This window comes from Burkholderia sp. AU33545, from assembly GCF_020419685.1.
Taxonomy (GTDB): domain Bacteria; phylum Pseudomonadota; class Gammaproteobacteria; order Burkholderiales; family Burkholderiaceae; genus Burkholderia; species Burkholderia diffusa.
Map to the genome: position 1 here is coordinate 337,135 of NZ_JAIZRQ010000006.1, position 57,438 is coordinate 394,572.

The 57,438-nt window shown below is 67.6% G+C and carries 47 protein-coding genes and 2 pseudogenes (1 of these 49 only partly in view); 25 read left to right on the forward strand and 24 right to left on the reverse strand.

Annotation, left to right across the window (positions count from 1 at the left end; genetic code table 11):
- Positions 1–8 precede the first annotated feature (8 nt).
- The 3 genes from LGM71_RS21750 to LGM71_RS21760 all read left to right on the forward strand — a co-directional run bounded on the left by LGM71_RS21750 (position 9) and on the right by LGM71_RS21760 (position 1,513).
- Entirely contained in the window at positions 9–149 is a 141-nt protein-coding gene (locus LGM71_RS21750) for a hypothetical protein (RefSeq protein WP_170296487.1), read from the forward strand.
- 163 nt (positions 150–312) lie between these two features.
- A complete protein-coding gene (locus tag LGM71_RS21755; RefSeq protein WP_059604000.1) occupies positions 313–726 on the forward strand; it encodes a DoxX family protein in 414 nt (137 codons plus the stop codon).
- Positions 727–853: 127 nt separating this feature from the next.
- Complete coding sequence (locus LGM71_RS21760) at positions 854–1,513, forward strand: ParA family protein (protein ID WP_059603772.1); 660 nt, start codon at positions 854–856, stop codon at positions 1,511–1,513.
- Between the two features lie 188 nt (positions 1,514–1,701).
- On the opposite strand, the gene panD is transcribed toward LGM71_RS21760, so the two are convergent.
- The 4 genes from panD to LGM71_RS21780 all read right to left on the reverse strand — a co-directional run bounded on the left by panD (position 1,702) and on the right by LGM71_RS21780 (position 4,293).
- Positions 1,702–2,088: an aspartate 1-decarboxylase gene (gene panD, locus LGM71_RS21765; RefSeq protein ID WP_006484038.1), complete on the reverse strand. Its 387-nt coding sequence runs from the start codon at positions 2,086–2,088 to the stop codon at positions 1,702–1,704.
- A 41-nt stretch (positions 2,089–2,129) separates the two neighbouring features.
- A complete protein-coding gene (gene panC, locus LGM71_RS21770; RefSeq protein WP_124901047.1) occupies positions 2,130–2,969 on the reverse strand; it encodes a pantoate--beta-alanine ligase in 840 nt (279 codons plus the stop codon).
- Positions 2,970–3,227: 258 nt separating this feature from the next.
- Entirely contained in the window at positions 3,228–4,100 is an 873-nt protein-coding gene (locus tag LGM71_RS21775) for a segregation and condensation protein A (RefSeq protein WP_059527573.1), read from the reverse strand.
- A 4-nt stretch (positions 4,101–4,104) separates the two neighbouring features.
- Complete coding sequence (locus LGM71_RS21780) at positions 4,105–4,293, reverse strand: DUF3460 family protein (RefSeq protein WP_044849219.1); 189 nt, start codon at positions 4,291–4,293, stop codon at positions 4,105–4,107.
- Between the two features lie 254 nt (positions 4,294–4,547).
- Between LGM71_RS21780 and LGM71_RS21785 the strand changes: the two genes are divergently transcribed.
- Positions 4,548–6,374 carry an autotransporter assembly complex protein TamA gene (locus tag LGM71_RS21785; RefSeq protein WP_226116358.1) on the forward strand — a complete coding sequence of 609 codons (1,827 nt, stop codon included), beginning with the start codon at positions 4,548–4,550 and terminating at the stop codon, positions 6,372–6,374.
- A 28-nt stretch (positions 6,375–6,402) separates the two neighbouring features.
- Positions 6,403–10,449, forward strand: a complete 4,047-nt coding sequence (locus tag LGM71_RS21790) for a translocation/assembly module TamB domain-containing protein (RefSeq protein ID WP_226116377.1) — start codon at positions 6,403–6,405, stop codon at positions 10,447–10,449.
- Between the two features lie 118 nt (positions 10,450–10,567).
- On the opposite strand, the gene metG is transcribed toward LGM71_RS21790, so the two are convergent.
- Both metG and LGM71_RS21800 read right to left on the reverse strand, forming a co-directional pair.
- Positions 10,568–12,724, reverse strand: a complete 2,157-nt coding sequence (gene metG, locus LGM71_RS21795; RefSeq protein WP_226116378.1) for a methionine--tRNA ligase — start codon at positions 12,722–12,724, stop codon at positions 10,568–10,570.
- Positions 12,725–13,092: 368 nt separating this feature from the next.
- Positions 13,093–13,734, reverse strand: a complete 642-nt coding sequence (locus LGM71_RS21800; protein ID WP_059603759.1) for an OmpA family protein — start codon at positions 13,732–13,734, stop codon at positions 13,093–13,095.
- Between the two features lie 352 nt (positions 13,735–14,086).
- Here LGM71_RS21800 and apbC point away from each other — a divergent pair, with 352 nt between their 5' ends.
- From apbC to LGM71_RS21825, 5 genes are all read left to right on the forward strand, one after another.
- Positions 14,087–15,178: an iron-sulfur cluster carrier protein ApbC gene (gene apbC, locus LGM71_RS21805; protein ID WP_151050147.1), complete on the forward strand. Its 1,092-nt coding sequence runs from the start codon at positions 14,087–14,089 to the stop codon at positions 15,176–15,178.
- 133 nt (positions 15,179–15,311) lie between these two features.
- On the forward strand, positions 15,312–15,848 hold the full coding sequence (gene sodC, locus LGM71_RS21810) for a superoxide dismutase [Cu-Zn] (protein ID WP_124621629.1): 537 nt from the start codon (positions 15,312–15,314) through the stop codon (positions 15,846–15,848).
- Positions 15,849–15,960: 112 nt separating this feature from the next.
- Complete coding sequence (gene dcd / locus LGM71_RS21815) at positions 15,961–16,530, forward strand: dCTP deaminase (protein WP_006398615.1); 570 nt, start codon at positions 15,961–15,963, stop codon at positions 16,528–16,530.
- An 81-nt stretch (positions 16,531–16,611) separates the two neighbouring features.
- The gene (locus LGM71_RS21820) at positions 16,612–18,891 is read left to right on the forward strand and encodes an arginine/lysine/ornithine decarboxylase (protein WP_059603751.1); all 2,280 of its coding nucleotides are present in this window, start codon (positions 16,612–16,614) and stop codon (positions 18,889–18,891) included.
- Positions 18,891–19,733, forward strand: a complete 843-nt coding sequence (locus LGM71_RS21825) for a lysozyme inhibitor LprI family protein (RefSeq protein ID WP_226116379.1) — start codon at positions 18,891–18,893, stop codon at positions 19,731–19,733. Before LGM71_RS21820 ends, LGM71_RS21825 begins: the two co-directional genes overlap by 1 nt.
- 89 nt (positions 19,734–19,822) lie before the next feature.
- Here the strand turns inward: LGM71_RS21825 and LGM71_RS21830 are convergent, their stop codons facing one another.
- From LGM71_RS21830 to LGM71_RS21845, 4 genes and pseudogenes are all read right to left on the reverse strand, one after another.
- On the reverse strand, positions 19,823–20,506 hold the full coding sequence (locus LGM71_RS21830; RefSeq protein WP_226116380.1) for an HAD family hydrolase: 684 nt from the start codon (positions 20,504–20,506) through the stop codon (positions 19,823–19,825).
- A 94-nt stretch (positions 20,507–20,600) separates the two neighbouring features.
- Positions 20,601–22,010, reverse strand: a complete 1,410-nt coding sequence (argH, locus tag LGM71_RS21835; protein WP_124621635.1) for an argininosuccinate lyase — start codon at positions 22,008–22,010, stop codon at positions 20,601–20,603.
- 111 nt (positions 22,011–22,121) lie between these two features.
- A pseudogene (locus LGM71_RS21840) lies at positions 22,122–22,355 on the reverse strand (FimD/PapC C-terminal domain-containing protein); the annotation flags it as partial.
- 43 nt (positions 22,356–22,398) lie between these two features.
- On the reverse strand, positions 22,399–23,208 hold the full coding sequence (locus LGM71_RS21845) for a helix-turn-helix transcriptional regulator (RefSeq protein WP_124901053.1): 810 nt from the start codon (positions 23,206–23,208) through the stop codon (positions 22,399–22,401).
- Between the two features lie 182 nt (positions 23,209–23,390).
- Here LGM71_RS21845 and LGM71_RS21850 point away from each other — a divergent pair, with 182 nt between their 5' ends.
- On the forward strand, positions 23,391–24,143 hold the full coding sequence (locus LGM71_RS21850; protein ID WP_226116381.1) for a class I SAM-dependent methyltransferase: 753 nt from the start codon (positions 23,391–23,393) through the stop codon (positions 24,141–24,143).
- A 148-nt stretch (positions 24,144–24,291) separates the two neighbouring features.
- Here the strand turns inward: LGM71_RS21850 and ppc are convergent, their stop codons facing one another.
- Positions 24,292–27,306, reverse strand: a complete 3,015-nt coding sequence (gene ppc / locus LGM71_RS21855; RefSeq protein ID WP_124621641.1) for a phosphoenolpyruvate carboxylase — start codon at positions 27,304–27,306, stop codon at positions 24,292–24,294.
- Between the two features lie 218 nt (positions 27,307–27,524).
- Here ppc and hemC point away from each other — a divergent pair, with 218 nt between their 5' ends.
- From hemC to LGM71_RS21870, 3 genes are read left to right on the forward strand one after another with little or no spacing between them, the layout of a single operon-like run.
- Positions 27,525–28,511: a hydroxymethylbilane synthase gene (hemC, locus tag LGM71_RS21860; protein ID WP_059680466.1), complete on the forward strand. Its 987-nt coding sequence runs from the start codon at positions 27,525–27,527 to the stop codon at positions 28,509–28,511.
- A complete protein-coding gene (gene hemDX, locus LGM71_RS21865; protein WP_226116382.1) occupies positions 28,511–30,487 on the forward strand; it encodes a fused uroporphyrinogen-III synthase HemD/membrane protein HemX in 1,977 nt (658 codons plus the stop codon). The genes hemC and hemDX overlap by 1 nt, the downstream gene beginning before the upstream one ends.
- A 2-nt stretch (positions 30,488–30,489) precedes the next feature.
- Positions 30,490–31,677 carry a heme biosynthesis protein HemY gene (locus LGM71_RS21870; protein ID WP_226116384.1) on the forward strand — a complete coding sequence of 396 codons (1,188 nt, stop codon included), beginning with the start codon at positions 30,490–30,492 and terminating at the stop codon, positions 31,675–31,677.
- Positions 31,678–31,782: 105 nt separating this feature from the next.
- Here LGM71_RS21870 and LGM71_RS21875 read toward each other — a convergent pair whose 3' ends face one another.
- The 3 genes from LGM71_RS21875 to LGM71_RS21885 all read right to left on the reverse strand — a co-directional run bounded on the left by LGM71_RS21875 (position 31,783) and on the right by LGM71_RS21885 (position 35,479).
- On the reverse strand, positions 31,783–33,087 hold the full coding sequence (locus tag LGM71_RS21875) for an MFS transporter (RefSeq protein ID WP_059603727.1): 1,305 nt from the start codon (positions 33,085–33,087) through the stop codon (positions 31,783–31,785).
- Between the two features lie 128 nt (positions 33,088–33,215).
- Positions 33,216–33,974, reverse strand: coding sequence for an SDR family oxidoreductase (locus LGM71_RS21880; protein WP_226116386.1), 759 nt, complete (start codon positions 33,972–33,974; stop codon positions 33,216–33,218).
- Between the two features lie 65 nt (positions 33,975–34,039).
- Positions 34,040–35,479 carry an aldehyde dehydrogenase family protein gene (locus LGM71_RS21885; RefSeq protein ID WP_226116388.1) on the reverse strand — a complete coding sequence of 480 codons (1,440 nt, stop codon included), beginning with the start codon at positions 35,477–35,479 and terminating at the stop codon, positions 34,040–34,042.
- A gap of 361 nt (positions 35,480–35,840) precedes the next feature.
- On the opposite strand from LGM71_RS21885, the gene ppa reads away from it, so the two are divergent.
- Positions 35,841–36,368: an inorganic diphosphatase gene (gene ppa, locus LGM71_RS21890; RefSeq protein ID WP_011885693.1), complete on the forward strand. Its 528-nt coding sequence runs from the start codon at positions 35,841–35,843 to the stop codon at positions 36,366–36,368.
- 56 nt (positions 36,369–36,424) lie between these two features.
- Here ppa and LGM71_RS21895 read toward each other — a convergent pair whose 3' ends face one another.
- Positions 36,425–37,297 carry a GIY-YIG nuclease family protein gene (locus tag LGM71_RS21895; RefSeq protein WP_226116390.1) on the reverse strand — a complete coding sequence of 291 codons (873 nt, stop codon included), beginning with the start codon at positions 37,295–37,297 and terminating at the stop codon, positions 36,425–36,427.
- Between the two features lie 80 nt (positions 37,298–37,377).
- Between LGM71_RS21895 and LGM71_RS21900 the strand changes: the two are divergent.
- Positions 37,378–37,572 (forward strand): annotated as a pseudogene (locus LGM71_RS21900) (fibronectin type III-like domain-contianing protein); the annotation flags it as partial.
- A 39-nt stretch (positions 37,573–37,611) separates the two neighbouring features.
- Here the strand turns inward: LGM71_RS21900 and LGM71_RS21905 are convergent.
- Complete coding sequence (locus LGM71_RS21905) at positions 37,612–38,793, reverse strand: GNAT family N-acetyltransferase (protein ID WP_124621654.1); 1,182 nt, start codon at positions 38,791–38,793, stop codon at positions 37,612–37,614.
- A 109-nt stretch (positions 38,794–38,902) separates the two neighbouring features.
- On the opposite strand from LGM71_RS21905, the gene LGM71_RS21910 reads away from it, so the two are divergent.
- A complete protein-coding gene (locus tag LGM71_RS21910; RefSeq protein ID WP_059603711.1) occupies positions 38,903–40,624 on the forward strand; it encodes an NAD+ synthase in 1,722 nt (573 codons plus the stop codon).
- A gap of 83 nt (positions 40,625–40,707) precedes the next feature.
- Positions 40,708–41,046: a P-II family nitrogen regulator gene (locus LGM71_RS21915; RefSeq protein ID WP_006398637.1), complete on the forward strand. Its 339-nt coding sequence runs from the start codon at positions 40,708–40,710 to the stop codon at positions 41,044–41,046.
- A 141-nt stretch (positions 41,047–41,187) separates the two neighbouring features.
- Here LGM71_RS21915 and LGM71_RS21920 read toward each other — a convergent pair whose 3' ends face one another.
- Positions 41,188–42,267, reverse strand: a complete 1,080-nt coding sequence (locus LGM71_RS21920) for a porin (RefSeq protein ID WP_124621658.1) — start codon at positions 42,265–42,267, stop codon at positions 41,188–41,190.
- 574 nt (positions 42,268–42,841) lie between these two features.
- On the reverse strand, positions 42,842–43,768 hold the full coding sequence (locus tag LGM71_RS21925; protein WP_226116394.1) for a LysR family transcriptional regulator: 927 nt from the start codon (positions 43,766–43,768) through the stop codon (positions 42,842–42,844).
- Between the two features lie 136 nt (positions 43,769–43,904).
- On the opposite strand from LGM71_RS21925, the gene LGM71_RS21930 reads away from it, so the two are divergent.
- On the forward strand, positions 43,905–44,402 hold the full coding sequence (locus LGM71_RS21930; RefSeq protein ID WP_226116396.1) for a GNAT family N-acetyltransferase: 498 nt from the start codon (positions 43,905–43,907) through the stop codon (positions 44,400–44,402).
- Positions 44,403–44,458: 56 nt separating this feature from the next.
- On the opposite strand, the gene LGM71_RS21935 is transcribed toward LGM71_RS21930, so the two are convergent.
- The 4 genes from LGM71_RS21935 to LGM71_RS21950 form a co-directional block, all read right to left on the reverse strand.
- Positions 44,459–45,238: an ABC transporter ATP-binding protein gene (locus tag LGM71_RS21935; protein WP_124901062.1), complete on the reverse strand. Its 780-nt coding sequence runs from the start codon at positions 45,236–45,238 to the stop codon at positions 44,459–44,461.
- 18 nt (positions 45,239–45,256) lie between these two features.
- Complete coding sequence (locus LGM71_RS21940; protein WP_226116398.1) at positions 45,257–45,970, reverse strand: ABC transporter permease; 714 nt, start codon at positions 45,968–45,970, stop codon at positions 45,257–45,259.
- Positions 45,967–46,656 carry an ABC transporter permease gene (locus tag LGM71_RS21945; protein ID WP_059603702.1) on the reverse strand — a complete coding sequence of 230 codons (690 nt, stop codon included), beginning with the start codon at positions 46,654–46,656 and terminating at the stop codon, positions 45,967–45,969. The genes LGM71_RS21940 and LGM71_RS21945 overlap by 4 nt, the downstream gene beginning before the upstream one ends.
- 228 nt (positions 46,657–46,884) lie before the next feature.
- The gene (locus LGM71_RS21950; RefSeq protein ID WP_059603989.1) at positions 46,885–47,661 is read right to left on the reverse strand and encodes an ABC transporter substrate-binding protein; all 777 of its coding nucleotides are present in this window, start codon (positions 47,659–47,661) and stop codon (positions 46,885–46,887) included.
- 369 nt (positions 47,662–48,030) lie between these two features.
- On the opposite strand from LGM71_RS21950, the gene LGM71_RS21955 reads away from it, so the two are divergent.
- The gene (locus tag LGM71_RS21955) at positions 48,031–48,729 is read left to right on the forward strand and encodes a pirin family protein (RefSeq protein ID WP_226116468.1); all 699 of its coding nucleotides are present in this window, start codon (positions 48,031–48,033) and stop codon (positions 48,727–48,729) included.
- 70 nt (positions 48,730–48,799) lie between these two features.
- Here LGM71_RS21955 and LGM71_RS21960 read toward each other — a convergent pair whose 3' ends face one another.
- Positions 48,800–49,351 carry a periplasmic heavy metal sensor gene (locus LGM71_RS21960; RefSeq protein ID WP_226116399.1) on the reverse strand — a complete coding sequence of 184 codons (552 nt, stop codon included), beginning with the start codon at positions 49,349–49,351 and terminating at the stop codon, positions 48,800–48,802.
- A gap of 224 nt (positions 49,352–49,575) precedes the next feature.
- Here LGM71_RS21960 and LGM71_RS21965 point away from each other — a divergent pair, with 224 nt between their 5' ends.
- Positions 49,576–50,301 (forward strand): response regulator, encoded by a 726-nt coding sequence (locus LGM71_RS21965; protein ID WP_059603692.1) that lies wholly within the window; start codon positions 49,576–49,578, stop codon positions 50,299–50,301.
- A complete protein-coding gene (locus LGM71_RS21970) occupies positions 50,285–51,601 on the forward strand; it encodes an ATP-binding protein (protein WP_124901065.1) in 1,317 nt (438 codons plus the stop codon). Before LGM71_RS21965 ends, LGM71_RS21970 begins: the two co-directional genes overlap by 17 nt.
- Positions 51,602–51,641: 40 nt before the next feature.
- Here the strand turns inward: LGM71_RS21970 and LGM71_RS21975 are convergent, their stop codons facing one another.
- Positions 51,642–51,908 (reverse strand): hypothetical protein, encoded by a 267-nt coding sequence (locus tag LGM71_RS21975; RefSeq protein ID WP_014896379.1) that lies wholly within the window; start codon positions 51,906–51,908, stop codon positions 51,642–51,644.
- 505 nt (positions 51,909–52,413) lie between these two features.
- Here LGM71_RS21975 and LGM71_RS21980 point away from each other — a divergent pair.
- The 3 genes from LGM71_RS21980 to tssI form a co-directional block, all read left to right on the forward strand.
- Positions 52,414–54,171 carry an ABC transporter permease gene (locus LGM71_RS21980; protein ID WP_124621670.1) on the forward strand — a complete coding sequence of 586 codons (1,758 nt, stop codon included), beginning with the start codon at positions 52,414–52,416 and terminating at the stop codon, positions 54,169–54,171.
- Positions 54,172–54,193: 22 nt separating this feature from the next.
- On the forward strand, positions 54,194–55,531 hold the full coding sequence (locus tag LGM71_RS21985; RefSeq protein ID WP_059680481.1) for an AAA-associated domain-containing protein: 1,338 nt from the start codon (positions 54,194–54,196) through the stop codon (positions 55,529–55,531).
- Between the two features lie 500 nt (positions 55,532–56,031).
- Positions 56,032–57,438, forward strand: partial view of a type VI secretion system Vgr family protein gene (gene tssI / locus LGM71_RS21990; RefSeq protein ID WP_226116400.1) — the 5' end (the start) only. 1,593 nt of this gene lie beyond the right edge of the window; 1,407 of the gene's 3,000 nt are visible here — the first part of the coding sequence; its start codon is at positions 56,032–56,034; the stop codon falls past the right edge of the window.

Sequence of the window (57,438 nt, forward strand, 5' to 3'; positions counted from 1 at the left end):
GCGCGACGATGAAGGCTCGATGGTGGTTGGGCATGCTGCTCGCGGCGCTGCTGGGCGCGTCGGCGGTGGCGCATGCGTGCGACTCGTACGCGCCGGGCGGCGGCCCGGCGGGTTCGGGTGACGCCGCGCAAGGCAAAAGCGGCGGCTGACGTTAGTAGCCAGTACGGGCAGCGGGGCATGATCGGTCATGCCCCTTTTTACGCCGCAATTCGTTCCTGCGGGGAATCAGTTAAAGCCATATCGGGTGTTTATTGGCCGAATTGATTCGAATAGAGTGCGATCCATTCTCATCCACTCATGAAGGAATTCGCCATGACCCCGCATCGCCTGAACGATCTCGGCGCGACGCTGCTGCGCGTCGCACTCGGTGTGCTGTACCTCGCGCACGTCGCGCAGAAGGTGTTCGTCTTCACGCTGCCCGGCACCGCGCAGTTCTTCGCGTCGATCGGCCTGCCGGGCTGGCTAGCGTATGTGACGACGTTCGTCGAACTGGCCGGCGGCCTTGCGCTGCTCGCCGGCTTCCGCGTGCGTATCGCCGCGCTGGTGCTGCTGCCGTTCATGCTCGGCGCGGTGTCCGCGCATCTGCCCAACGGCTGGAGCTTCGCGTCGCCGAACGGCGGCTGGGAATATCCGGCGTTCTGGGCCGTCACGCTGGCCGTGCAGGCGCTGCTGGGCGGCGGCGCATTCGCGCTCGGCGCACCGCGTGCCGCGGCGCGAACCGCTTGAAAGGGGGCGCGCATCGGCGCAACCCGTTCCGGTGACACCCCGTTTGCCGATATCATCGCTCCCTGTATCCGCAATCGAGCGGCGCCTGCCAGGCGGCAGGTGCCGCGCGGCTTTTTCGGGGGAATTCATGACGGTCATCGTGGTGGCAAATCCGAAGGGCGGCGTGGGGAAAAGCACGCTGTCCACCAATCTTGCCGGCTATTTCGCGGCGCAGGGCGCATGGGTCGCGCTCGCCGATCTGGATCGGCAGCAGTCCGCGCATGCGTGGCTCGACCTGCGGCCGGCCGGCCTGCCGGCGATCGAGGCGTGGAGTCTCGATCCGGACGCGCCGTCGAAGCCGCCGCGCGGCCTCGAATATGCGGTGATCGACACGCCGGCCGGCCTGCACGGCAACCGGCTCAACGTCGCGCTGCAGCTCGCCGACAAGGTGATCGTGCCGCTGCAGCCGTCGATGTTCGATATTCTCGCGACCCAGCAGTTTCTGGAGCGCCTCGCCGGCGAAAAGGCCGTGCGCAAGGGCAGCGTCGAGGTCGGGATCGTCGGGATGCGGGTGGACGCGCGCACGCGCTCGTCCGACCAATTGCACCGTTTCGTCGAAGGGCTCGGGCTGCCGGTGCTCGGCTACGTGCGCGACACGCAGAACTACGTGCAGATCGCCGCGCACGGCCTGACGCTGTGGGACGTCGCGAAAAGCCGCGTCGAGAAAGATCTCGAACAGTGGCGGCCGATCGTCGAATGGGCCGAGCGTCGCGCGCCGAAAGCGGAGAAGGTCGCCAAGGCGTCTTGATCGCCGATGGCCGAATACCGGCGAGGCCAGGTGCGGCAGGATGAATGAAGAAGGGCCTGATCCGGCATCGTGACGGATCAGGCCCTTCCTCTTCCTGCATATGCGACTGCGCGGCGCCGGCCGTCACGGCGCGTGGGCGCGCCGCGGCAGCGATCCGGCGCGTCGCGACACGCCGGCCGCGGCGTGGATCAGGTCCAGTTCTGCGTCGGCACGTGATCGCGGTGGCCCTTGATCTTGTTGCCTTCGTCGATGAACACGAGCTTCGGCTTCCAGCCGGCCTGCAGCTCGGCTTCATCGACCATCGCGAACGCCGCGATGATCACAAGGTCGCCGAGTTGCGCGCGGCGAGCGGCCGAGCCGTTCAGCGAAATCATCCCGCTGCCGCGCTCGCCCTTGATCGCGTACGTCGAGAAGCGCTCGCCGTTGTTGATGTTCCAGATGTCGATCCGTTCGTTTTCGATGAGGCCCGCCGCTTCGAGCAGGTCTTCGTCGATCGCGCACGAGCCTTCGTAATGCAGCTCGCAGTGCGTGACGGCCGCGCGGTGGATCTTCGATTTGAGCATATGGCGCTGCATGGTATCTCCGTGATGCGTGAGAGGCGAGGGCGGGCGGCCCGTCAGATTTCCAGGTTGTCGATCAGGCGCGTCGCGCCGAGTTTCGCGGCCGCGAGCACGACGAGCGGCTCGCCGGCTTCGAGTTCGGCGGCGCTCGGCGCGATCAGGTTCGCGCGGCGGCGGATCGAGATGTAGTCGGGCGCCCAGCCGCGCTCGGCCAGGTGCGCGCGCGCGGTCTGCTCGAGCCTGCCGAGGTCGCGTTCGCCGCCGAGCACGCTGTCGCGCACGCGCTGCAGCGTCTTCGCGAGTTCGGGCGCTTCCTTGCGCTCGTCGGTCGTCAGGTAGCGGTTGCGCGACGACAGCGCGAGGCCGTCCTCGTCACGCACGGTCTCGGCCGCGACGATGTCGACCGGCAGCGCAAGCTGCTGGCACATCCGGCGCACGATCATCAGCTGCTGGTAGTCCTTCTTGCCGAACACGGCGACGCGCGGCTGCACGCACGACATCAGCTTCGTGACGACCGTGCACACGCCGGCGAAGAAGCCCGGGCGAAACTCGCCCTCGAGAATCCCGCCGAGATCGTCGGGCGGCAGCACGCGGTACTCCTGCGGCTCCGGATACATGTCGCGCTCGGTCGGCGCGAACAGCACGTAGACGTTTTCCTTCTGCAGCTTCTCGATGTCGTCCTGGAGCGTGCGCGGATATTTGTCGAAATCCTCGTTCGGGCCGAACTGCAGCCGGTTGACGAAGATGCTCGCCACGACCGGGTCGCCGTGCTGGCGCGCGAGGCGCATCAGCGACAGGTGACCTTCGTGCAGGTTGCCCATCGTCGGCACGAACGCCGTGCGGTTCTGTCCGCGCAACTGGTCGCGCAGTTCCTGGATCGAGCTGATGACTTTCATGATCGGGTAGCGGGTTCCTCGCGCAGGCGCGCGTTGGCGCCGCAACAGCGGCGTCGGGGTCGAAGCGGAGAACGCCGGCGCGCGGGCGGCGCATCGGGCGTCGGCGGATTGTAGAGGATTTGGCCGCCGGGCGCATCGAAAAAAGTACGATCGTTCACTTTTTGATCGGGCGCACCGCGAGTGAGCCGCGCCGGCGGGCCCGGCGGCAGGATGCGGTGCATTTCGGTGTGCGGGGTGGCGCGGGCGCAGCGGCGCGCCTTACGCGGGCAGGTACGCGAGGCGCACGTAGATCGGCGCGAAGGGTTCGGCCTGCGTGATCTCGACGAGCGATTCGCGCGCGAGTTCGAGCATCGCGATGAAGTTCACGACGACGACCGGCACGCCGCGCGACGTGTCGAACAGGTCGGCGAACTCCATGAAGCGTGCGTTTTGCAGCCGGCGCAGGATCAGGCTCATGTGTTCGCGCACCGACAACTCCTCGCGGGAGATCTTGTGGTGCTGGACGAGCTTCGCGCGCTTGAGCACGTCGGCCCATGCGGCGCGCAGGTCGTCCGAATCGACGTCCGGGAAGCGCGGCGTGATGCTCTGCTCGATGTAGACCTCGGCGCGCAGGAAGTCGCGGCCGAGCTGCGGCAGCTGGTCGAGGCGTTGCGCGGCGAGCTTCATCTGCTCGTATTCGAGCAGGCGGCGCACGAGTTCCGCGCGCGGATCCTCGGCTTCCTCGCCGGTATCGGCCTTCTTGACCGGCAGCAGCATCCGCGACTTGATCTCGATCAGCATCGCGGCCATCAGCAGGTATTCGGCCGCCAGCTCGAGGTTCGACGTGCGGATCTGGTCGACGTAGCCCAGATATTGCGCGGTGACCTGCGCCATCGGGATGTCGAGCACGTTGAAGTTCTGCTTGCGGATCAGGTACAGCAGCAGGTCGAGCGGGCCTTCGAACGTCTCGAGGAACACCTCGAGCGCATCGGGCGGGATGTAGAGATCCTGCGGCAGCTTGAAGAGCGGCTCGCCGTACAGACGTGCGAACGCCGCGACACCGTCAACCGTGTCGGGCGTCGAATCGGCGCCCGCGGGCGCGGCAATCGCGTCGTCCTGCCGGGCGGCGCTGGCCTCGTCGGCGGCGCTCACGTCGTCAGAAGTTCTGGTAGTAGACGTAGGACGTTTGCTTCACGCGCGATTCCTGCTGCTCGGCGCGCTCGTCGAGGTCGATCGGCTGCTTGTCCCACAACAGCGAACGGCCCTTGCGCTGCTCTTCTTCGAGCGTCGGCTTCTGTTGCTTGAGCTGGTTCAGGAATTGCGTGACGTCGGACTGGTACGGCATGGCTTGGCTTTCCGTTTCGGGCGGCGCACGACGCGCCGGGTTCGCGATGGCGGGATTTTACCGCATCGCGGGGAACAGCCGGCGGCAATCGCGCGTCGAATCCGCTGGCCGACACCCGCGGCCCGACCGGCCGGGCCCGCGCGCGCTTCGTTGCGTCCTGGCGTCAAAGCGGTGCCCGTGCGGGCAGAGCCGCCGCCCTGTGGTCAAATACGGGGTTTTCCACACAATCACGACAACCGAGGACGAGGTCATATTTGGCGGGTCAGGTGAACCAGCAGGCACATACGGCGCATGAGGCGAGCCCGCGCGCGGCGCTTCACCGCGGTCGTCGCGCGCGGCGCGGCGCCGGTGCGGCGGCCCGGGCAGCCCTCGTGGGCTGTCTCGCCGCGTTCGTGGTGCTGCCGGCTTACGCGAAGTACGACGTCGACATCGACGCGCCGCGCGCGATCCGCAAGCTCCTCGAGGCCCATCTCGACATCGCGCGCTTCGCCAAGCGCGACGACATCAGCGACGACCAGTTCGACTTCCTCGTGACCGCCACGCCGCAGCAGGTGCGCGACCTGACCGCGACGGCCGGCTATTTCTCGCCGGTCGTGCGCACCGACGTGCGCACGCGCGACGGCAAGCGCGACGTGCGCGTCGCCGTCGATCCGGGGCCGCAGACCGTCGTGTCGACGGTCGACCTGGCATTCAAGGGCCCGGTCGGCACCGAGGATCCGAAGCAGGAGGCCGCGACCCGCTTCGCGTTCTCGCTGAAGCCGGGCGACCCGTTCACGCAGTCCGACTGGGACGGCGCGAAGGGGGCGGCGCTCAGGCAGTTGCAGTCGCGCCGCTACCTGGGCGCGAAGATCGCGTCGTCGGAGGCGCGCGTCGATCCACGCACGCAGCGCGCGACGCTGGCCGTCACGTTCGACAGCGGCCCGACGTTTACGATCGGCAAGGTCGACGTCGACGGCGTGCGCCGCTATCCGGAAAAGATCGTCACGAACGTCAATCCGCTGTCGGAAGGCGAGATCTACGACGTGCAGCGGATCACCGAGCTGCAGAGGCAGTTGCAGAACACGCCGTACTACGCGAGCGTCGCGATCGACGTCGGCGACGATACGGCGAAGCCCGAGCGCACGCCCGTGCACGTGAAGGTCAGCGAGTTTCCGTACAACAACATCCGCGGCGGCGTCGGCTATGCGACCGATACGGGCCCGCACGTGCAGGGCTCCTACACGTATCTCGACACATTCGGCGCCGCGTGGCCGCTCACCGTGTCGGGCCGGCTCGACCAGATCCAGCAGTACGGCCAGGTCCAGCTGTCGATGCCGCCAGGCCAGAAAGGATGGACCAACAGCGTGCTCGCGTCGTACACGAACACCAACGTGTCGGACACGCGCATCTACAGCGCGCGGGTCGGCGTGCAGCGGACACGCACCGGTCAGTTCATCGACTACGCGTACTCGCTGATGTTCTACCAGGACCGGCTCGACCAGAACGGCGCCGGCCCGACCACGAGCCGCGCGCTGGTGCCGCAATGGGCATGGACGCGCCGCAACGTCGACGATCCGCTGTTCCCGCGCTCGGGCAACCTGATTCACGCGGAGGCCGGCTTCGCGATCAAGGGCGTGCTGACCGATCAGACCTTCATCCGCGGTTACGCGCGCGGCCAGCAGTACCTGCCGATCGGCAAGCGCGACCTGTTCGTGTTCCGCGCGGAGCTCGGCGGCGTGTTCACGAGCGGCAGCTCGAGCGGCGTGCCGGCGTCGCTGCTGTTTCGCGCGGGCGGCTCGAATTCGGTGCGCGGCTATGGCTACCAGAGCATCGGCAACAGCGTCGACGGCTCCGTGCTGCCGACCAAGTACCTGATGACGGGCACCGCCGAATACCAGCACTGGTTCAACCGCGACTGGGGCGCCGCGACCTTCTTCGACATCGGCACCGCGACCGATGCGTGGGGCGAGCGCGTGTTCTACCCGGGCGTCGGCATCGGCGCGCGCTGGCGCAGCCCGGTCGGCCCGATCAACGTCGACGTCGCGTACGGACTGCGCAACCACAGCGTGCGCCCGTACCTGACGCTCGGCATCGCTTTCTGACCTTGTTGCACGAGCCACGACGAACCGCATGACGAAGGATCCGAACGACACGCCGCCGCCCAACGATCCGGACTCGCCCGAGCGCGCGCCGGACGCGCCGCCGCGCCGCGTGGGTTGGGGCCGGATCGCCGCGTGGGCGCTCGTGACGGTCGTGCTGCTCGTCGTGCTGGCGGCCGGGCTCGTGCTGGCCGCGGCGACGACCGAGCGCGGCACGCGGCTCGCGTGGCAGGCGGCCGTGCGCGTGCTGGGCGGCCGGCTGGCGGGCACGCTCGAAGGCGGTTCGCTCGCAACCGGCGTGCGCGTGCGCGGCTTCGCGTGGACGAGCCCCGGCGGCGCCGGCACCGAAGTGCGGATCGACCGGCTCGACGGCCGCTGGGCGCTGACCCGCGCGCCGTGGCGGCTGTCCGTTGACTACCTTCGCGCGGGCACGATCGACGTGCGGATCGCGCCGGGTCCGTCGACGCCGACCGCGACGCCGCAGGACCTGAGCCTGCCGCTGCAGTTGCGGATCGACGACCTGCGCGTCGATCACCTGGCGATTCACGAAGGTGGGTCGACGACGCAGCTCGACCATCTCGCGTTGAACGGCCGCAGCGACGGCCGTCACCATGAACTCGCGCTCGACGGCGTCGACACACCGTACGGCGCGCTGACCGCCCGCGCGAAGCTCGACGGCGTGAAGCCGTTCGCGCTGACGGGCAACGCGACCTACGTGGGCAAGCTCGCGAACGAACCGGTCAACGCGAGCGCGAACGTATCGGGTTCGCTCGAAGCGCTCGTCGCCGACGTCGCCGCGAGCGGTATGAAGCTGAACGGGCGCGCGCACGTCGAGGCCGCGCCGTTCGGCGCGGTGCCGCTCACGCGTGCGTCGCTCGCGTTCGATCACGTGAACCCGCAGGCGATCGCGCCGGGCGCGCCGGCCGCCGATCTCGCGGTGCGCGCGGAGCTGGCGCCCGTGACCGCGCCGGCCGGCGCCGCACCGGCGAAGGGTTTCGCGGTGACCGGCCCGGTGTCGATCGTCAACGCGAAGCCCGGCACGCTCGGCGAGCACCTGCTGCCCGTCGTCGACGCCCATGCGACCGTCAATCTCGACGCGCACGCGCAGCGGATCGACGGCCTCGCGCTGAAACTGATCCGCGACGGCAGCGTGACCGGCAACGGCACGCTGACGGGCGGCAAAGGCCGCTTCGACCTGAAGGTCGCGAACCTCGACCTCAATGCGTTCGTCGCCGAATTGCGGCCGATGCGCCTCGGCGGCCCGCTCGGCGTGACGCTCGCCGGCGACGTGACGACCGTCGACTTCAACCTGAACGATCCGAAGCTTGCGCTCGGCGCGCGTGCGAAGGTCGCGCTGACGTCGCAACAGACGGTGCTGACCGATGCGCGCGTGACGGCGGGCAAGGGCCGTATCGACCTGACCGGCGTGTTCCGTCACGACGCGCATTCGAGCTACGACGCGAAGGCGACGCTGACCGCGTTCGATCCGCTGCTGCTCGCCGCGATGCGCGCGCCGGGCGCGGGCGGCGGCAAGGCGGCCGCCAGAACGGCGAAGGCAGCAGCGAAAGCGCCGGCCAGGCGCGGCGAGACGCGTGTATCGGGCACGCTGACGGCCTCCGGCGCGTTCGAGCCGCAGGTGTCGACGAAGGCGACCTTCAAGCTCGGCGACAGCCTCTACGACGGCGTGCCGCTGACCGGCGCCGGCGTCGTGCAGCTCGTCGGCGCGCGGGTCCTGCCGAGCAACGCGAACCTGACGATCGCGGGCAACCACGTCGACCTGCGCGGCAGTTTCGGTGCGCCGGGCGACCGGCTGCGCTTCGTCGTCGACGCACCGGAGCTCGACCGGCTCGGCTTCGGCGTGCAGGGCCTCGTGCAGGCGCAGGGCGAGCTGACCGGCAGCTTCGCGCACCCGAACGTGACGGCCACCTACAAGGCCCAGCACGTCGTGGTCGGTTCGAACCGGATCGGTGCCGCGCAGGGGCGCGCCGACATCCGCGACGGCGCGCACGGTGCGCTCGTATTCACGGCCGACGCGACCGACATCGCGCTCGGCTCGCTGCAATTGAAATCGCTACGCGCGAACCTCGACGGCACGCGCGCGAAGCATACGCTCGACGCGTCGGCGCTCGGGACGGCCGGCGGCCGCGTGATCGACCTGACACTCGCGGCGAACGGCGGCGTGGTCGAGAATCGCGACGGGATGCGCTGGGACGGCACCGTCACGCGCCTCGCGAACCGCGGCACGCCGGCGGTGGCGCTGCAGTCGCCGCTCGCCGTGTCGGCCGGCGCCGGCCGCGTGACGCTCGGCGCGACGCGGCTCACGCTCGAAGGCGCCGCGATCGACCTGAAGTCGTTCGTGTTCGATCACGGCCAGATGCGCTCGGCAGGCACCGTGCGCGGCGCGTCGGTCGCGCGCTTCCTCGAGATCCGCCAGGAGCTGACGGGCCAGCGGTCGCCGGTGCGCACCGACGTCGTGCTCGATGCCGACTGGGATTTCTCGCTCGGCGCGAACGCGACGGGCTACGTGCAGGTGAAGCGGCGCGGCGGCGACGTGACGATCGAGACCGGGCGCGGCATCGCGTCGCTCGGGCTGACCGACCTGTCGGCGCGCGCGAGCTTTGCGCCGGGCAACCGGCTCAACGTGGTGGCGCTGGCGAAGGCGAACCGGGTCGGCACGCTCGACGCGAACGTCACCGTGCCGTTCGCGCTGCGCGACGGCGTGTTCGGCGTCGTCGACGACGGCCCGCTGGCGGGCCGCATCGACGCCGACATCCCGTCGCTGAAGGCGACCGGCAACCTGTTCGGGCCGAGCTACCTGCTCGGCGGGCGCGCGGCGCTGAAGCTGACGATCGCTGGCACGCCGGTGAAGCCGAACGTGTCGGGCATGCTGACGGGCGACGATCTGTCCGCGACGCTCGTCGACCAGGGCGTGCAGCTGAAGGACGGCATCGTGCGCGTGAAGCTCGCGGAGAACCTCGTCGAATTCCAGCAGGTCGAGTTCCATGGCGGCGACGGCACGCTGCGCGCGATCGGCCGTGTGCGTCTCGACGGCGAGGCGCCGGACCTGACCGCGAGCATCGTCGCCGACAAACTCGAACTGTTCGCGGCGCCGGACCGCAAGCTGTCGCTGTCGGGCAAGGCGACCGTCGCGAACGACGGGCCGCGCGGCGCGCTGTCGATCGACGGCAAGTTCGTCGTCGACCGTGCGCTGTTCGACCTGCCGGAAGACGCTGCGCCGCACTTGTCCGACGATGTCGTCGTGGTGCGACCGGACGGGACCGTGCGCGGCGAGACGCCGACCGGCACGGCGGTCGCGAAGCCGCAGAAGGTCGAGGACAAGCCGGCGCCGTCGCTCGCGCCGCGCGCGAACATCGACATCGGCCTCGGCAACAACTTCCGCTTCAAGGGACACGGCGCGGATCTCGGGCTGCGCGGCACGATCACCGTGATGAGCGCGCCTGGCGTGCCACTGCGCGCGATCGGCAACGTGCGCGTGACCGAAGGGTCGACGTATACGTCGTTCGGCCGCAAGCTCGCGGTCGAGAACGGCTTCTTCACGTTCAACGGCCCCGTGTCGAATCCGGGCGTGAACATCCTCGCGATGCGGCGCAACCAGGAGGTCGAGGCCGGGGTGCAGGTCACCGGCACGATCCAGGCTTTGACGGTCAAGCTGGTGTCGGAACCCAACGTCACCGACAACGAAAAGCTGTCGTGGCTGCTGTTCGGGCACGGCACCGACCAGGGCAACAACGTCGGCCAGCAGGGCACGATGACGGCGGCGCTCGCGCTGCTCGGCAGCGTGACCGGCAAGCGCGTCGCGCAGACCTTCGGCCTCGACGAATTCTCGATCGGCCGCAGCGACGTCGGTCTGACCGATCCGCAGGTCATCCAGGTCTCGAAGGCGATCAACGAGCGTTTCGTGCTCGGCTTCGAGCAGGGCCTGCAGTCGGCGAGCAACGCGTTCAAGGCGACGATCAACCTGACGCGCTTCTGGTCCGTGTCTGCATACGGCGGCACGTTCCAGGGCGTCGACCTGAACTACACGCGGCGCTTCGATCGCTGGTTCAGCCGGCGGTGACGGCACGCGCTTCGACGCGCATCGGAATCGTCGTCGCGACTCGCACCGTCGTCGCGCATGAAAAAAGCCCCGCACGTATCGTGCGGGGCTTTCGTTCGCAACGGGCGGCGCGTGCTGCTTACTTCACGCGCATGCCGGGCTTCGCGCCGCTGTGCGGCTCGAGGATGTAGAGGCCCGGCTCGGCTTTCTCGTCGGCGGCCGACGCGGCGAGCACCATCCCTTCTGACAGCCCGAACTTCATCTTGCGCGGCGCGAGGTTCGCGACCATCACCGTCAGCTTGCCGATGAGCTGCTCGGGCTGGTACGCGGACTTGATGCCCGAGAACACGTTGCGGGTCTTTTCCTCGCCGATGTCGAGCGTGAGCTGCAGCAGCTTGTCCGAGCCTTCAACGGCCTGGCACGCGACGATCTTCGCAATGCGCAGGTCGACCTTCGCGAAATCGTCGATCGAGATCGGACCGTCGTCGGCACCGTTCGCGGCGGCGGCCTTCGCGTTCGCCTTGGCGTTCTTGCCTTCCTTCGCGGCGTTGGCCGCGCTCGCGGCAGCGGCGCCGGTGGCCTCGGCCTGCAGCGAATCGCGGTTCGCGGCGAGCAGCGCGTCGATCTGCTTCGGATCGACGCGCGTCATCAGGTGCTGGTACGCCTTGATCGGCTGCGCGGACGACAGCGGTTTCGCGGCGTCGGCCCACGTGAGCGGCGCGATCCCGAAGAAGGTCTCGACGGCTTCGGCCACGCGCGGCATCACCGGCTTCAGCGCGAGCGACAGCAGGCGGAATGCCTCGAGGCTCACGCTGCAGGTTTCGTGCAGCGCGACCGCGTTGGCCGGATCCTTCGCGAGTTCCCACGGCTTCGCGCCGTCGACGTACGCGTTCACTTCGTCAGCGAGTTCCATCGTCTGGCGCAGCGCGCGGCTGTATTCGCGCGCTTCGTAGTGCGCGGCGATCGCGGGAATCGCATCGCGCAGCTTCGCGACGAGCGGATGGTTCATCGCGCTGTCCTGCACGCGGCCGTCGAAGCGCTTGAGCAGGAAGCCGGCCGCGCGGCTCGCGATGTTCACGTACTTGCCGACGAGATCGCTGTTCACGCGCGCCTGGAAATCGTCGAGGTTCAGGTCGATGTCTTCCATCGTCGCGTTCAGCTTCGCGGCGAAGTAGTAGCGCAGCCATTCCGGGTTCAGGCCGGTGTCGATGTAGCTCTGCGCGGTGATGAACGTGCCGCGCGACTTCGACATCTTCGCGCCGTCGACCGTCAGGAAGCCGTGCGCGAACACGTTGGTCGGCGTGCGATGGCCCGAGAACTCGAGCATCGCCGGCCAGAACAGCGTGTGGAAATACAGGATGTCCTTGCCGATGAAGTGGTACTGCTCGGCGGTCGAGCCCGACCGGATCCACGCGTCGAAGTCGATGCCCTTGCGGTCGCACAGGTTCTTGAAGCTTGCGTAATAACCGACCGGCGCGTCCAGCCACACGTAGAAGTACTTGCCGGGTGCGCCAGGGATCTCGAAGCCGAAGTACGGCGCGTCGCGCGAGATGTCCCAGTCGGCGAGGCGGGCTTCGCCGGCGTCGCCGAGCCATTCGCGCATCTTGTTGGTGGCTTCAGGCTGAGCGAGGCCGCTGACCCATTCGCGCAGGAACGACTCGCAGCGCGGGTCGGACAGGCGGAAGAAATAGTGCGTCGACGTCTTGCGCACCGGCGTCGCACCGGACACGACCGAATACGGATTCAGCAGTTCCGTCGGCAGATAGGTCGAACCGCACACTTCGCAGTTGTCGCCGTACTGATCCTTCGCGTGGCACTTCGGGCATTCGCCCTTGATGAAGCGGTCCGGCAGGAACATTTCCTTGACCGGGTCGTACGCCTGCTCGATCTCGCGCTCGGCGATCAGGTCGTTTTCCTTCAGCGCGAGGTAGATCTTCTCGCTCAGCACGCGGTTCTCGTCCGAGTCGGTCGAGTAGAAGTTGTCGAACGACACGCCGAAGCTGTCGAAATCGCGCTTGTGCTCGGTCCACACGCGGTCGATCAACTGCTTCGGCGTCAGGCCTTCCTTCTCCGCGCGCAGCATGACCGGCGTGCCGTGCGTGTCGTCGGCGCCGATGTAGTAGACCTCGTGGCCGTGCATTCGAAGCGTCCGCACCCAGATGTCGGTCTGGATGTACTCGACCAGGTGGCCGATGTGGATCTGGCCATTGGCATAGGGCAGTGCGGACGTAACGAGGATCTGGCGGCTGCCTTGCGGCGCCGCAGCCTGCACGGAAGTGAGGTCGGATGCGGACATAGGGTCTGTAGAAGAACGGCGGAAACGACGGAAACTGCGATTCTAGCAGGGGCGCGGGCAGGTCAGCCGGCGCGGGCGCCATGGCGCGGACGCAGGACGGGGCGGGGCCGCCGTGGCGGCTTGCCCGGTGGCGCAATGCTGCGGCGCAGCATACGAATTCCGGGCAAAAAAAACCGGGGCGGATTCGGCCCCGGAGCAACAACGACAAGAGGAGAATGGTGACGCGCCGGCTGCGCCAGCCGCGTACCGTAAAGACAGACCGCGGGCCGCGACAGAAGTTCGAAATTTTTTTCGATTCGTTACGGATCCCGCTGGAAGCCTTGTGCGGCGGGGGCGCGTGCCCCCGTTTCCTCCTCTCGCGGCGATGCTTACTGCTGTGCTGCGCGCAGGTAGATCTCGACGCGGCGGTTTTGCGCACGGCCGGCTTCGGTCGCGTTGTCCGCGATCGGGTTCGACGGGCCCATGCCTTGTGCCGACAGGCGGCCGCCGGCGACGCCGCGCTGCACCAGTGCGTTCACGACGCTCTGCGCGCGGTTCTGCGACAGCGTCTGGTTCAGCTGTGCCGAGCCCGTGCTGTCCGTGTAGCCGACGATCGATGCCGTCACTTGCGGGTTCTGGTTCAGCGTCGTCGCCAGGTCGTTCAGCAGCGGCGTGAAGGCCGGCGTGATCGCGTACTGGTTCGTCGCGAACGTCACCGAGCTCGGCACGTTCAGCTTCAGCGAGCCGTCCGGCTGTTCGGTCACCTGCGTGCCCGTCTTGGCTGCCGACGGCGCGAGCTTGTTCTTGATCGCTTGCCAGTTGTAACCCGTCACGCCGCCGACCAGTGCGCCGACGCCCGCGCCGATCGCCGCGCCCTTGCCGCCACCGGCCAGCGCGCCGATGCCCGCGCCCAGCGCCGCACCCGTGCCGGTGCCGACGGCCGTATTGCTGCCTTGCTGCGTGGCGCAGCCTGCCAGCAGCGCGCCGGCGAGTGCGAAGACGGACAGGCGAGTCGCGATTTTCATGTTCATCTTGGATTCCTCTCTTGGTTGAACGAGTCGACAACGACGACAAACAACAGTTACGGCTCCCTGCACGGCCGCCCGAAAAAGGAAGGGCAGGCCCGTGCCGCGGCAGCCGCCGAGGCGGCCGCATGCCCTGTTCGTCAGCGGGGCTGTTCCGGACAGGGCGACGCATCAGCCTCTACAATATAGGCGGTTAGTGGCCGATTTGGCCCCATAGCATGCCGCACGCGAAGATTGCTCCGACGCGCGCGTTCGCGCAATGGCGTGCAACAGATTCTTTCACTTTTCCCGATTTTCGCAGCGTTATTTGATATTTCTTGACGTTTGCGCGCGAGAAAAACGTTTTCACGGAGTTTCAATGAGCATTGACCGGGCACAAGTCGACGCCGCACTGGCGGCTGTCGTCGACCCCAATACCGGCCGTCCGTACGCGGCGAACAAGGGCGTGCGCAACGTCGCGATCGACGGCGACGTCGTGGCGGTGGACGTGGTGCTCGGCTATCCCGCGCGCAGCCAGCACGACGACGTGCGCGCACGCATTGCCGATGCGCTGAAGGCCGTGCCGGGCGTGCGCGACGCGCGCGTCGCCGTGTCGCAGGAGATCGTCGCGCACACGGTGCAGCGCGGCGTGAAGCTGCTGCCGAACGTGAAGAACATCGTCGCGGTCGCATCGGGCAAGGGCGGCGTCGGCAAGAGCACGACGGCCGTGAACCTCGCGCTCGCGCTCGCCGCGGAAGGCGCGTCGGTCGGCATTCTCGACGCCGACATCTACGGTCCGTCGCTGCCGACCATGCTCGGCATTCACGGCCAGCGCCCCGAGTCGCCGGACAACCAGTCGATGAATCCGCTGGTCGGCCATGGGCTGCAGGCGAACTCGATCGGCTTCCTGATCGAGGAAGACAACCCGATGGTGTGGCGCGGCCCGATGGCGACATCGGCGCTCGAGCAGCTGCTGCGGCAGACCAACTGGCGCGAGCTCGACTACCTGATCGTCGACATGCCGCCGGGCACGGGCGACATCCAGCTCACGCTCGCGCAGCGCGTGCCGGTGACGGGCGCCGTGATCGTGACGACGCCGCAGGACATCGCGCTGCTCGACGCGAAGAAGGGCCTGAAGATGTTCGAGAAGGTCGGGATTCCGATCCTCGGTATCGTCGAGAACATGAGCATCCACGTCTGCTCGAACTGCGGCCACGAAGAGCACATCTTCGGCGCGGGCGGTGCCGAGCGGATGGCCCGGGATTACGGTGTGAACGTGCTCGGCAGCCTGCCGCTCGACATCGCGATCCGCGAGCGCGCCGACAGCGGCACGCCGACGGTCGTGGCCGAACCGGACGGCGCGCTGGCGCGGCGCTACCGCGATATCGCGCGCGGGGTCGCGCTGGCGATCGCCGAGCGCGCGCGCGATATGACGTCGAAGTTCCCGTCGATCGTTGTTCAAAATACGTAAAACCCTTGCGGGGCGGGGCCTCACGCTGTTTACGGCGCCGCGAGGCGCGGTATCATGGCGACTTTTCCCGGGTCCCTTTACCCGCCCGGCATGGCCGCCGTGTCGAACGGCCGCCAGCCGGCATGAGGATCGAATGAACCAACGACATCACGGCGTGCACGCCGGCCGCGCGCGGCGCGCGCTGCTGGCCGCCGCCGCGCTGGGCCTGCTGGCCGGCTGTACCTCTTTTTCCTCGTCGCACGAAAAGCGCGCCGACGCGCAACTGCAGCCGACCGTCGGCTCGCAGGCACGCGGTGCGGTGACGTTCGTCGAACGCCCGGACGGCGTCCAGGTCACGTACAACCTGGCCGGCCTGCCGCCGAACAGCGATCACGCGCTGCAGGTGCACGAGCGCGGCGACTGCAACGCGGGCGACGGCTCGAGCGCCGGCCAGGTGTTCGCGCCGGCAGCCGACCGGCTGCGCGCGGGCGCGCGAGTCGCCGGCGATCTCGGCAACATCCATGCGGATGCGAACGGCGTGGCGGCGGGTTTCATCGTCGCGCCCGATCTGGCCCTCGACGGTGTGCGCTCCGCGCTGAATCGCGCGGCGCTGGTGCACCGCGACCCGAGCGACCCGGCGTTTCCACAGCACGGCGCGGGGCCGGCGCTCGCGTGTGGCGTGATCCGATGACGGACGCCGCATGCGCGGGCCGATGATCGCGTAAAATGTGCGCCTTTCCCGGCCGCGGCCTCGCGGGTCCGGCCCTCACCGACTGTCACGCAGCGTTTCCAGGCGCCCTGTTATGAGCATCAAGTCCGACAAGTGGATTCGGCGCATGGCCGAAGAACACAAGATGATCGAGCCGTTCGTGCCCGATCAGGTTCGCGCGTCCGAGGACGGTCGCAGGATCGTCAGCTACGGCACGTCGAGCTACGGCTACGACATTCGCTGCGCGGACGAATTCAAGATCTTCACGAACATCAATTCGACGATCGTCGATCCGAAGAACTTCGACGAGGGTTCGTTTGTCGATTTCAAGGGCGACGTGTGCATCATCCCGCCGAACTCGTTCGCGCTGGCCCGCACCGTCGAATATTTCCGCATCCCGCGCACCGTGCTCACCGTCTGCCTCGGCAAGTCGACGTACGCGCGCTGCGGGATCATCGTCAACGTGACGCCGTTCGAACCCGAGTGGGAAGGCTACGTCACGCTGGAATTCTCGAATACCACGCCGCTGCCCGCGAAGATCTACGCGAACGAAGGTGTCGCGCAGGTGCTGTTCTTCGAAAGCGACGAAGTGTGCGACGTGTCGTACGCCGATCGCGGCGGCAAGTATCAGGGTCAGCGCGGTGTCACGCTGCCGAAAACCTGATCTGGTTGCATAACGTCTCACCAGTTTCCGGGTGACCGCTGCGCGTGACGCGCCGCGGTCGTTCTTTTTGGAGAATCGCCCATGAAGTTTCGTTTCCCCGTCGTCATCATCGACGAAGATTTCCGCTCCGAGAACATCTCGGGCTCCGGCATCCGGGCGTTGGCCGAAGCGATCGAGAAGGAGGGCGTCGAAGTCCTCGGCCTCACGAGCTACGGCGATCTGACGTCGTTCGCGCAGCAGTCGAGCCGCGCGTCGTGCTTCATCCTGTCGATCGACGACGACGAACTCATGCTCGGCGAAACGGGCCCGGACGGCGAGCTGCCCGAGCTCGCGACCGCGATCATCGAGCTGCGCGCGTTCGTCACCGAAGTGCGCCGCCGCAACGCGGACATCCCGATCTTCCTGTACGGCGAAACGCGCACGTCGCGCCACTTGCCGAACGACATCCTGCGCGAACTGCACGGCTTCATCCACATGTTCGAGGACACGCCGGAGTTCGTCGCGCGCCACATCATCCGCGAGGCGAAGGTCTATCTCGACTCGCTCGCGCCGCCGTTCTTCAAGGAGCTGGTGAAGTACGCGGACGAAGGCTCGTACTCGTGGCACTGCCCGGGCCACTCGGGTGGCGTCGCGTTCCTGAAGAACCCGCTCGGCCAGATGTTCCACCAGTTCTTCGGCGAGAACATGCTGCGCGCCGACGTCTGCAACGCGGTCGACGAACTCGGCCAGCTGCTCGATCACACGGGCCCGGTCGCGGCGTCCGAGCGCAACGCGGCGCGCATCTTCAGCGCGGACCACCTGTTCTTCGTGACCAACGGCACGTCGACGTCGAACAAGATCGTCTGGCATGCGACGGTCGCGCCCGGCGACATCGTGCTGGTCGACCGCAACTGCCACAAGTCGATCCTGCACGCGATCACGATGACGGGCGCGATTCCGGTGTTCCTCACGCCGACGCGCAATCACTTCGGCATCATCGGGCCGATCCCGCGCGACGAATTCAAGCCGGAGAACATTCGCAAGAAGATCGAGGCGAACCCGTTCGCGCGCGAGGCGCTGCGCGAGAACCCGGACATGAAGCCGCGGATCCTGACGATCACGCAGAGCACGTACGACGGCGTCGTCTACAACGTCGAGATGATCAAGGACCTGCTCGGCGACCTGCTCGACACGCTGCACTTCGACGAAGCGTGGCTGCCGCACGCGACGTTCCACGATTTCTACCGCGACATGCACGCGATCGGCGACGGCCGTCCGCGCACGGGCGCGCTCGTGTTCGCGACGCACTCGACGCACAAGCTGCTCGCGGGCATCTCGCAGGCGTCGCAGATCGTCGTGCAGGATTCGGAGAACCGCACGTTCGACAAGCACCGCTTCAACGAGGCGTACCTGATGCACACGTCGACGAGCCCGCAGTACGCGATCATCGCGTCGTGCGACGTCGCGGCCGCGATGATGGAACCGCCGGGCGGCACCGCGCTCGTCGAGGAATCGATCGCCGAGGCGATCGACTTCCGCCGCGCGATGCGCAAGGTCGACGCCGAATACGGCGACGACTGGTTCTTCAGCGTGTGGGGGCCGGACAACCTGTCGGCAGAAGGCATCGGCTCGCGCGAGGACTGGATGCTGAAGCCGAACGACCACTGGCACGGCTTCGGCCCGCTGGCGGAAGGCTTCAACATGCTCGACCCGATCAAGGCGACGATCATCACGCCGGGGCTCGATGTCGACGGCGAGTTCGGCGAAACGGGCATTCCGGCCGCGATCGTCACGAAGTATCTGGCCGAGCACGGGATCATCGTCGAGAAGACCGGCCTGTACTCGTTCTTCATCATGTTCACGATCGGCATCACGAAGGGCCGCTGGAACTCGATGGTGACCGAGCTGCAGCAGTTCAAGGACGACTACGACAACAACCAGCCGCTGTGGCGCGTGCTGCCGGAATTCGTCGCGCAGCATCCGCGCTACGAGCGTGTCGGCCTGCGCGACCTGTGCACGCAGATCCACGACGTGTACCGCGCGAACGACATCGCGCGCCTGACGACGGAAATGTACCTGTCGGACATGGAGCCGGCGATGAAGCCGTCGGACGCGTTCGCGAAGCTCGCGCACCGCAAGATCGACCGCGTGCCGCTCGACGAGCTCGAAGGCCGCGTGACGAGCATCCTGCTCACGCCGTACCCGCCGGGCATCCCGCTGCTGATTCCGGGCGAGCGCTTCAACAAGACGATCGTGAACTACCTGCGGTTCGCGCGCGACTTCAACGAGCGCTTCCCGGGCTTCCACACCGACATCCACGGCCTCGTCGCGGAAGAGGTGAACGGCCGCGTCGAGTACTTCGTCGATTGCGTGCGCGACTGATGGCGACGCAGGGACGAATCCGGACGATGCGTGCGGCGTTGGCCGCGCTCGTCGTCTGGGCGGCAGGGGCGGCCGGGCTGGCGGGCGTGGGTGTCGCACGCGCGGAAGTCGCGGCGGCCGATCCGATCGACGTCGCGATGCGGCAGTGTCTCGCGCGGCGCGACCGGTCGTCGACGGCCGGCCAGATCCAGTGCATGGGCGAAGCGCAGCAGCAGTGGCAGGCGGTGATGGACGGCGCGTACCAGCGCCTGTCGAACAATGCGCCGGCCAACGTGAAGCGCGGCTGGCAGGACAGCCAGCGCCGCTGGGTCACGTGGCGCAAGGATGAAGTTCATCTGCTGAAAGCCGTGTACGACACGACGCGCGGCACCGCGTACGCGATGTCGAGCGCCGACATGCAGTTGCAGCCCGTGCGCGATCGCGCATTGGCGCTGCGCGCGGCGGCCGACCGCTACGCGCTGCCGCCTGCCGCCGTGCCGGTGGCGGCCACGAGCGGTGCGCAAGGCGACCCCCAGGGCGGTGCGGGCACGGCGCCGGGCACAGCCGCGCCAGCCGGCGGCAAGCCGGCGAACGCGCCGCGCGATTCGGCGATAAGCCGCGTGCGGCCGTGTGTGCAGGATGCCGCGTGCGAGCACGCGCTGTTCGATTTGAACCGCTATTACCAGAAGCTGCGTCGCAAGATGCCCGCGCATTCGGCCGCGACACTCGTGCGCGCGCAGCGCGCGTGGGTCGCGTTCAGCGATGCGACGGCGCCGCTCGTCGGCGAGGACGGACGCGTCGACCTGATCGGCGCGCGCATCGCGACGATGAAGCGGCTGTCGGAGACGGCCGGCAACAACTGACGATCGCCGCGACGCCGGTCATTCGGCGCGGCAACGGAAAACGGGCACCCGAGGGTGCCCGTTTGCATATGGCGTGCCGCGAGCGGCGCCTACCCGCGCTGCTGCGTGTCCAGACGGCCGAACCACGACGGCACGAACGCGACCGCATCGTCGAGCGACGCGAGCACGTGCAGGCTCAGCGCGACGATCTCGGGCGTCGGTGCCTTCAGGTCGGGCACGGTGACGACCGATGCGCCCGCGCCGGCGGCCGATTGCGCGCCGAAGTCGCTGTCCTCGAACGCGACGCACGCGTGCGCCGGCACGCCGAGGCGTTCGGCCGCGAGCCGGTACACGGCCGGGTCGGGTTTGCCGCGCGCGACTTCGTCGCCGCCCGCGATCGCGTGGAAGAACGGCAGCACGCCGACCGCGTCGAGCCGCGCACGGATCACGTCGCGCGCGGACGACGATGCGACCGCGCACGGAATGCCGGCCTGCGCGAGCGTCTCGAGCAGCGCCAGTGCGCCGGACTTCAGCGGAAATTTCGGATGAGGTTCGGGCGCGGCGAGCCGTTCGCGCACGAGGGTGCGCACGGCGTCGAACGTGTCGGTGTCGCCGATCAGCCGCGCGAGAATGACCTGGCCCTCGGCGAACGAGCGGCCGACGATCTGCAGGTAGTCGATCTCGGTCAGCACGACGCCGTGCGCGGTCGACACGTCGATCCACGTGTTCATGATGGTCCGCTCGGAATCGACGAGCAGGCCGTCCATGTCGAAGAGCGCGGCGGAGAAGGTCATCGGCGGTATCCGGGAAGCGGGAAGGGCGTCGGGCGGCACGACGGCCGCCCGAGTGAAAGACGGACGCCGAAGGCGCCCGTCCGGGCCGGCAGGCTTACTTGTCGAGCGCGGCGCGAGCGGCCTTGACCGCCGCACGCACTTGATCGGGCGCGGTACCGCCCGGATGGTTGCGGCTCGCGACCGAACCTTCGAGCGTCAGGTAGCCGAACACGTCGTCGCCGATCAGGTGCGCGACGTTCGGCAGTTCCTGCTTCATTTCGTCGAGCGAGAGGTCCGCGAGGTCGATTCCGCGATCGTCGCAGATCTTCACCGCGTGCGCGACGGCTTCGTGCGCATCGCGGAACGGCAGCCCGCGCTTCACGAGATAGTCGGCGAGGTCGGTCGCGGTCGAGAAGCCCTGCAGCGCGGCCGCGCGCATCGCGTCCGGCTTCACCGTGATGCCGGCGACCATCTCGGCGAAGATCCGCAGCGTGTCGGCGACCGTGTCGACCGTGTCGAACAGCGGTTCCTTGTCTTCCTGGTTGTCCTTGTTGTACGCGAGCGGCTGGCCCTTCATCAGCGTGAGGAGCGCCATCAGGTGGCCGTTCACGCGGCCCGTCTTGCCGCGTGCGAGCTCGGGCACGTCCGGGTTCTTCTTCTGCGGCATGATCGAGCTGCCGGTGCAGAAGCGGTCGGCGATGTCGATGAAGCCGACGCGCGGGCTCATCCACAGCACGAGTTCTTCGGAGAAGCGCGACACGTGCGTCATCACGAGCGCGGATGCCGCCGTGAATTCGATCGCGAAGTCGCGATCCGACACCGCGTCGAGCGAGTTCGCGCAGATGCCGTCGAAGCCGAGCGTCTTCGCCACGGCGTGACGGTCGATCGGGTAGCTGGTGCCGGCGAGCGCGGCCGCGCCGAGCGGCAGGCGGTTCACGCGGGTGCGGCAGTCGCGCATGCGCTCGGCGTCACGCGTGAACATTTCGACGTACGCGAGCAGGTGATGGCCGAACGTGACCGGCTGCGCGACCTGCAGGTGGGTGAAGCCCGGCATGATCGTGTCGGCGTTCTTCTCCGCGAGGTCGATCAGCGCGCCGCGCAGGTCGTTCAGGAGGCCGCCGATGCGGTCGATCTCGCCGCGCAGCCACAGACGGATGTCGGTCGCGACCTGATCGTTGCGCGAGCGGCCCGTGTGCAGGCGCTTGCCGGCGTCACCGATCAGCGCGGTCAGGCGCGCCTCGATGTTCAGGTGGACGTCCTCGAGATCCAGCTGCCATTCGAATTCGCCGCGTTCGATCTCGCCCTTGATCTGCGTCATCCCGCGTTCGATCGCGGCGAGGTCGTCGGCGCTGATGATCTTCTGCGCCGCGAGCATGCTCGCGTGCGCGAGCGAGCCGGCGATGTCGACGAGCGCGAGGCGCTTGTCGAAAAACACCGACGACGTGTAGCGCTTGACCAGCTCCGACATCGGTTCCGAGAAGCGGGCCGACCAGGCCTCGCCCTTTTTGTGCAGTTGGGACGTCATGGCGATTCTTCGAAGGGGAGTTGGGCGGCGTGCGCCGCCGAGGGAATCCCGCAATTCTAGCATTCGCGGGGCTGGCGGCCGGCGCGCGCGTCGGCCGCGAACGGGCGCGGATTACCGGGGGCCGCAGGTCAGCGGTCCGATCCGCGGCAGCGTGCCGTCGTCCGGGCGCCGGTACGTGAATTCGACGGCGCAGTCGCGGCCGCCGCCCGAGATTTCGAGGTGATTGTTCTGGACGAGGCCGTCGACGAAGGTCAGGCCGTCGTAGCCGACGATCGTGCGCTGGCCGCTTTCGACGTGGCGAACGTCGAGGCCGGGCGGCAGCGGCGTGCCGTCCGGCGCGCGCAGCGTCTGCGCATCGATCACCGCGACGATCAGCTTCTGAGCCGCCTCAATCGCGCACGAGCACGACCAGCTTCAGGTCTTCGCGGTGCGCGGGCTTCAGCGTGATCTGCTGGTACACGAGCCGGCCGTCGACCGGATGGTCGAACTCGCGCAGGCCGCCTTCGCGCTCGAACACGTCCTGCGATGCCCAATACTGCGCGAACGCATCGCTGCCGGCCATCAGCGCGTCGATCAGCGCGCGGGTCGGCGCATCGGCGAGGTGGCGGATCGAGTCGGCGCGGAATTCGGCCGCGAGCCGGCGCGCGCGGGTTTCCCAGTCGACGATCAACGTGCGCGCGGCCGGCGCCATGAACGTGAAGCGCAGCAGGTTGCGGTCGTGCTCGCCGTCGAGCCAGCCCGTGAACAGCGCGGCGGCCGGCGCGTTCCATGCGAGCGCGTTCCATTGCCGGTCGAGCACGTATGCAGGCGTGGCGATCGCGGCGACGGTCGCCGCGAGCGTGGGCGGCAGGTCGCCAGCCGCGACGTCGGGCTCGGCCGGATCGCGCTGCGCGGCCAGTTCGAACAGGTACGCGCGTTCGGCCTTCGAGAGTTGCAGCGCGACGGCGATCCGCGCGAGCGCATCGGCCGACGCCGACACCGGGCGGCCCTGCTCGATCCACGTGTACCAGGTCGGGCTGACGCCGCACAGCTGCGCGACTTCCTCGCGCCGCAGCCCCGGCGTGCGGCGGCGCGGGCCGGGCGGCAGGCCGACGGCCTGAGGCGACAGCCGTTCGCGGTGCGCGCGGATGAATTCGCCGAGGGCGCGGGCGGGCGTGGCGTCGAGCGGCGGGGTGGGGGCGGAGGACGGCTGGTTCATGCGGAAACGGCTGAAACGACAAAAAGGGGCGCGCGACGCGCGGCGTAGATCGGGCCGGAAATCAGGCAGGTGTAACAAATACCAGAATAACTGCTTAACTTGTACTGGTACAAGCGCGGCCCTATTGTAGCGATTCGCGCGCTGGCAGGCAGCGGGCGTCCCACCCAACGAAGGAGCGAACGATGAAACACCACGACCAGGTCGCCGACGCATTCGGCACGACGGCCGCCGCCTACCTGACGAGCACGGTCCACGCGACGGGCGCCGATCTGCAGGCGCTGGCGGACACCGTGCGCGCGACGCCCGACGCCGCGGTGCTCGATCTCGGTTGCGGTGCGGGCCATGCGAGCTTTGCGGTCGCGCCGCACGTGCGCGACGTGGTCGCCTACGATCTCGCGGCGCCGATGCTCGCGACCGTCGCCGCCGCCGCGCGCGAGCGCGGGCTCGCGAACATCCGCACGCAGCAGGGGCCGGCCGAACGGCTGCCGTTCGAAGCCGGCACTTTCGACTGGGTAATCAGCCGGATGAGCGCGCACCACTGGCACGACGTGAGCGCTGCGCTTGCGGAGGTGCGTCGCGTGCTGAAGCCGGGCGGCCGCGTGCTGATGATCGATATCGCGGGCAACGATCATCCGCTGCTCGACACGTATCTGCAGGCCGCCGAAGTGCTGCGCGACGCGTCGCACGTGCGCGACTACCGTGCCGACGAATGGCTCGCGATGTTTCGCGGCGCCGGGTTCGACGCACACGTGCAGAGCCGCTGGCGCCTGCCGATCGATTTCGACACATGGGTCGAGCGCATCCGCACGCCGGCCGACAGCGTCGCGGGCATCCGCGCGCTGTGGGCGCATGCGCCAGACGAGGTGCGCGGCTACTACGCAGTGCAGCCGGACGGGTCGTTCGAGCACGATGCGCTGCTGATCGACGCGCAATGAGCGTATGGGGCGACACGGCGGCCGGCGCCGTCGTGCCGTTCCATGAGAAAAAGCCGCGATACGCGTGGTTGCGTATCGCGGCTTTCGTTTTGCGGGGCGCGTTTCGCAACGCCGGCGCGGCGCGGAGCAGGCCCGCGCCGCGCACGGATCAGCCCGTATTGCGCAGGCCGGCCGCGATCCCGTTGATGGTCAGGTGAATCCCGCGGCGCAGCCGCGCGTTCGTGTCGCCCGCGCGGTGACGCTTGATCAGCTCGACCTGCAGGTGGTTCAGTGGATCGAGATACGGGAAGCGGTTCTTGATCGAGCGCGCGAGCAGCGGGTTGGTCGCGAGGCGGCCAGCGTGCCCGGTGATTTCCGCGAGCGCCTGCGACGTGCGCTCCCATTCCGCGACGATCCGCTCGAACACGTGCTTGCGCAGCTTGCGGTCGGCGACCAGCTGCGCATAGCGCGACGCGACCGCGAGATCGGTCTTCGCAAGCACCATGTCCATGTTCGACAGCAGGTTCGCGAAGAACGGCCACGTCTTGTTCATCTTCTTGAGCAGCGTCAGGCGCTTGGTGCGTTCGGCCGCGTCCGGCGCGCCGTCGAGATACGCGCTCACCGCGCTGCCGAAGCCGTACCAGCCCGTCAGCAGCAGTCGGCACTGGCCCCACGAGAAGCCCCACGGAATCGCACGCAGGTCTTCGATCCTGCGGTTCTTCGGATCCTGCAGCTTGCGCGAGGCCGGGCGGCTGCCGATGTTCAGTTCGGCGATCTCGGTGATCGGCGTCGACGAGAAGAAGTAGTCGGTGAAGCCGGGCGTTTCATAGACGAGCGCGCGATACGACGCCATCGCGGCGTCGGACAGTGTCTGCATCGCGGCTTCGAACGCGGGTAGCTGCGCGGGCGCGTTCGATTGCGGCAGCAGCGACGCCTCGAGCGTCGCGGCGACCACGGTCTCCAGATTGCGCCGGCCGATCTCGGGGTTCGCGAACTTGCTCGCGATCACCTCGCCCTGTTCCGTCAGGCGGATCTGGCCGTTCACGGTGCCCGGCGGCTGCGACAGGATCGCCTGGTAGGTCGGGCCGCCTCCGCGGCCGACCGTGCCGCCGCGGCCATGGAACAGCCGCAGCGTGATCTTGCGTTCGCGGAACAGGTCGACGAGCGCGAGCTCCGCACGATACAGCTCCCAGTTCGATGTCAGGAAGCCGCCGTCCTTGTTGCTGTCCGAGTAGCCGAGCATCACTTCCTGCTCGGCACCCTGGTGCGCGATCAGCGCGTCGATGCCCGGCAGTGCGAAGTATTCGCGCATGATGCGCGCAGCGTCGCGCAGGTCCGGGATCGTCTCGAACAGCGGAATCACCATCAGGCCATTGCGCGCGCTGTCGTGAGCGGCGCCGAATGCGCCTTCGAGCAGCCCGGTTTCCTTCTGCAGCAGCAGGACTTCGACGAGGTCGCTGACCGTCTCGGTGTGCGAAATGATGTAGTTGCGTACCGCACGCGGGCCGAACTGCGCACGCACCTCGCGTGCCTTCTCGAACACGCCCAGCTCGCTTTGCGCGAGCGCCGAGTATTCGATGTACGGCGAGCGCAGCGGGCGCGGATCGGCCAGCGCGGCAAGCAGCGCGATCAGCTTGTCGTCCTCGGAGAGCGACGCGTAATCCGCATGTACGCCGGCACGCGCGAACAGCTCGGCGACCACGGCTTCGTGGATGTCGGAGCTCTGGCGCAGGTCGATGCTCGCGAGATGGAATCCGAACACTTCGGCCGCGCGCACGAGCGGTGCGAGGCGCGGCGCGGCGAGCGACGTGCCGTGGTGTTCGTCGAGCGAGGCGGTCAGCACCTTGAGGTCGGCGACGAAGGCTTCGGAATCGGCGTAGGGCACCGCGCGCACCGGCGGCGCGCCGCGGCCGGCGCTGCGCACCGGCACCGTGCCTTCGCCCAGTCGTACGCGCGCGCTTGCGGCGAGCCGTGTGTAGATGCCGATCAGCGCACGGCGATACGGTTCGTCGACACGGTGCGGCGACTGGTCGGGCGACGCGGCCGCGAGCGCTTTCACGGCGTCGTTCGCGCCGACCAGCAGGTTCGACACCGACAGCTCGGCGCCGAGCTTGTGCACCTGTTCCAGATAGTGTTCGAGAATCACCGCGGACTGGCGGTTGATCGCTTCTTCGAGCGTCGGGGCGGTCACGTTCGGGTTGCCGTCGCGGTCGCCGCCGATCCAGCTGCCCATCTGGAAGAATGCGGGCACGCGCGCGGACAGGCCGTGCTCGGCGAGCGCGGCCTCGATGTCGCCATACAGCGCGGGCAGTTCGTCAAGGAACGTCGCGCGGTAGTACGACAGCGCGTTCTCGATCTCGTCGCCGACCGTCAGGCGCGCGTCGCGCAGCATGCGGGTCTGCCACAGCGCGGTCACGCGTGCGCGCAGCATCGATTCGTTGTACGAGCGTTCGCGCGCCGTCAGCGGCTGGTCACGCTCGGCGAGCAGGCGCGCGATGTCGTGCTGCGCGTCGAGGATGCTCTTGCGCTGCACTTCGGTCGGATGCGCGGTCAGCACCGGCACGATCAGCGCATCGTCGAAGAAGCGCTGCAGCAGGCGCTTCGACGCGTTGCCGGTCGTCTTCAGCTGCTCGAGCGCGTACGCGACGGTGCCGGGCTGTGCCGCGGATCCGGCCAGCGCGTGGATGCGGCGGCGGCGGTTGTGATGGCGGTCTTCCGCGATGTTCGCCAGATGCGAGAAATAGCTGAACGCGCGCACGACGCTCACCGTCTGTTCCGGCGTCAGCTTGCGCAGCTTCTTCTCCAGCGTTTGTGCGGCTTCGCTGTCGTCCTCGCGGCGAAACTTCACCGCCGTCTGGCGAATGGTCTCGACGACGTCGAACACGGTGTCGCCTTCCTGTTCGCGCACGACGTCGCCGAGCAGGCGGCCGAGGTAGCGGATGTCCTCGAACAGCGGACCGTCCTTGTCCTCGCGCGTGCGGGCGCCGGGCTTCGCCGCGCCGGCCTTGCGGGCAGCCGGGCCGGCGGCCTTGGTCGCGCGTTTTGTCTGACGTATCGGGTCTTTCGGTTTCGTTGCCGGTTTCGCACGGCCGTTCGCGGCGGTGGCGATGGAGCCCGTCTGGGCGTCGGAGGAGGGCAAGGCAGCATTGCGGCGCGCCGTACGCGCCGATCCGGAAGACTTCACGATGGGTTTCCTTGGGAAAGCTCGAGTCAAAAGGGACTGCGGGGACTACGGAAACTACGGGAACTGCGGTCAAGCAACCAGCTACGTGCGGCACATCCGCGCATCGGTGTCGCCGCCGGCGCCGAAGCGCGGCGGGCGCAGGCGCCGGGCCCGGGCGGGCCGGGGCGTGCGTGCTACCATTGTTCGATCTTCAATCCCGTCCTTCGATTGTTCCTGCAATGAATTCCGAGATCTCTTCGGCACAATCCCCCGTGACGCTGACGATTGCCTCGCGCGAGAGCCGCCTGGCGATGTGGCAAGCCGAACATGTGCGTGATGCGCTGCGCAAATTATATCCAGCTTGTGACGTGAAAATCCTCGGGATGACGACCCGTGGCGATCAGATTCTCGATCGTACGCTGTCGAAGGTCGGCGGCAAGGGCCTGTTCGTGAAGGAGCTGGAGAATGCGCTCGCCGACGGTCGCGCCGACCTGGCCGTGCATTCGCTGAAGGATGTGCCGATGGCGCTTCCCGACGGCTTCGCGCTCGCCGCGATCATGGAGCGCGAGGATCCGCGCGACGCGTTCGTATCGAACGACTACGCGTCGCTCGACGCGCTGCCTGCCGGCGCGGTCGTCGGCACGTCGAGCCTGCGCCGAGAGGCGATGCTGCGTGCGCGTTATCCGCACCTGAACGTGCTGCCGCTACGCGGCAACCTCGACACGCGCCTGTCGAAGCTCGATCGCGGCGACTATGCGGCGATCATTCTCGCGGCCGCGGGCCTGAAGCGCCTTGGCCTCGAAGCGCGAATCCGCGCGCTTATCGGCGTCGAGGACAGCCCGCCGGCCGCCGGCCAGGGCGCGCTCGGCATCGAAATTGCCGCGCGTCGCACGGACGTGGCCGGATGGCTCGCGCCGCTGCACGACCCGCGGACCGCGCTCGCGGTCGAGGCCGAGCGGATGGTGTCGCGCGCGCTCGGCGGCAGCTGCGAGGTGCCGCTCGCCGCCCACGCGGTGTGGCGCGCGGGCGAGTTGTACCTGACGGGCCGCGTGTCGACGACCGACGGACAGCGCGTGCTGACCGCGGAGGAGTGCGGTGCCGTCATGACCGTCGCCGATGCGGTCGCGCTCGGCCGCGCGGTGTCCGACGAGCTCGAGGCGCAAGGCGCGCGCGACATCGTCAACGCACTGCTCGCCGGCTCGCAGGCCGGCAAGGGCGACGCCTGATGGCGGGCGGCGCGCGCGGGTTCACCGCCGTCCTGACGCGCCCGGACGGCCAGTCGGCCGCGCTTGCGGCCCAACTGGCCGAGGCCGGTTGCGACGTGCTCGAATTCCCGCTGATCGACATCGCGCCGGTCGACGATCTGGCGCCGCTCGACGCCGCGTTCGCGGCGCTTGGGCGTTACGCCCTCGTGATCTTCGTGTCGCCGAACGCGATCGACCGCGCGCTCGCGCAGTACGGCGCGATCTGGCCGAATGCGCTGCCGGTCGGTGTCGTCGGCCCCGGCAGCGTCGCGGCGCTCGCGCGCCACGGCATCGCGGCGCCCGCGCATCGCGTGATCGCGCCGCAGGCGCTCGCCGATGACGGCGTCCCGCATTACGATTCGGAACACCTGTTCGCGAGCATCGAGGCCGCGTTCGGCGGCGCGCAAGCGCTCGCCGGCCAGCACGTGCTGATCGTGCGCGGCGACGGCGGTCGCGAATGGCTCGCCGAGCGGCTGCGCGAAGCCGGCGCGGAGGTCACGCTGGTCGCCGCGTACCGGCGCGTCGTGCCCGAGCCGCGCATCGGCGCGTGGGAGCGCGTGCATGCGCTGCTCGCCGGCGCGCCGCACGCGTGGCTCGTCACGAGCTCGGAGGGCGTGCGCAACCTGCACGAACTCGCGCGCACGCATCTGAATGACGCCGAGATCGAGGCGCTGAAGCATGCGCCGCTCGTGACGCCGCACCCGCGCATCGAGCAGACCGCGCGCGCACTGGGTTTTGATAGGATTACGCTGACCGGCGCGGGCGATGAGCGCATCGTCCGCGCGTTTCGAACGATGGCCGACGAGGCCGTCCAACCGGCGACAGCCGCACCGGTGACTAAACGCATGACAGATACCAACGATTCCAAAGGCGTCGCTTCCCAGCCGGCCGCTGCATCCGCACCGCCGTCCAGTCCTCCTTATCTCGCGTCCGAACCGCATGCGCGCCGCGGTGGCAGCGCGGCGCTGTGGTTCGTCGTCGTCGTGCTCGGCTGCGCGGCGGGTGTGGGCGGCTATGCGCTGAACCGCAAGGTCGACCGGCTCGACGATTCGTTCGTCGCGCGCCAGAAGGCGCTCGATGCGCAGACGGCCGAGACCCGTACGAAGACAGAGCAGGCGCTCGCGAGCACGCATCAGGTCGACACGCAGCTCGCGCAGCTCGACGGCAAGCTCGCCGACGCGCAGAGCGCGCAGCAGGCGCTGCAGCAGCAATACCAGGACCTGTCGCGCAACCGCGACGCCTGGATGCTCGAGGAAGTCGACCAGATGCTGTCGAGCGCGAGCCAGCAACTGCAGCTGACGGGGAACACGCAACTCGCGCTGATCGCGCTGCAGAATGCCGATGCGCGCCTCGCGACGTCGCAGAGCGCGCAGGCCGTCACGGTGCGCAAGGCGCTCGCGCTGGACATCGAGAAGCTGAAAGCCGCACCGTCGGCCGACCTCACGGGCCTCGCGATCAAGCTCGACGACGCGATCGCGAAGATCGACGCGCTGCCGCTGTCGGGCGAGGCGATCGTCCCGCACGCGGCGCCGAAGGCCGTGCCGGCGGATACCGCGTCGTCGGCTGCGGCCGTGGCCGGCGAGCCGCGCTGGAAGGTGTGGTGGCATGACTTCTCGGCGGGGCTCGGCCAGCAGCTGAAGGGCCTCGTGCAGGTGCGCCGGATCGACAACGCCGACGCGATGCTCGCATCGCCCGACCAGGGCTACTTCGTGCGCGAGAACGTGAAGCTGCGCCTGCTCACCGCGCGGCTGTCGCTGCTCGCGCGCAATGACGGCGCGATGAAGGCCGACCTGCATGCGGCGCAGGCCGCGCTCGGCAAGTATTTCGACCAGGCATCGAGGGACACGCAAACCGTCGAGGATCTGCTCAAGCAGGTCGACGGCGCATCGCTGACGGTTGCCGTGCCGAACCTGAACACGAGCCTGAACGCCGTTCAGCAGTTCAAGAGTCGGGGGTAACGATGACGCTTCGAGGAATCGTCTGGCTCGCGATCCTGTTCGCGATCGCCGCGGCACTCGCCACCGTCGGCCATTTCGACGCGGGGCAGGTGCTGCTCGTCTATCCGCCGTACCGGGTCGACGTGTCGCTGAACCTGTTCGTGATCTCCATCGTCGTGTTGTTCATCGTCGTGTACGCGCTGCTGCGCATCGTGCGCAACATCTGGCGCATGCCGCAGCGGGTCGCCGCATATCGTGCGCGTTCGCGCAACGAGAAGGCTCAGGCGTCGCTGCGCGATGCGATCGCGAACCTGTACGCAGGCCGCTTCTCGCGCGCCGAGAAGGCCGCGCGCGACGCGCTCGCGGTCGATGCGAACCAGGGCGCCGCAAGTCTCGTCGCGGCGACTGCCGCGCACCGGATGCACGAGTACACGCGCCGCGACGACTGGCTGTCGAAGGTCGACGCGCCGGAATGGCAGGATGCACGGCTGCTTGCCGCGGCCGACATGCGCGCGGATGCACGCGATGCCGATGGTGCGCTCGCCGCGCTGGCCGACCTGCAGGCGGGCGGCAAGCGCATCCATGCGCAGCAGGTCGCCCTGCGCGCGCAGCAGCAGTTGAAGAACTGGGCCGAGGTGCTGAGGCTCGCGAAGGCGCTCGAGAAGCGCGAGGCGCTGCATCCGGCTGCGGCCGTGCGGCTGCGCCAGCAGGCGGCGGAGAATCTGCTGCGCGAACGCCGGCATGACCCGGACGCGCTGCTCGAGGTGTGGCAGTCGCTGTCGCCGCTCGAGCGCCAGTCGCCGCGCCTGGCCGATCTCGCGGCCGACCTGCTGGTGACGCTCGAGCGCCGCACCGAAGCGCGCCGCATCGTCGAGGACGCGCTCGCGCACAACTGGGATGCGCGCCTGCTGCGCCGCTATCCGGATACGGCCGGCGGCGATGCGTTGCCGCTGATCCAGAAGGCCGAAGGGTGGAAGAAGGATCACCCGGACGATGCCGACCTGCTGTTCGCGCTCGGCCGTCTCTGCCAGCAGCAGCAGCTGTGGGGCAAGGCGCAGTCGTTCCTCGAAGCCGCGTTGAAGCAGGCCGACAACGAGGCGCTGAAGGTGCGTGCGCACCGTGCGCTCGCACGCCTGTTCGAGCATCTTGGCGAAACCGACAAGGCGGCGAAGCACTACCGCGAAAGCGCGCTCGCGATCACCGTGGTCTGACGCGGCGGCGCTTGCCCGCTGCGCGTAAAAAAGCCCCGAACGCCAACCGGCCTTCGGGGCTTTTTCATGTATTGCCCTGCGGCAGGCACGTCGTCACGTGCCGCGTCACTTGTCGACGAGCCGCTTCGGCACCGACAGCGCGAGCAGCCCGCCGAGCACGAGGAACCCGGCGAGCATGTACATGCCCGCGTCGTTGGCGCCCGTCGCCTGCTTGAGCCAGCCCATCAAGTACGGGCTCAGGAAGCCCGCGAGGTTGCCGATCGAGTTGATCATCGCGATGCCCGCTGCGGCGGCCGCACCGCCGAGGAACGCGGTCGGCAGGCTCCAGAACAGCGGCAGCGTCGTCAGGATGCCCATCGTCGCGAGCGTGAGGCCGAGCATCGCGAGCGCCGTCTGGTGCGCCCATATCACCGACAGCACGAGCCCGAGCGCGCCGAACGCGGCCGGAATCGCAAGGTGCCAGCGTCGTTCGCGCCGCTTGTCCGCGCTGCGCGCGATCAGAATCATCGCGACCACCGCCGCCGCATACGGAACCGCCGACAGCAGGCCGATCATGAAGGTGTCGGTCACGCCGGTCGCCTTGATGATCGTCGGCAGCCAGAAGCCGACGCCGTACAGTCCCATCACGAACGAGAAGTAGATGAGCGCCATCAGCCATACGCGCGGGCTCGCCATTACCGCGCCGAGCGGCAGGTCTTCCTTGGTCGCTTCCTCCGCGTCGACGTTGCGCGCGAGCAGCGCCTTTTCGTCGTCGGTGAGCCATTTGGCCTTCGCGATCCGGTCGTCGAGCGCGAAGAATACGAGCACGCCGGCCAGCACCGACGGGATCCCTTCGAGCAGGAACAGCCATTGCCAGCCGTGCCAGCCGCTCACGCCGTTGAACGCCTTCAGGATGAAGCCGGAGAGCGGCCCGCCGATCACGCCGGACAAGGCGACTGCCGTCATGAAGAACGTCGTCATCCGGCCGCGCCGGTGCGCGGGATACCAGTAGGTGAGGTACAGGATCACGCCGGGGAAGAAGCCGGCTTCGGCGACGCCGAGCAGGAAGCGCATCACGTAGAACATCGCGGGCGTCGTGACGAACATCGTCAGGATCGAGATCACGCCCCACGTCGCCATGATGCGCGCGATCCAGACGCGCGCGCCGACCTTGTGCAGGATGATGTTGCTCGGCACTTCGAACAGGAAGTAGCCGAAGAAGAAGATCCCGGCGCCGAGCCCGTAGACCGTGTCGCTGAGATTCAGGTCGCTCGCCATCTGCAGCTTCGCGAAGCCGACGTTCACGCGGTCGAGATACGCGACCACGTAGCACAGCAGCAGGAGCGGCGTGAGCCGCCAGGACACCTTGCGGTAGGTTGCTTCCTCGAATGCGCCGGACGAGCCCGGCAGCGACTGCGTCGATGTTGCCATGTTGTCTCCAGTTCTTGTCGTTGTCCGGAGCCGGCGCGTCGGCGCCCGATCCGGTCGTGCGAAGCAATGATGATGCTTGGATGCGGCGCCGGCCGGCGATGCCGGTGCACGCAATTACGGCGGTGCGGCTAGATGCAGCGCCCGCCGTCGACTTCGAGGCAGACGCCGGTGATGAACTCGGCTTCGTCGGACGCCAGGTACAGGGCCGCGTTCGCGATGTCCTGCGGCGTCGAGAAGCGGCCGAGCGGAATCGTCGCCAGGAACCGGCGGCGATTCTCAGGTGTGTCCTCGCAGCCCATGAACTCGGTCATCAGGCCCGTCTCGCCGAGCACCGGGTTGATGCAGTTCACGCGGATCCGGTCGGCGCCGAGCTCGGCCGCGAGCGACTTGCTCGCGGTGATCATCGCGCCCTTCGTGCTGTTGTACCAAACGAGGCCCGGGCGCGGCCGCACGCCGGCGGTCGACGCAACGTTCACGAACACGCCGCCGCCCTGGGTGCGGAAATACGGCACGAACGTCTGCACGCTCCAGAACAGGCTCTTCACGTTGACGGCATACACGCGGTCGAACTCGGCTTCCGTCACGTCGAGGACCGGCTTGTTGCGGTGCGTGGTGCCGGCGTTGTTCACGACGATCTGCACCGAATGGAAATCGTCGAGCGCGGCCTGGAGCAGTGCGCGCCAGTCGGTGTCCTTCGACACGTCGCCCGCGACCGCGATCGCCTTGCCGCCCGCCAGCGCGATCTCGCTCGCGACGCGCTCGGCCGCCGCGCCGTTCAGGTCGTTGACGACGACGTTCGCGCCTTCCCGTGCATAGGTCTTCGCGATTCCCTCGCCGAAGCCTGAACCGCCGCCCGTGACGATGGCCGTCTTGCCGCTCAGCCGCATGATGTGTCTCCTGTGTTGGAATCGTGCGTGGTATTTCGGTGCGCGGCCGGTCGCGTGTGTCTGGTTCAGCCGTGCCGGATCGCGATCGTCTTCAGTGCGGTGAAGCCGTATAGCGCCTCGAAGCCTTTCTCGCGACCATGCCCCGAGTGGCCGACGCCGCCGAACGGCAGCTCGACGCCGCCGCCCGCTCCGTAGTTGTTGACGAATACCTGCCCCGCGCGCAGGCGGCGCGCGAGACGCAGCTGGCGTGCGCCGTCGCGGGTCCAGATGCCCGCGACGAGGCCGTACGGCGTGCCGTTCGCGAGCGCAATCGCCTCGTCTTCGTCGACGAAACGCATTGCGGCGAGCACCGGGCCGAACACCTCCTCCTGTGCGAGGCGGTGCGATGGCGGCACGTCGCGCAGCAGCGCGGGGGCCTGGTAGAAGCCGCTTTCGGGCGCCTCGGCGACGACCTGGCCGTGCGCGGCCATCGGAATGCCGTCGTGCTGCGCGTCGGAGAGGAAATCCCACACGCGCTGTTGCTGCTTCGCGTTGATCAGCGGGCCGCAGTCGAGATCCGCGCGGCTCGGGCCGACCCGCAGCCCGTTGAAGGCGGTGGCGAGCCGTTCGACGAGCGGCTCGTAGACCGCGCGCTCGATCAGCACGCGGCTGCCGGCCGAGCAGGTCTGCCCGCCGTTCTGCACGATCGCCGACACGAGCACGGGCAGCGCCGCGTCGAGATCGGCGTCGGCGAACACGATCTGCGGCGACTTGCCGCCGAGCTCGAGCGTGACGGGGACATGGTTCTCCGCGGCCATCTGCGTGACCAGCTTGCCGGTCGCGGGCGAGCCGGTGAACGAGATGTGGTCGATGCCGGGATGGCGCGCAAGCGCGGCGCCCGCTTCATGGCCGTAGCCGGTGACGACGTTCAGCGCACCGGAGGGCAGCCCGGCTTCGGCGGCCAGCTCGGCCACGCGCAGCACGGACAGGCACGCATCCTCGGCCGGCTTCACGACGCATGCGTTGCCGGCCGCGAGCGCCGCGCCGACGCTGCGCCCGAAGATCTGCATCGGGTAGTTCCACGGCACGATGTGGCCGGTGACGCCGTGCGGCTCGCGCACCGTCAGCACCGTGTATCCGGCCTGATAGGGGAGGGTCTCGCCGTGCAGCTTGTCGGCGGCGCCCGCGTAGAACTCGAAGTAGCGTGCGAGCGCGGCGGCGTCGGCACGCGCCTGCTTCAACGGCTTGCCGGTGTCGCGCGCCTCGATCGCGGCGAGTTCCTCGAGGTGGTCGGCGACGCGCGCGGACAGCCGCATCAGCACGCGGCCGCGCTCGGCGGCGCTCGCCGCGCCCCACGGGCCCGAGAACGCGTCGCGGGCCGCCGCGACCGCGCGCTCGATGTCGGGCGCGGTGCCGCGCGCGATCGTTGCGAATGGCTGGCCGTCGGATGGGTCGACGACCGGAATCGTCTCCAGTTGCGCCGGCAACGTCCATTCGCCCCCGATGAAGTGCTTCGCCTCTTCCATGCCTGCTCCTGTCGACCCGAGTTAGCGCTTTAGCGCTTACTCGGGTCCCATGCTTCGCGGTCGATCCGAGTTAGCGCTTTAGCGCTTACTCGGTTCCCATGCTTCGCGGTCGATCGGACTTGGCGTTTCAGCGCTTGGTCCGGTCCCATGCAAATCTGTCGGTGTTTCAGCGGTTACCCGGATCCCATGCAACGTCGCCCGTGGTTCGGCGGCCGGACATCCGGAACGATTATCGCGCCGATCGTCATCCGGACGCCACCGGTCGATTGGCTATAATGGCGCATTCCCTGCGGGGATGCCCGCGGCGGTGCATCGGCCGCGGCGCCCTGTCCTGAATTCCCATCGACCAACAGAGAGCGCTATGAGCTTCAATCATGTTCCGGCCGGCAAGGACCTGCCGCACGATTTCAACGTGATCATCGAGATCCCCGCGCAAAGCGATCCGGTGAAGTACGAGGCGGACAAGGAACTGGGTCTCCTCGTCGTCGACCGCTTCATCGGCACGGGCATGCGCTACCCGGTGAACTACGGTTACATCCCGCAGACGCTGTCGGGCGACGGCGATCCGGTCGACGTGCTGGTGATCACGCCGTTCCCGCTGCTGGCCGGCTCGATCGTGCGTTCGCGCGTGCTCGGCATGCTGCAGATGACCGACGAGTCGGGCGTCGACGCGAAGCTCGTCGCCGTGCCGCACGACAAGGTCTGCCCGATGACGGCGAACCTGAAGTCGATCGACGACGTGCCCGAGTACCTGAAGGACCAGATCAAGCACTTCTTCGAGCAATACAAGGCGCTTGAGAAGGGCAAGTGGGTGAAGGTCGAAGGCTGGGCCGGCATCGACGCCGCGCACAAGGAAATCGCCGACGGCGCCGCGAACTACAAGAAGTAAGCCGGCAGGCCGGCCTCGCGGCCGGTTCGTTCGGAACGCAAACCGCGCGTGTCTCCTCAGGAGGCCGCGCGGTTTTGTTTTGCGCGCGGGATGGCGCGTGCGAGGGTTTTCTTGCGGGCCGCAGCGGGCTGGGCGCCCGCACTTGCCGCAGTCTTCGCACGTTTCGCTTCCGTTGCGCGGCGTGCGGGGGCAACGGGGGGCGCGACGGCCTCGATGATTTCGGCTGCGCCCCTCCTTGCCGACGAACGCCCGCGCGCCGGGGCGGAAGCAGGGGCGGCGCGTCCGTCCGCGGCGGGTTTGCCGCCGGTTGCCGCCGCTTTCCGTTTCGGCGATGCGTTCGTGACCGGCTTGCCCCGTTTTGCCGGCGTGCCGCGCGAGGCGGTCTTTTTCCCTTCCGTGTCGCCGGCGGTCCTGGCACGTTTCAAGGCGACCGGCGAGGCTTTTGCCGACGTTGGTGCCGTTGCGGCTCGTGCGTGCTTCGGGGTTTTCGCGGCCCCGGGCTTTTTTCCGGCAGTTCCGCTCTTCGCGGCTTTATCGCGAGCCCCTCTGGTTTCGGCCGGCTCGTTCGCAATGTCGGCGCGCTTCGCCTTCACCTTCTTCCTTCCGCGTGTGCCGTCCTGCGGCTCGGCGGCGTCGACGTTTCCGTCGAGCGACATCCCGGCCGGCAACACCGATTCGAGCGTCCTGATCCCGGCCGCCAGCTCGCGTTTCTGCGCGGCCGTGAGCCGCTTCACCCAGTACTCGGCGCGCGATGCGATCGACCGGTCGGGCAGCGGGAACGATGCGAGCACGGCGCGCGGCTTGCGCGAGCGCGTATAGCGCGCGCCCTTGCCGGACGCATGCTCGTCGAAGCGCGCGGCGACGTCGGTCGTGATGCCCGTGTAGACGCTGTCATCGGCGCACTCGATCAGATACAGAAACCAGGACATGGGAAGGCGGCGGGATGCGAAGCCGTCAGTGTCTCAGAAATGGCGTGCGTCAACGCCACCGATCGCCGTGACCGTCGCGCAAGCGGCTCGTCGGCTGGATGAAGATTGCGCTGCAGCCGGGCGAGGCGCGCACCGTCAGCATCGCGGTGCCGGCGCAGCGCTTCGCGGTCCGGGATGCGAATGCGCACGCGTGGCGGATCGGTGCAGGCAGTTGCGGGCTGTCGGCGGCCGCGTCGTCGCGCGACCCGCGGGCGGTGATGCACGCCGCGCACTGAAGAGGACGGGCAGATGGTCGCTGTGCAGGTGTGCCGATGCTACCCGGCGCCCCGCCGGAACGGATCGTGTTCGCGCAGCTCGTCGACGTACGCGTGGATATGCTCGGTCTCGCGTTCGAGAAAGCGCGCGACCGCATCGGAGAACGCCGGATGCGCGAGCCAGTGCGCGGAATGCGTGACGGTCGGCAGGAAGCCGCGCGCGAGCTTGTGCTCGCCCTGCGCACCGCCCTCGAACGTGTCGAGCCCGGCCTCGATGCAGAACTCGAGCAACTGGTAGTAGGCAGTTTCGAAATGCAGGCAGGGCACGTGTTCGAGCGCGCCCCAGTAGCGGCCGTACAGCGTGCCGCCGATGCCGTTCGCGCCGCGCCGGTACACGGCGAGCGAGCTCGCGATCGGCTTGCCGTCGGCCTCGGCGATCACGAGCAGCAGGTTCTCCGGCATCGTCGCGCCGATCGCGCGGAAGAAGTCGAGGTTCAGGTACGGGCTCGAATAGTGCTCGCGGTAGGTCTGCCGATAGCAGCGCGTGAAGAAGCGCCAGTCGGCGTCGGTGATCTGCTCGCCGGTGAGCCGCCGGAACGTGACACCGGCATCGCGCACCTTGCGCCGTTCCGCGCGGATGTTCTTGCGCTTCTTCTGCTCGAGCGTGCCGAGGAAGTCGTCGAAGTCGCGATAGCCGTCGTTGAGCCAGTGGAACTGCACGCCTTCGCGCAGCATCATCCCCATCGACTCGAGCAGCCGCGCTTCGTCGCCGGTCGGGAACAGCACGTGCAGCGACGACACGTCGCTCTGCTCGGCGAACGCCAGCAGCGTGGCCGCGAGCCGGCGGCGTGCGTCGTCGTCGGCGGCGAGCAGGCGCGTGCCCTGCACGGGCGTGAACGGCACCGCGCACAGCAGCTTCGGGTAATAGGGCAGGTCGTTGCGCTGGTACGCGTCGGCCCACGCCCAGTCGAACACGTATTCTCCGTACGAATGCTGTTTCGCGTAGACGGGGGCGGCGGCCGCGAGCCGGCCCGTGCGCGCGTCGGTCAACGTGACGAAGTGCGGCGACCAGCCGGTGTCGTCGACCGCGCAGCGCGCGACGTGCAGCGCGTCGAGGAATTCGTGGCGCAGGAACGGCGTCGGCTGCGCGTCGCGCTCGAGCAGCGCGTTCCATTCGTCGGCCGGCACCTCCGCGGGGGACGACAGGATGCCCGTGCGATAATCGATGCGTTCGTGTTTCAAGCGTGAATCCGTACTGTTGGATGCCGCCGGATGCGTGCCGCCGTGGCCCGCGTCCGGGACGATTTCGTCAGCCGTTCAGGGCGCGCCACCGGGCTGCGCCAATCCCGTCATGAAGACCCGACTCGCTCTCGCCCAGATCAACGTCACCGTCGGCGATTTCGCCGGCAACGTCGCGCGGATCGTCGCTGCCGCCCGCGCCGCGCACAACGATGGTGCGCACCTGATGATCGCGCCCGAACTCGCGCTGTCCGGCTACCCGCCGGAAGACCTGCTGCTGCGGCCCGCGTTCTACACGGCGGCGGCCGCCGCGCTCGACACGCTCGCCGATGCGCTGCGCGCGTTCGACGGGCTCGCGGTGCTGGTCGGCCATCCGTTGCGGAGCGCAGGCGGCGATGCGTCGGGCGGCGATCCGCACGCGCCAGCCGTCGATGGTAATGCAAACCGCCCGATCGAGCGCGGCGTGCCGCCGACCGACACCTACAACGCGGTGTCGCTGATCGTCGGCGGCGAGATCGTCGGTACGTACCGCAAGCAGGATCTGCCGAACGCAGACGTGTTCGACGAGAAGCGCTACTTCGCGACGGACACCGAGCCGCTCGTGTTCGAGCTCAACGGCGTCAGATACGGCGTGATCATCTGCGAGGACGCCTGGCATGCGTCGGCCGCACAGATCGCGAAGGCTGCGGGCGCGCAGGTGCTGCTGATCCCGAACGGTTCCCCGTACCACATGAACAAGGAAGCGCTGCGCATCGACATCCTGCGCGCGCGGATCCGCGAAACCGGGCTGCCGATGGTGTACGTGAACCTCGTCGGCGGCCAGGACGAGCTCGTGTTCGACGGCGGCTCGTTCGTGCTCGACGCGCAGGGCACGCTCGTCGCGAAGATGCCGCAGTTCGACGAAGGGCACGCGATCGTCGAATTCGACGGGCCGCGCCCGCTGCCCGGCGCGATCGCGCCCGAGCTGCCGGTCGACGCGCAGGTCTATCGCGCGCTCGTGACCGGCGTGCGCGACTACATCGGCAAGAATGGTTTTCCCGGTGTGCTGATCGGGCTGTCGGGCGGCGTCGATTCGGCGCTGGTGCTCGCGGTCGCCTGCGACGCGCTGGGGCCCGAGCGCGTGCGCGCGGTGATGATGCCGTCGCGCTACACGGCCGACATCTCGACCACCGACGCGGCGGAGATGGCGCGGCGCGTCGGCGTGCGTTACGACGAGATCGCGATCGCACCGATGTTCGACGCGTTCCGTGCGGCGCTCGCGGGCGAATTCGCGGGCCGCGCGGAGGACGCGACGGAAGAGAACATCCAGGCGCGCATCCGCGGCACGCTGCTGATGGCGCTGTCGAACAAGTTCGGCTCGATCGTGTTGACGACCGGCAACAAGAGCGAGATGGCGGTCGGCTACTGCACGCTGTACGGCGACATGGCCGGCGGCTTCGCGGTGATCAAGGACATCGCGAAAACGCTGGTCTACCGGCTGTGCCGCTATCGCAACGCAACGACAGACTACGAACTGCGCGACGTGATTCCCGAGCGGATCCTGACGCGCGCGCCGTCGGCCGAGCTGCGCGAGAACCAGACGGACCAGGACAGCCTGCCGCCGTACGACGTGCTCGACGCGATCATGCGGATGTACATGGAGGAGGACCGGCCGCTTGCGGAGATCGTCGCGGCCGGCTATGCGGAGGCCGACGTCGCGCGCGTGACGCGGCTCATCAAGATCAACGAATACAAGCGCCGCCAGGCGCCGATCGGTATTCGCGTCACGCATCGCGCATTCGGGCGCGACTGGCGCTATCCGATCACGTCACGCTTTACCGAACGTCTCGACTGAGCCGTGCTGGGCCGTACGCGGCCGGCCGGCTTACAATCGGGATCGCGATTTTGCATCCAAACGAGCATTGAGGGACAACCATCATGAAACGCATCACCGCCATCATCAAGCCGTTCAAGCTGGACGAAGTCCGCGAAGCGCTCGCCGAAGTGGGCCTCACCGGCCTGACCGTGACGGAAGTGAAAGGCTTTGGCCGCCAGAAAGGGCACACCGAGCTGTATCGCGGCGCCGAATACGTGGTCGACTTCCTGCCGAAGATGAAGATCGAGGTGGTCGTCGCGGAAGCGCAGGTCGACCAGGTGATCGATGCGGTGATCGGCGCGGCGCGCACGGGCAAGATCGGCGACGGCAAGATCTTCGTGTCGGACGTCGAGCGCGTGATCCGCATCCGCACCGGCGAAGAGAACGAAGCGGCGGTCTGAGCGCCGCATCGGGCCGTGGATCGCTCGATCCCGGCTCGCCAATAAAAAACGGTGCGGATACCCGGGTGGGTACCGCACCGATACGCGCCTCTCGCAGCAGCGTGGAAAGTGTTGTCGAATCGTTCTCTGGACGGCGCCTGATCAGAACAGGTGCTGGATGCCGGCGTAGACGCCGGTCTGGCTGCCGCCCGGATGCGGGTTGCCCGTCGAGACGGCCGTGCCGGCGCCGTTCGCGTTCAGGCCGAAGTTGGCCGTCGAGCTGTTGCGCACCGTCGCGACCTGCACGTCGAACAGCGTGCGCTTCGAAATGTTGTACGAGCCGCCGACCGTGTAGATGTTCGCGTTGCCGCCGCCGTGGTTGGCGTTCACGTGGTACACGGCCGCGATCAGCGCTGCCGCCGGCGTTGCCTGCCACGTCACGCCACCCCAGACCTGCTGGGTGCCGGTGATGCCGTTGTTCGCGGGCACGATGCCGGTGCCGTCCGCGCGCGATACCTGGTATGCCGCCTGCAGCTTGAACTGGCCGAGGAACACGTTCGCACCTGCGAAATATTCACGCGAGTAGGTGAATACGTCGGAGAAGCGGCCGTTGCTGTCGCGCGCTTCGTCGTAGATGCCGCGCAACTGGAACAGCGAGTTGGTGTAGGTGACCTGAGCGCCCATTGCACGGCCCGGCGAGCCGGTCGTCGTGTTGCCGTTGAAGCTGGTGGAGTTCGAGAACGAGAACTGGCCGTAGAAGTCGAAGCCGTAGAACTGCGGCGACTGGTACGACACGTTGTTGCTGGTCTTGTTCCAGTTGCGGCCGCGCACGAGCGATGCCGACGACCAGCTCGACTGGCCCAGCGGATCGAAGTCCCACACGCCGTTGGCGATCGCGAGTTCGCGACCCAGCAGCAGCGTACCGTAGCGGTCGTTCGAAATACCGACGGTCGCGAAACGATCCCAGATCGAGCCGCTGAAGCCGCCCGTCATCGTGTTGAACGCGCCTTCGAGGTGGAACAGGACCTTGTTGCCGCCACCGATGTCCTCGCTGCCCTTCAAGCCCCACAGGCTCGTGCCCCAGTCGCCGCTTTCCGCGCGCACTTGGTGGCCGTTTTGCAGGCCGTTCAAGTACTCGATGCCGGCATCCAGACGGCCATACAGCGTGACGCTGCTCTGCGCGTGCGCCGTAACCACCCCAGCAGCCATCAGCGCGGCCGCGACCAAAGCTTTCTTCATCATCTCCTCCATACCCTGTCAAAAAGTCAACCCAGACTGCACGAGATGCCCGGAGCAGCGAGCGCCGGGCAAAAGCGAAAAGCGGGATAACCAGGGAGACCTCGTGCAGGGCCGGTAAGCGCGGCACGCGGGCAAGCGGACGGAAAACCGTTGAGCGGTCCCGCGCGGCCGGGTCGGCTTGCGGGGTCTCCTTGTTGTGTCGTGAAGCTAAACTACATTTCACGAACTTCGTTTTGCTACTTTGGTTACTAATTTAGCAAAAATACAATTTTGTGGCGACGGAAATCGTTGTTTGACTAACACGTGTCGCCAATTTGCCATGCAACACGGTGCGCGGCGGGCATCGCGGAGCCTGTCGACTACCGGAAAACCCTTGTCCGGCAAGGCAGACATGGATTCCGCGGCGATGGGTCAAGGATTGCCACTATTGACGTTGCCGGAGCGCGAGCGTAAGCACGGAAGCGACAAAATTGGTAAGTATTTCGTAATAAGTAGGCGGTGGCCTGCTGCCGCCGGCGTGATGCCGGAAACGGTTGGGCGGCAGGATGGCAGCGCCCGTCGTACAAGCGTTTCCGACTCAACCTTGCTCGGGCCGTGCGGCGAGCAATTGCGCGCGAAGCCATCGGTGCGCGTCGCTGCGCGCGTGCTTCGCGTGCGAGTAGACCTTCACCGTGTAGCGCGGGATCCCGAACGGCGCGGGGAAGATGCGGATCGGCGCCGCGTGGCGCAGCGCCTGCGCGGCACGGTTCGGCACCGTCATCAGGAGTGCCGATTCCGCGATCACGAACGGTGCGGCCAGCACGCTCGGCAACTGCACGGCGACCTGCCGTGCGAGGCCGAGCCGGTCGAGCACGTAGTCGATGACGCCGCGCGACTCGTTCCACGGCGTGACGACCACGTGGCGTGCCGCGAGGTACTGGTCGAGCGTCAGGCGCCGGTGGATGTCGGGATGCGTGGCGCTCGCGATCACGACGTAGTCGTCCGAGAACCAGTCGAAATCCTCGATACCCGGCGCGTCGGCGGCCGACTCCTCGTGATAGCCGAGCGCGAAGTCGATCCTGCCGGCCGCGAGTTCGTCGATCGAAATCTTGCGGTCGGAGTGGACGACGCGGATCCGCAGCCGCGGCGCGACCTGCTCGATGCGCGCGAGCAACGCCGGCAGCACGGCGAATGCCATGTAGTCGCTCGCGGCGAATACGAACGTGCGGTCACTTTGCGCGGGATCGAAGCGGCGTGCGCGGGCGAGCTCCCTCGACATCGTGTCGAGCGCATCGCCGGCCCAGGTGGCGATGTCGTCGGCGCGCACGGTCGGCTGCATCTCGTTGCCGAGCCGCACGAACAGCGCATCGCCGATCGCGTCGCGCAGCCGGGCGAGCGCGTGGCTCAGCGCGGACGGGCTCATCGCCAGCTCGTGCGCGGCCGCGGCGACCGACCGGTGGCGGTACAGCGCGTCGAACGCGAGCAGCAGGTTCAGGTCGAGACGGCGCAGGTCAGGATGCATCATGTTCATGTCTGGATGAAGAAACTGCACTTCCTGCAGTTGAGCCGTGAACGTAGCATGTCGATCTGTCCGACGCCAGGCGCGCTTGCGCGGGTGCCGCATTCCGTTTTCAGTCCGGGCCGAAGGAGGGCTCCCCACCGTGCAAATCGACATTCGTTCCGCCACCGTCGCCGACGTGCCGCAAATCCTGCGTTTCATCACCGAGCTGGCCATCTACGAGAAGGCGGAGCATGAAGTGGTCGCGACGCCCGCGTCGCTCGAGCGCAGCCTGTTCGGCGAAGGGTCGCCCGCGCGCGCGCTGATTTGCGAGGTCGACGGCGAACCGGCCGGCTTCGCCGTGTATTTCTTCTCGTATTCGACCTGGCTCGCCCGGCAGGGGCTCTATCTCGAGGATCTGTACGTGTCGCCGCGCTTTCGCGGCGCGGGTGCCGGGCTGCGGCTGCTGAAGGCGCTGGCGCGCATCGCCGTGGACACCGGATGCGGGCGCTTCGAATGGAGTGTGCTCGACTGGAACGAGCCGGCGATCCGTTTCTACGAGAGCGTCGGTGCCGCGCCGCAGAGCGAATGGGTGCGTTACTGGCTCGCGGGCGATGAACTGCGCGCGTTCGCCGACAGCGAACCGGTGAGCGCCGCGTAAACGTAAAACGGGCGCCGCGCGGCGAACCGCGGGCGCCCGTTCGCGTGTCGCGCGCGTTACTTGAGGCTACCCGACAGGAACCCGCGCAGGCGTTCGCTCTTCGGGTTGCCGAACACCTCGGACGGCACGCCTTCTTCCTCGACGCGCCCCTGGTGCAGGAACATCACGTGATTCGACACGTTGCGCGCGAAGCCCATCTCGTGCGTGACGACGATCATCGTGCGGCCTTCCTCGGCCAGCTTCTGCATCACCTTCAGCACTTCTCCGACCAGTTCCGGGTCGAGTGCCGACGTGGGCTCGTCGAACAGCATGACGTCCGGATGCATCGCCAGCGCGCGCGCGATCGCGACACGCTGCTGCTGCCCGCCCGACAGGTGCGACGGATACTGCTTCTCGACGCGCGGCGCGAGGCCGACCTTTTCGAGATACTCGCGCGCACGGTCTTCGGCTTCCTTCTTCGGGATGCCGAGCACGTTGACGGGCGCTTCCATCACGTTCTCGATCACGTTCATGTGCGACCAGAGATTGAAATGCTGGAACACCATCGACAGCTTGGTGCGCACGCGCTGCAGCTGCTTCGAATCGGCCGCGCGCAGCGCGCCCGTCTTGTCCGGCGTGGTGCGCACTTCCTCGCCGTCGACGATGATGCGGCCCGCGTTCGGCTGCTCGAGGAAGTTGATACAGCGCAGCATCGTGCTCTTGCCGGAACCGGACGAGCCGATCACGCTGATCACGTCGCCCGAGTTCGCTTTCAGCGACACGCCCTTGAGCACCTCGTTGTCGCCGTACCGCTTGTGCAGATCGTCGACGAAAAGCTTCTGAGTCTGGGAATTCATCAATAGTCCTGCGAAAACTTACTTGCCTTGCGGGCGCAGATACGCGAGCCAGCGACGCTCGGCCTGGCGGAACAGCCACACGAGCGTGAACGAGATCACGAGATAGAGCAGGGCGGCGATGCCGAACGCATGGAACGACATGTAGGTCGCCGAGTTCACGTCGCGCGCGATCTTCAGGATGTCCGGCACGGTCGCGGTGAACGCGACGGTGGTCGCGTGCAGCATCAGGATCACTTCGTTGCTGTACAGCGGCAGCGCGCGGCGCAGCGCCGACGGCAGGATCACGCGGCGATACATCGTGAACGGCGTCATCCCGTATGCGCGCGCGGCTTCGATCTCGCCGTATGACGTCGCCTTGATCGCGCCCGCGAAGATCTCGGTGGTGTACGCGCAGGTGTTCAGCGTGAACGCGAGCAGCGTGCAGTGCATCCCGTCGCGGAAGAATGCGTCGAGTAGCGGCGTGCCGCGCACGACCTGCAGGCTGTAGAGGCCGGTGTAGCAGAGCAGCAATTGCACGTACAGCGGTGTGCCGCGGAACACGTACGTATAGAGCCACACGGCGCCCGACAGCCACTTCCTTTTCGACACGCGGGCCACCGCGAGCGGCACCGACAGGCAGAAGCCGAGGCCGATCGACACGACCAGCAGCCACAGCGTGATCGCGACGCCGGTGATCCGGAAGCCGTCGGTGTAGAGGTAGTTGCGCCAGTATTCTTGGATGAGTTCGATCATAGGTCAGCCTTGCGGACACCGGTCGAGTAGCGCTTTTCGAGCCACATCAGCACGAAGTTCGAGATCGTCGTGATGGCGAGGTAGACCGCTCCCGCGATCAGCGTGAAGAAGAAGAACCGCAGCGTGCCCTTGCCGGCGTCCTGTGACGCCTTCACGACGTCCGCGAGGCCGATGATCGAAACCAGTGCGGTCGACTTCACGAGCACCTGCCAGTTGTTGCCGATGCCCGGCAGCGCGAAGCGCATCATCTGCGGGAACATGATCCGCGTGAACACCTGCCAGTTGGTCATTCCGTACGCGCTGCCGGCCTCGAGCTGGCCGCGCGGCACCGACAGGAACGCCCCGCGGAAGGTCTCGGTGAAGTACGCGCCGTAGATGAAGCCGAGCACGAGCACGCCGGCGAGGAACGGGTCGATGTCGATCTGGTCCCAGCCGAGTGCATCGGTCGCCATGTTCAGCCAGATCTGCAGGCTGTAGAACAGCAGCAGCATCAGCACGAGGTCGGGCACGCCGCGGATCAGCGTGGTGTAGACGGTGCCGGCGCCGTGCGTGAAGCGGTTGCGCGACAGCTTCGCGCCCGCGCCGAGCAGGCCCAGCAGGAACGAGAGCGCGAGCGAAAGCACCGCCAGTTTGACGGTTTGCCAGGTGCCTGCGAGGATCAGCGGGCCGTAGCCTTGTAGAAACATATGTGGTCCCTGGTGTGGTCCCGGACGGCGCACGCGGTGCGCCGCGAAAGACGCGCCCGCCAAGCTGCGCGGAACGCCCCGTGCATATCATGTCCGTCCGCCCCCGGCAACGGTGCCGGGCCAGCCCGTCGCGGGGAGCGGCGGGCGAGGCGCGGGCGGCGCGTGGTTGACTGCCTGTACTGCCGGACGCGGGGCGCCCCCGCATCCGCTTCCCGTCATTGTCGGTGCTCAGCGAGCCGAGTAGACGCTGAACGAGAAATACTTGCGCGACAGTCGGTCGTACGTGCCGTCCTTGTGCATGTCGGCCAGCGCCTTGTTGATCTTGAGCTTCAGGTCCGTGTCTTCCTTGCGCAGGCCGATCGCGGTGCCGTCGCCGATCGTCTTCGGATCCTTCACTTCCGGACCGGCGAACGCGAAGCCCTTGCCGCGCGGCGTGCGCAGGAAGCCGTAGTCGGCCTGCAGTTCATCCTGCAGCGTCGCGTCGAGGCGGCCCGAGCCGAGATCGGCATAGACCTGGTCCTGGTTCTGGTAAGGAATGATCGTCACGCCTTGCGGTTCCCAGTACGCCTTCGCGTAGGATTCCTGCGTCGAACCTTGCTCGACGCCGACGTGCTTGCCCTTGAGCGACGCGACCGTCGGCAGCAGCGGCGAGCCGGCCTTCGCGATCATCCGCGCGGGTGCGTCGTACACCTTGTCGGAGAAGTCAATCTGCTCGCGACGCTTGTCCGTGACGGTCAGCGACGACACGATGACGTCGTACTTCTTCGCCTTCAGCGCGGGGATGATCCCGTCGAGATCTTGCGCGACCCACACGCACTTCACGTTGATGCGCTTGCAGATTTCCTTGGTGAGATCGACGTCGAAACCGACGATCTCGCCGCTCGGCGCGGTCGACTCGAACGGCGGGTAGCTGGCGTCGACACCGATCCGCACGGTCTTCCACTCTTTCGCGAAGGCGCTGCCCGCCACGAGGGCGAGGGCGGCGCACAGGGCGGCCTTCTTCATTTCCATCCTTTTGTCGCTCACTTCCGGGAGGGCGCTCGCGGCCGGTCGGGCCGGGCGCCGCGGCGTATTCTAGACGGCCAAAATTCGTGTTTCGGCGCGCTGGCAACGGCGCTCGCCGGACGGGCGAACGCCAAAAGGGCGGTATTTTACCCGAACGCGATACCCGGAAAACGGCAATCCGGCGTGACCGATGGATTCTTCGATCCGCTCGTTGCGGCAATCGTGGTATTCGCAACGAGCATTGCGTCGATTGGTTTCGTGAGTGCAACGATGCGGTGCGCGGACGGCGGATTGTGGCGCGCTTGGCGCGCCCCTACAGTGCAGGTAAACCCGAAGAAAGAATGTCTGCCCTGCCGGAGTGCCCGCCCCATGTTCCAGATCCGCCGCGCCGCCGACCGCTGCCACACGCGCCAAGGCTGGCTCGAGTCGAGTCACAGCTTCCCGCTTGTCGGCCACGCCGAGGCCGCACATCCGCCGTTCGGCGCGCTGCGCGTGCTGAGCGAGGACCGGATCGCGCCGACGCGCGGCTTCGGGATGCAGCCGCGCCGCGACCTCGAAATCGTCACCTACGTGCTGGACGGCGCGCTCGCGCATCGCGACAGCCTTGGCAACGGGGCCATCGTGCGGGCCGGCGGCATCCAGCGGATGAGCGCCGGCACGGGGCTCATGCACAGTGAAACCAATGCGTCGCGCGACCGGGTGCTGCATCTGCTGCAGATCTGGCTGCAGCCGGCCGAGCGCGGTGGGCGGCCCGGTTACGCTCAGCGGCGTTTCGCCGACGACGAGAAGCGCGGCCGCCTGCGGCTCGTCGCGTCTGCGGACGGCGACGACGGCGCGCTGTCGATCGGTGCGGATGCGCGGATCTTCGTGGGGCTGCTTGACGGCGACGAGGAGGTGGCAATCGGCGTGCCGGCCGGACGCGGCACTTATGTGCACGTGGCGCGCGGCGACGTGGAAGTCAACGGCCACGCGCTGGCCGCGGGCGACGGCGCGCGGATCGCCGGGGTGGACGCGGTCGCGTTCGCACGCGGCCGGGCGGCCGAGGTGCTGCTGTTCGACGTCGCCTGAAACGAAACAGGGGACGCGGGCCGAGTACCCGCGTCCCCTGCGATGCCGCCCGGGGAGGCGGCGCGCCGGCTTACTGCGCCGGCGCCGACGCGGCCTTGGCCGCGCGGTGCTGCTGCCAGCGTTCCTTCATCGTCTCGTGACGCTGCTCCATCCGCGCGAACTGCTGCTTCAGCGCGGTGCTGACCGTCGTTTTCTGCTGGTCGTTCAGTCCGTTGTAGAACGCGAGCCAGGCGGCCGAACTCTGCTCGCGCAGCTGCGCATTCTGCTGCTCGGCCTGCTGGCGGGCGGCGTGCATCGCGTTCAGGTCGAGGATCGGCTGATTCTGCTGCGCCTTGAATTGCTCGCGCATCTGCTCGTGGCTCTTGCGCATCGCCTCATGGTTCTGCTTCATCGTGTTGACGGCCGTCTGCCATTGCTGCTCCTGCGATGCGTTGAGCTTCAGCTGATCGTGCAGCTTCATGATCACGCCGAACGGGCCGCCGTCATGGCCGCCGTGCATCTGATGCATGCCGGGGCCGCCCGGCGGCGGCATGTCGGTGGGCTGCGCGGCACGCGCGGTGCCGAATGCGAGAGCGAGCACGGTGGCGGCCGCAATGGCCACGCGGGAAGTGTTCTTATACATTTCAGAAACTCCTGTATCCAAAGGGTCCGGCGATGCGGTGCGCGGGTGACGCGTGTGCCGCATCCGGTAAGACGCAGGTTAGCGGCGCGTGCCCCGGCGGGTGTTACGTGGGGTGGCTGCCGGGTTACGGTGCATTACAGTTCCCTTGCGTCGTAACCCGCAGTAACCCTTTCGTTCCTTTGAACCGTTCTTCGACTCCGCGCTCGCGCGGTAAACTTCGAGCCATGACTACCCAGATCCTCATCGTCGACGACGACCAAGAACTCCGTGACCTGCTGCGCGACTATCTCGTGCGCCAGGGGATGGAAGTGTCCGTGCTGCACGACGCGGCGACGCTCGAGAAGCGTCTCGAGCGCGAGCGGCCCGACCTGATCGTGCTGGACCTGATGATGCCCGGCGTGGACGGCCTGACCGCGCTGCGCCAACTGCGCGCGGCCGGCGACGACATCCCCGTAATCATGCTGACGGCGCGCGCGGACGACGTCGACCGCATCGTCGGGCTCGAACTCGGCGCGGACGACTACCTCGGCAAGCCGTTCAACCCGCGCGAGCTGCTCGCGCGCGTCCAGGCCGTGCTGCGCCGCCGCCGGGCGACGCCGTCGGCGGCGGCGCCCGAGCAGCGCGAGCCGTTCGCGTTCGGCCGCTTCGTGCTCGACTTCCAGGGGCGCACGCTGTCGGTCGACGGCAAGCCGGCGACGCTGTCGAGCAGCGAATTCGCGCTGCTGAAGATCTTCGTGAACCACTCGCTGCGCACGCTCACGCGCGAGCGGTTGCTCGAGCTGCTGCACGGGCCCGAGTACGACGGCACCGACCGCGGCATCGACGTCCAGGTGTGGCGCCTGCGCCGCATCCTGGAAACGGATCCGTCGACGCCGCGCTTCATCCAGACGGTCCGCGGGCGCGGCTACGTGTTCGTGCCCGACGGCGAGGCCCATGCGCAAACCCATTGATTCACTGTTCGGACGGCTGGCGCTGCTGGTCGTCGGCGTGCTGCTCCTGTCGCACTTCGCGTGGTTCTTCGCGATGCGCCTCGAGCGCAGCCAGATGCAGACGCGTTACGCGGTCGAGGAGGCCGCCTTCCTCGTCGACGCCGTGCGCCAGCACGTCGAGCGCACGCCCGACCAGCCGCTGCCGTCACGGGTGCGGCTGGTGTCGCCGGACAGTCCCGACGTGCCGACGAGCGCAGGCTCGAACCTGCCGGCGCCGCTCAAGCGTTTCCGCGACGACGTGAGCGAGCGCATGCCGGCCGGCACCCGGGTCGAGATCGGCGCGCCGGGCCATCCGCCGGTGCTGTGGGTCAAGGAACCGACCGATCGCAACTGGATCGTGGTGCCGGTGCAGCCGCTGCGCCCGCCGCGCTCGCTCGACCGGATGCTGCTGTGGCTCGGCACGATCTTCTCGGCAGGCGTGATCGCCGCGCTGTTCGCGGCCTGGCAACTGCAGCAGCCGCTGCGCTCGCTGGCGCGCGCGGTCGCGCGCTTCGGCCGCGGCCAGCCGGTGCCGCCGCTGCGCGAGCGCGGCCCGCGCGAGCTGCGCCAGCTCACGCACGGCTTCAACCAGATGGTGGAACAGGTGTCGCAGGCCGAGAGCGATCGCGCGGTGATGCTGGCCGGCGTCGCGCACGACCTGCGCACGCCGCTCGCGCGGATGCGCCTGCGCGCGGAAATGATGGACGACGCGCGGCTGCGCGACGGTGTGGTGCGCGATGTCGACTCGATGTCGCACATCGTCGACCAGTTCCTCGTGTTCGCGCACGGCGGGGCGGACCGCAGCGAGCCCGTGCCGGTCGACCAGACCTGCGAGCGGATCGCGCGCAGCTATCGCGCGGTCGCACCGAACGCGCCGGCGGTCCAGACGCATCTGGCCGCCGACGAAGGTTTCCGCCTGCCGACCGCGACGCTCGACCGGATCCTCTCGAACCTGCTGGACAATGCGCATGCGTACGGCGCGCCACCCGTGCTCGTCGAGACGGCGCGTACGCCGACGGGTTACGTGCTGTCGGTCAGCGACAGCGGCGGCGGGATCGCGCCGCGCGACCTCGCGGCCGCGACGCGGCCGTTCGTGCGGCTCGACCCGGCGCGCGGCGGCAATGGCCACAGCGGGCTCGGGCTCGCGATCGTCGAGCGGCTGGTGCTGAGGCTGGGCGGGGCGTGCGAGATCGGCAATCGTCCCGAGGGCGGCCTGCGCGTGGCGATGACGTTCCCGTTCGACGCGGTGCCGAAGGACGAACTGCACGCCCAGGCCGCATAAGCGGCGGATGCGGCGCCTGCCGGGCAGGTGCCGCGTGGCCTCATTCGCCGAACAGCGTGCCGAGCGTCTCGGCGGCGTTGCTGTCGATGGTGTTGTAGGTCACGCTCGTGGCCTCGAAGATATAGACGGTCGTGTAGCGGCCAAGGCGCTCCAGAATCTCCTCCTGCAGCGATTCCGGCACGATGTTCATGTTCAGGTACCATGCCGTCGACGACAGCCGCGTCTGGAACGACCCATACTCCTGCATCAGCTCGTAGAACGCATCGGCATCCTGATCGCGGCAGACGATCACCAAGTTTCCTGCCATTCCCTTCCTCCCGCTGGTCGGTCGATCCCTGGCGGCTGTGGTCAACACCGACGCCAGGGGCTAGCCCCGATCATACCTGCTTCGCCGCAATCGTCCGCTGACGTCCGGCATGGTTTGCGTCCGCGTGCGGTTGGCGGGTTCCCGGCCGGCCCAGATCACGGCATAATTCGGGGCCTGCATGCCGGCCGGAGGACCGCGGTCGGGCTGCTCCGTATCCCACGCTTGTTGTTCGCCCGCGTGCCGGGCACGATCCGTGCGCCGTTCGCGCGTCGCGCGGCCCCGCGCCGGCCCCGGACGGTTGAACCTGAAATACAGGTTGGTGTAGTGTCGTGCCGTCGCGGCCCGACTCGCCGCGCCGGGAGCGCAGCCTGCACGCACGGCGCCTCGCGCCGGCGTCAGATCGTGAATCAATCGAGTTACCGCGTCGAATTACCGCGCCCGTGCGCTTTGCCATGAATCAACATCGTCTGCCGGCTTCGTTCGGCCTTACCGGGGAGGGCGCCTGATGGACGTCGGATTCTTCAATCCGAACCGGACCGCCAACGCGTCCGCGTGGCGCGTTCTGCCGAACCGGTGGGACTTCATCGCGTTCCCGCTGATCATCTGCCTGATCGCGATGGCGGTCGTCGGCTTTCATGAAACGATGGCGCCGATCGGGACCCTTCAGACCCAGAAGATCTCGCTCGATCCGTCGAACCTGCCCGAATACGCGTTGCGCACCACGCTGCGGATGCTCGCCGCGATGGTCGCGTCGCTCGCGTTCACGCTCATCTACGGCACGCTCGCCGCGAAAAGCCGCCGCGCCGGCATGGTGCTGATCCCGATCCTCGACATCCTGCAGTCGGTGCCGGTGCTCGGCTTCATCTCGTTTACGGTGACGTTCTTCCTCGCGCTGTTCCCGAGCCGCGTGCTCGGCGCCGAACTGGCCGCGATCTTCGCGATCTTCACGAGCCAGGCGTGGAACATGACGTTCAGCTTCTACCAGTCGCTGCGCACGGTGCCGCGCGATCTGGACGAAGTGTCGCGCGGCTTCCACCTGACGTCGTGGCAGCGCTTCTGGAAGCTCGAGGTGCCGTTCTCGATGCCGGGGCTGATCTGGAACATGATGATGTCGATGTCGGGCGGCTGGTTCTTCGTCGTCGCATCGGAGGCCATCACCGTCGGCAACCAGACCATCACGCTGCCCGGGATCGGCGCATATCTCGCCCAGGCGATCTCGGACAAGAACCTCGGTGCGATCGGCTGGGTGATCCTGACGATGACGGTGGTGATCCTGGCCTATGACCAGTTCCTGTTCCGCCCCCTGATCGCGTGGGCCGACAAGTTCCGGATGGAGAACACCGCGTCGGGCGACGCACCGCAATCCTGGCTGCTCGACCTCGTGCGCCGTACGCGCCTGATCCATCAGCTGCTCGTGCCGGCCGGCTGGTTCTTCGCGAAGGCAGCGCGGATTCCGCTGCGTCTGCCGCTGTCGGGCGCGATGCGCTTCACGCTGCCCAAAGTCGAGAAGAAGGCATCGCGCACGGTCGACATCGCGTGGGCGGCGTTCTTGCTGCTCGGCACGGCCTATATCGTGTGGCGTGTCGTCAGCTTCGTGTCGACCGGCGTGACGATGGCCGAAGTCGGCCACGTGATCATGCTCGGGCTCATCACACTGCTGCGCGTAGTCGTGCTGATTTCGATCGCGTCCGTGATCTGGGTACCTGTCGGCGTATGGGTCGGGCTGCGCCCGAAACTCGCCGAGAAGCTGCAGCCGCTCGCGCAGTTCCTCGCCGCGTTCCCGGCGAACCTGCTGTTCCCGGTGTTCGTGATCGTGATCGCGCGCTTCCATCTGAACGCCGATATCTGGCTGTCGCCGCTGATCGTGCTCGGCACGCAGTGGTATATCCTGTTCAACGTCATCGCGGGCGCGACGTCCTATCCGAACGACTATCGCGAAGCCGCGACGAACTTCCGGATCCGCGGCTGGCAGTGGTGGCGCCAGGCGATCCTGCCCGGCATCTTTCCGTATTACGTGACCGGCGCGATCACCGCATCGGGCGGCGCGTGGAACGCGAGCATCGTGTCGGAAGCGGTGCAGTGGGGCACGACCAGGATCGAGGCGCACGGCCTCGGCGCATATATCGCGCAGACCACCGCCGCCGGCGACTTTCCGAAGATCATTCTGGGCATCGCCGTGATGTCACTGTTCGTTACCCTGTTCAACCGCCTGCTGTGGCGCCCGCTGTATGCCTTCGCCGAAGCGAAGCTGCGGCTCGACTGAGACCGATTGAGAGCGAAACGCGATGCACAATCCGAATGCCATAAACGCCCCCGTCCAGACGTCCCAGCCGCCGCGCCTCGGTGAGGAAATCCTGCGTGTGGATCACGTCTGCCGCGGCTTCAACAAGACGCAGGGCGAACTGCTCGTGCTCGACGACGCGAACCTGTCGCTGCGCGAAGGCGAGATCGTCGGGCTGCTCGGCCGCTCCGGCTCGGGCAAGTCCACGCTGCTGCGGATCATCGCGGGGCTGATCGAGCCGACCGGCGGTGAAGTGACCTACCTCGGCAAGCCGCTGACCGGCCCGGCCGAAGGCGTCGCAATGGTGTTCCAGACCTTCGCGCTGTTCCCGTGGCTCACCGTGCTGCAGAACGTGGAAGCCGGGCTGGAAGCGCTCGGCGTCGGCGCACGCGAGCGGCGCGAACGCGCGCTCGCCGCGATCGACCTGATCGGTCTCGACGGCTTCGAGAACGCCTACCCGCGTGAGCTGTCGGGCGGCATGCGTCAGCGCGTGGGCTTCGCGCGTGCGCTCGTGGTCGACCCGACGATCCTGCTGATGGACGAGCCGTTCTCGGCGCTCGACGTACTGACGGCCGAAACGCTGCGTACCGACCTGCTCGACCTGTGGACGCAAGGCCGGATGCCGATCAAGTCGGTGCTGATCGTCACGCACAACATCGAGGAAGCGGTGTTCATGTGCGACCGCATTCTCGTGCTGTCGTCGAACCCGGGTCGTGTGATCGCCGAGATCAAGGTGCCGTTCAAGCATCCGCGCAACCGCCTCGACCCGGCTTTCCGCAAGCTCGTCGACGACATCTACGCGAAGATGACCGCGCGCCAGACCGGCGAGGCGACGAAGAAGGGGCTCGAGCTCGGCAGCTGGCTGCCGCAGGTGTCGACCAACCTGATGGCCGGCCTGATCGAGACGCTCGCGATGGCGCCGTACCACGGCCGCGCCGACATGCCGGAAATCGCACGTACGCTGCATCTGGAGGTCGACGACCTGTTCCCGATCGCTGAAGTGCTGCAGTACCTCGGCTTCGCCGACGTGCGGGAAGGGGACGTGTTCCTGACGCCGCCGGGGCGCGTGTTCGCGGAATTCGGCACGCAGGAGCGCAAGCTGATGTTCGCCGATCATCTGCTGAAGCACGTGCCGCTCGCCGCGCGGATCAAGAAGGTGTTGAACGAGCGCCCCGGCCATCGCGCGCCGCGCGTGCGTTTCGAGCAGGAACTGGAGGATTTCCTGTCGGACGGCGCGGCCGAGGAAACCCTCGACGCGGTGATCGACTGGGGCCGTTACGGCGAGATCTTCTCGTACAACGACCAGACCGAAATCTTCAGTCTCGAGGACGTCGAGTCCTGATGCGGTCGGGGCGATTCCGGTGCATCCACCGGAATCGTCCGGATGCTAGCTGCGGCGGGATTCGGCCGCAGCGGGCCAAGAGCCTGCGGCTCGATCCTGGCGTCCGCAACGGGCGCCGGGTCATGGATCACCTGATTGTCGGATCGTGGCCCTGCGGGGGCGCTGCGGATGGCATTCGCCGAGGATGTCGCGCCCGGTTCCATTCTTCGACGGCAACGCTTCGTTCACTTCCGACGCCGTCCTTCCTTTCACCACGCGTTGAATGCCTACCGCATCGGTGCGGCGCGCGATCGCACCCGTCCACCAGCAATAAGTATCGGGGATCGATCTGCTGATCGATCGGACTGCTTTCGGCGCCGAATATCGAATGCTGACAAGTGGTTATGAATTTCCCTACAGTTTGATATATTTGGCGCCACCAAGGCGGCTGAGAGCGCCTTGGTGGTGCGATGGCGACCGGATTGCGGCGGGTTCGCCCGACAAAAAGAACGAGGTTAACGATGAGTTTCGCAGCAAACGGAAACCCCGACGGGATGGGAGGGGGCGGTGCGGCTTTGGTCGGCGGTTTGAGCAACCTGGGTTCGCTTGCCGGCATGGCGGGCCAACTGGGGGCGCTGACCGGCATGCCAGGCGCGGGGCTGCTGGGCGGTGCCGCGAGCGCGGTGCAACTGGCGCAAACCGGCCTATCGCTGATGGGCAAGGCCCCGGAGTCGATCGCCGAGGCCATCAACAGCCTGACGGGTGCGCTTCCGCGCCTGACCCAGGACAATCGCTTCATCACGATCGAAACGCCACTCGGCCCGGACGTGCTGCTGGTCAGCGCGGCGATCATCGACGAACACGTCAATCAGTTAACCGAAACACATCTCGACCTGCTTTCCCATCGCAACAATATCGAACCGCAGGAAATCGTCGGGCAGCGGGTCAAGATCACGCTCGAGCCCCAGAGCCGCGATTTCAGTCTGACGAGGGTCGTGACGTCGGCGGCGGATACCGAGACGAAGCGATATTTCGACGGTTACGTTGCGTCGTTCGGCCGCGTCGGGAAATCGGGTTCGGTGACCCGCTACGAAATGTCGGTCGTGCCGTGGTTCTGGTTTCTCACCCGCTCGACCGATTGCCGAATCTTCCAGAACCAGACGCCGCAGGACATCCTGAGCGACATTTTCCGCGAGATGGGTTTTTCGGATTTCGAGTTCGCGATGCAGGGCGAACGTCCGAAGCTCGAATACATCGTCATGTACGACGAGTCGTACTACAGTTTCTGCTCGCGCCTAATGGAGCAGGAAGGGCTGATCTGGACGATCCGTTACGAAAAGGACAAGCACATCCTCGTGATCGGCGACACCAACGCGGTGTTCCAGCCGATTCCGAACCTGAAGACCATTCCGTACGAAGCCAACAGCGCGGCCAGCGAGCAGAACGGCATCGATCGATGGGACGAGGCATTCAGTTTCCGGGTCGGCAAGATCACGTACCGGGATTTCAACTACAACCAGCCGTCGTCGCAACTGATGCATGTCGAGGTGCCGACCGTCAATCTGAAGCACCCGAACATCCAGACGACGGAGCGTTACCAGTTCCATTCGCTGTATGACCACGGCGACGACGGGCAGCGTTACGCGTGCTACGCGATGGAAGCGGAAGAAGCGCTCGCGCATCGTTTCAACGGCGCCGGTCACGCGCACGGGATGACGACGAGCGGGCGCTTCACGCTGGTCAACCACGGCACGTCCGCCTATAACAACAAGGATTTCGTGATTCTTCGCGTTCGTCACCAGGTCGCGAACGACTATACCCAGCAGACCTCCAAACTGCCGTACCACAACACGTTTACGTGCCTGCCGATCGACATTCCGTTCAGGCCGGAGCGGCGTACGCCCAAGCCACACATGCAGGGCACGCAA

Bases quoted from the DNA above. Each gene is read 5' to 3' on its own strand.
- LGM71_RS21750 (WP_170296487.1), top strand. From the start codon at position 9: ATGAAGGCTCGATGGTGGTTGGGCATGCTGCTCGCGGCGCTGCTGGGC.
- LGM71_RS21755 (WP_059604000.1), top strand. From the start codon at position 313: ATGACCCCGCATCGCCTGAACGATCTCGGCGCGACGCTGCTGCGCGTC.
- LGM71_RS21760 (WP_059603772.1), top strand. From the start codon at position 854: ATGACGGTCATCGTGGTGGCAAATCCGAAGGGCGGCGTGGGGAAAAGC.
- panD (WP_006484038.1), bottom strand. From the start codon at position 2,088: ATGCAGCGCCATATGCTCAAATCGAAGATCCACCGCGCGGCCGTCACG.
- panC (WP_124901047.1), bottom strand. From the start codon at position 2,969: ATGAAAGTCATCAGCTCGATCCAGGAACTGCGCGACCAGTTGCGCGGA.
- LGM71_RS21780 (WP_044849219.1), bottom strand. From the start codon at position 4,293: ATGCCGTACCAGTCCGACGTCACGCAATTCCTGAACCAGCTCAAGCAA.
- LGM71_RS21790 (WP_226116377.1), top strand. From the start codon at position 6,403: ATGACGAAGGATCCGAACGACACGCCGCCGCCCAACGATCCGGACTCG.
- metG (WP_226116378.1), bottom strand. From the start codon at position 12,724: ATGTCCGCATCCGACCTCACTTCCGTGCAGGCTGCGGCGCCGCAAGGC.
- LGM71_RS21800 (WP_059603759.1), bottom strand. From the start codon at position 13,734: ATGAACATGAAAATCGCGACTCGCCTGTCCGTCTTCGCACTCGCCGGC.
- apbC (WP_151050147.1), top strand. From the start codon at position 14,087: ATGAGCATTGACCGGGCACAAGTCGACGCCGCACTGGCGGCTGTCGTC.
- sodC (WP_124621629.1), top strand. From the start codon at position 15,312: ATGAACCAACGACATCACGGCGTGCACGCCGGCCGCGCGCGGCGCGCG.
- dcd (WP_006398615.1), top strand. From the start codon at position 15,961: ATGAGCATCAAGTCCGACAAGTGGATTCGGCGCATGGCCGAAGAACAC.
- LGM71_RS21820 (WP_059603751.1), top strand. From the start codon at position 16,612: ATGAAGTTTCGTTTCCCCGTCGTCATCATCGACGAAGATTTCCGCTCC.
- LGM71_RS21825 (WP_226116379.1), top strand. From the start codon at position 18,891: ATGGCGACGCAGGGACGAATCCGGACGATGCGTGCGGCGTTGGCCGCG.
- LGM71_RS21830 (WP_226116380.1), bottom strand. From the start codon at position 20,506: ATGACCTTCTCCGCCGCGCTCTTCGACATGGACGGCCTGCTCGTCGAT.
- argH (WP_124621635.1), bottom strand. From the start codon at position 22,010: ATGACGTCCCAACTGCACAAAAAGGGCGAGGCCTGGTCGGCCCGCTTC.
- LGM71_RS21845 (WP_124901053.1), bottom strand. From the start codon at position 23,208: ATGAACCAGCCGTCCTCCGCCCCCACCCCGCCGCTCGACGCCACGCCC.
- LGM71_RS21850 (WP_226116381.1), top strand. From the start codon at position 23,391: ATGAAACACCACGACCAGGTCGCCGACGCATTCGGCACGACGGCCGCC.
- hemC (WP_059680466.1), top strand. From the start codon at position 27,525: ATGAATTCCGAGATCTCTTCGGCACAATCCCCCGTGACGCTGACGATT.
- hemDX (WP_226116382.1), top strand. From the start codon at position 28,511: ATGGCGGGCGGCGCGCGCGGGTTCACCGCCGTCCTGACGCGCCCGGAC.
- LGM71_RS21870 (WP_226116384.1), top strand. From the start codon at position 30,490: ATGACGCTTCGAGGAATCGTCTGGCTCGCGATCCTGTTCGCGATCGCC.
- LGM71_RS21875 (WP_059603727.1), bottom strand. From the start codon at position 33,087: ATGGCAACATCGACGCAGTCGCTGCCGGGCTCGTCCGGCGCATTCGAG.
- LGM71_RS21880 (WP_226116386.1), bottom strand. From the start codon at position 33,974: ATGCGGCTGAGCGGCAAGACGGCCATCGTCACGGGCGGCGGTTCAGGC.
- LGM71_RS21885 (WP_226116388.1), bottom strand. From the start codon at position 35,479: ATGGAAGAGGCGAAGCACTTCATCGGGGGCGAATGGACGTTGCCGGCG.
- ppa (WP_011885693.1), top strand. From the start codon at position 35,841: ATGAGCTTCAATCATGTTCCGGCCGGCAAGGACCTGCCGCACGATTTC.
- LGM71_RS21895 (WP_226116390.1), bottom strand. From the start codon at position 37,297: ATGTCCTGGTTTCTGTATCTGATCGAGTGCGCCGATGACAGCGTCTAC.
- LGM71_RS21910 (WP_059603711.1), top strand. From the start codon at position 38,903: ATGAAGACCCGACTCGCTCTCGCCCAGATCAACGTCACCGTCGGCGAT.
- LGM71_RS21915 (WP_006398637.1), top strand. From the start codon at position 40,708: ATGAAACGCATCACCGCCATCATCAAGCCGTTCAAGCTGGACGAAGTC.
- LGM71_RS21920 (WP_124621658.1), bottom strand. From the start codon at position 42,267: ATGATGAAGAAAGCTTTGGTCGCGGCCGCGCTGATGGCTGCTGGGGTG.
- LGM71_RS21925 (WP_226116394.1), bottom strand. From the start codon at position 43,768: ATGATGCATCCTGACCTGCGCCGTCTCGACCTGAACCTGCTGCTCGCG.
- LGM71_RS21935 (WP_124901062.1), bottom strand. From the start codon at position 45,238: ATGAATTCCCAGACTCAGAAGCTTTTCGTCGACGATCTGCACAAGCGG.
- LGM71_RS21940 (WP_226116398.1), bottom strand. From the start codon at position 45,970: ATGATCGAACTCATCCAAGAATACTGGCGCAACTACCTCTACACCGAC.
- LGM71_RS21945 (WP_059603702.1), bottom strand. From the start codon at position 46,656: ATGTTTCTACAAGGCTACGGCCCGCTGATCCTCGCAGGCACCTGGCAA.
- LGM71_RS21950 (WP_059603989.1), bottom strand. From the start codon at position 47,661: ATGAAGAAGGCCGCCCTGTGCGCCGCCCTCGCCCTCGTGGCGGGCAGC.
- LGM71_RS21955 (WP_226116468.1), top strand. From the start codon at position 48,031: ATGTTCCAGATCCGCCGCGCCGCCGACCGCTGCCACACGCGCCAAGGC.
- LGM71_RS21960 (WP_226116399.1), bottom strand. From the start codon at position 49,351: ATGTATAAGAACACTTCCCGCGTGGCCATTGCGGCCGCCACCGTGCTC.
- LGM71_RS21965 (WP_059603692.1), top strand. From the start codon at position 49,576: ATGACTACCCAGATCCTCATCGTCGACGACGACCAAGAACTCCGTGAC.
- LGM71_RS21970 (WP_124901065.1), top strand. From the start codon at position 50,285: ATGCGCAAACCCATTGATTCACTGTTCGGACGGCTGGCGCTGCTGGTC.
- LGM71_RS21975 (WP_014896379.1), bottom strand. From the start codon at position 51,908: ATGGCAGGAAACTTGGTGATCGTCTGCCGCGATCAGGATGCCGATGCG.
- LGM71_RS21980 (WP_124621670.1), top strand. From the start codon at position 52,414: ATGGACGTCGGATTCTTCAATCCGAACCGGACCGCCAACGCGTCCGCG.
- LGM71_RS21985 (WP_059680481.1), top strand. From the start codon at position 54,194: ATGCACAATCCGAATGCCATAAACGCCCCCGTCCAGACGTCCCAGCCG.